General features: G+C 60.1%; 47 protein-coding genes (1 of these 47 running past the window's edge). 19 read left to right on the top strand and 28 right to left on the bottom strand.

The genetic code is table 11. The features are described 5' to 3' along the window. From creD to rloA2, 4 genes are all read right to left on the bottom strand, one after another. Window positions 1-1,027: the 5' portion of a cell envelope integrity protein CreD gene (creD, locus tag PMI30_RS20245; protein ID WP_008008157.1), read on the bottom strand. 344 nt of this gene lie to the left of the window's left edge; the window shows 1,027 of its 1,371 coding nt (coding positions 1-1,027); it begins with the start codon at window positions 1,025-1,027; the stop codon falls past the left edge of the window. 202 nt (window positions 1,028-1,229) lie between these two features. Continuing rightward, window positions 1,230-2,648, bottom strand: a complete 1,419-nt coding sequence (gene creC / locus PMI30_RS20250; RefSeq protein ID WP_008008155.1) for a two-component system sensor histidine kinase CreC — start codon at window positions 2,646-2,648, stop codon at window positions 1,230-1,232. Next, window positions 2,648-3,328, bottom strand: a complete 681-nt coding sequence (gene creB, locus PMI30_RS20255) for a two-component system response regulator CreB (protein ID WP_008008153.1) — start codon at window positions 3,326-3,328, stop codon at window positions 2,648-2,650. The genes creC and creB overlap by 1 nt, the downstream gene beginning before the upstream one ends. A 59-nt stretch (window positions 3,329-3,387) precedes the next feature. Then, window positions 3,388-3,894: a retropepsin-like aspartic peptidase RloA2 gene (rloA2, locus tag PMI30_RS20260; RefSeq protein WP_008008151.1), complete on the bottom strand. Its 507-nt coding sequence runs from the start codon at window positions 3,892-3,894 to the stop codon at window positions 3,388-3,390. Between the two features lie 312 nt (window positions 3,895-4,206). Between rloA2 and PMI30_RS20265 the strand changes: the two genes are divergently transcribed. Then, window positions 4,207-5,091, top strand: coding sequence for an acyltransferase (locus tag PMI30_RS20265; protein ID WP_008008149.1), 885 nt, complete (start codon window positions 4,207-4,209; stop codon window positions 5,089-5,091). A gap of 1 nt (window position 5,092) precedes the next feature. On the opposite strand, the gene PMI30_RS20270 is transcribed toward PMI30_RS20265, so the two are convergent. The 9 genes from PMI30_RS20270 to PMI30_RS20310 all read right to left on the bottom strand — a co-directional run bounded on the left by PMI30_RS20270 (window position 5,093) and on the right by PMI30_RS20310 (window position 16,124). Further along, window positions 5,093-5,719, bottom strand: coding sequence for a DUF2780 domain-containing protein (locus PMI30_RS20270; RefSeq protein ID WP_008008147.1), 627 nt, complete (start codon window positions 5,717-5,719; stop codon window positions 5,093-5,095). Window positions 5,720-5,960: 241 nt separating this feature from the next. Beyond that, on the bottom strand, window positions 5,961-7,160 hold the full coding sequence (gene fdhA, locus PMI30_RS20275; protein WP_008008145.1) for a formaldehyde dehydrogenase, glutathione-independent: 1,200 nt from the start codon (window positions 7,158-7,160) through the stop codon (window positions 5,961-5,963). A 207-nt stretch (window positions 7,161-7,367) separates the two neighbouring features. Next, window positions 7,368-8,225: a formyltetrahydrofolate deformylase gene (purU, locus tag PMI30_RS20280; RefSeq protein ID WP_008008144.1), complete on the bottom strand. Its 858-nt coding sequence runs from the start codon at window positions 8,223-8,225 to the stop codon at window positions 7,368-7,370. Between the two features lie 213 nt (window positions 8,226-8,438). After that, complete coding sequence (locus PMI30_RS20285) at window positions 8,439-9,071, bottom strand: sarcosine oxidase subunit gamma (RefSeq protein ID WP_007907568.1); 633 nt, start codon at window positions 9,069-9,071, stop codon at window positions 8,439-8,441. Between the two features lie 166 nt (window positions 9,072-9,237). Next, a complete protein-coding gene (locus PMI30_RS20290) occupies window positions 9,238-12,255 on the bottom strand; it encodes a sarcosine oxidase subunit alpha (RefSeq protein WP_008008143.1) in 3,018 nt (1,005 codons plus the stop codon). Next, on the bottom strand, window positions 12,252-12,581 hold the full coding sequence (locus PMI30_RS20295) for a sarcosine oxidase subunit delta (RefSeq protein ID WP_008008142.1): 330 nt from the start codon (window positions 12,579-12,581) through the stop codon (window positions 12,252-12,254). The genes PMI30_RS20290 and PMI30_RS20295 overlap by 4 nt, the downstream gene beginning before the upstream one ends. Window positions 12,582-12,595: 14 nt before the next feature. Next, on the bottom strand, window positions 12,596-13,846 hold the full coding sequence (locus PMI30_RS20300) for a sarcosine oxidase subunit beta (protein WP_007907561.1): 1,251 nt from the start codon (window positions 13,844-13,846) through the stop codon (window positions 12,596-12,598). A 23-nt stretch (window positions 13,847-13,869) separates the two neighbouring features. Continuing rightward, on the bottom strand, window positions 13,870-15,123 hold the full coding sequence (glyA, locus tag PMI30_RS20305) for a serine hydroxymethyltransferase (protein ID WP_008008141.1): 1,254 nt from the start codon (window positions 15,121-15,123) through the stop codon (window positions 13,870-13,872). 284 nt (window positions 15,124-15,407) lie between these two features. Next, window positions 15,408-16,124 (bottom strand): TraX family protein, encoded by a 717-nt coding sequence (locus PMI30_RS20310; RefSeq protein ID WP_008008140.1) that lies wholly within the window; start codon window positions 16,122-16,124, stop codon window positions 15,408-15,410. Between the two features lie 131 nt (window positions 16,125-16,255). Here PMI30_RS20310 and PMI30_RS20315 point away from each other — a divergent pair, with 131 nt between their 5' ends. Both PMI30_RS20315 and PMI30_RS20320 read left to right on the top strand, forming a co-directional pair. Continuing rightward, on the top strand, window positions 16,256-17,296 hold the full coding sequence (locus tag PMI30_RS20315; RefSeq protein ID WP_008008139.1) for a threonine aldolase family protein: 1,041 nt from the start codon (window positions 16,256-16,258) through the stop codon (window positions 17,294-17,296). A 242-nt stretch (window positions 17,297-17,538) separates the two neighbouring features. After that, a complete protein-coding gene (locus tag PMI30_RS20320) occupies window positions 17,539-18,363 on the top strand; it encodes an SDR family oxidoreductase (RefSeq protein ID WP_008008136.1) in 825 nt (274 codons plus the stop codon). A 105-nt stretch (window positions 18,364-18,468) separates the two neighbouring features. Here PMI30_RS20320 and gbcB read toward each other — a convergent pair whose 3' ends face one another. After that, on the bottom strand, window positions 18,469-19,569 hold the full coding sequence (gbcB, locus tag PMI30_RS20325; RefSeq protein ID WP_008008135.1) for a glycine-betaine demethylase subunit GbcB: 1,101 nt from the start codon (window positions 19,567-19,569) through the stop codon (window positions 18,469-18,471). Between the two features lie 282 nt (window positions 19,570-19,851). On the opposite strand from gbcB, the gene gbcA reads away from it, so the two are divergent. Then, a complete protein-coding gene (gene gbcA, locus PMI30_RS20330; protein WP_032830499.1) occupies window positions 19,852-21,147 on the top strand; it encodes a glycine-betaine demethylase subunit GbcA in 1,296 nt (431 codons plus the stop codon). 108 nt (window positions 21,148-21,255) lie between these two features. Here the strand turns inward: gbcA and PMI30_RS20335 are convergent, their stop codons facing one another. From PMI30_RS20335 to PMI30_RS20380, 10 genes are all read right to left on the bottom strand, one after another. Next, window positions 21,256-22,506: a metallophosphoesterase family protein gene (locus tag PMI30_RS20335; RefSeq protein WP_008008126.1), complete on the bottom strand. Its 1,251-nt coding sequence runs from the start codon at window positions 22,504-22,506 to the stop codon at window positions 21,256-21,258. A 26-nt stretch (window positions 22,507-22,532) separates the two neighbouring features. Then, complete coding sequence (locus tag PMI30_RS20340; protein WP_032835133.1) at window positions 22,533-24,401, bottom strand: hypothetical protein; 1,869 nt, start codon at window positions 24,399-24,401, stop codon at window positions 22,533-22,535. Between the two features lie 139 nt (window positions 24,402-24,540). Further along, window positions 24,541-27,993: a GMC family oxidoreductase N-terminal domain-containing protein gene (locus PMI30_RS20345; protein WP_008008122.1), complete on the bottom strand. Its 3,453-nt coding sequence runs from the start codon at window positions 27,991-27,993 to the stop codon at window positions 24,541-24,543. Window positions 27,994-29,059: 1,066 nt separating this feature from the next. Then, window positions 29,060-29,626 (bottom strand): GNAT family N-acetyltransferase, encoded by a 567-nt coding sequence (locus PMI30_RS20350; RefSeq protein ID WP_008008119.1) that lies wholly within the window; start codon window positions 29,624-29,626, stop codon window positions 29,060-29,062. A gap of 193 nt (window positions 29,627-29,819) precedes the next feature. Continuing rightward, window positions 29,820-30,590, bottom strand: a complete 771-nt coding sequence (gene etfB / locus PMI30_RS20355; protein WP_008008118.1) for an electron transfer flavoprotein subunit beta — start codon at window positions 30,588-30,590, stop codon at window positions 29,820-29,822. A gap of 15 nt (window positions 30,591-30,605) precedes the next feature. Further along, window positions 30,606-31,826, bottom strand: coding sequence for an electron transfer flavoprotein subunit alpha (etfA, locus tag PMI30_RS20360; protein WP_008008117.1), 1,221 nt, complete (start codon window positions 31,824-31,826; stop codon window positions 30,606-30,608). Next, window positions 31,826-33,775 (bottom strand): dimethylglycine demethylation protein DgcB, encoded by a 1,950-nt coding sequence (gene dgcB, locus PMI30_RS20365; protein ID WP_008008116.1) that lies wholly within the window; start codon window positions 33,773-33,775, stop codon window positions 31,826-31,828. Before dgcB ends, etfA begins: the two co-directional genes overlap by 1 nt. Window positions 33,776-33,947: 172 nt before the next feature. Further along, on the bottom strand, window positions 33,948-36,008 hold the full coding sequence (gene dgcA / locus PMI30_RS20370) for a dimethylglycine demethylation protein DgcA (RefSeq protein ID WP_008008115.1): 2,061 nt from the start codon (window positions 36,006-36,008) through the stop codon (window positions 33,948-33,950). A gap of 15 nt (window positions 36,009-36,023) precedes the next feature. Then, complete coding sequence (locus tag PMI30_RS20375) at window positions 36,024-36,554, bottom strand: DUF5943 domain-containing protein (protein WP_007907543.1); 531 nt, start codon at window positions 36,552-36,554, stop codon at window positions 36,024-36,026. Window positions 36,555-36,632: 78 nt separating this feature from the next. Further along, window positions 36,633-37,610, bottom strand: coding sequence for a dipeptidase (locus PMI30_RS20380; RefSeq protein ID WP_007907542.1), 978 nt, complete (start codon window positions 37,608-37,610; stop codon window positions 36,633-36,635). Window positions 37,611-37,858: 248 nt separating this feature from the next. On the opposite strand from PMI30_RS20380, the gene PMI30_RS20385 reads away from it, so the two are divergent. From PMI30_RS20385 to PMI30_RS20400, 4 genes are all read left to right on the top strand, one after another. Beyond that, window positions 37,859-38,260, top strand: a complete 402-nt coding sequence (locus PMI30_RS20385) for a lysozyme inhibitor LprI family protein (RefSeq protein ID WP_008008113.1) — start codon at window positions 37,859-37,861, stop codon at window positions 38,258-38,260. 212 nt (window positions 38,261-38,472) lie between these two features. Beyond that, on the top strand, window positions 38,473-38,727 hold the full coding sequence (locus PMI30_RS20390) for a type II toxin-antitoxin system RelE family toxin (protein WP_008008112.1): 255 nt from the start codon (window positions 38,473-38,475) through the stop codon (window positions 38,725-38,727). Next, on the top strand, window positions 38,711-39,034 hold the full coding sequence (locus PMI30_RS20395; protein WP_008008111.1) for a helix-turn-helix domain-containing protein: 324 nt from the start codon (window positions 38,711-38,713) through the stop codon (window positions 39,032-39,034). The genes PMI30_RS20390 and PMI30_RS20395 overlap by 17 nt, the downstream gene beginning before the upstream one ends. 32 nt (window positions 39,035-39,066) lie before the next feature. After that, window positions 39,067-39,483, top strand: a complete 417-nt coding sequence (locus PMI30_RS20400) for a DUF3010 family protein (RefSeq protein ID WP_008008110.1) — start codon at window positions 39,067-39,069, stop codon at window positions 39,481-39,483. A 191-nt stretch (window positions 39,484-39,674) separates the two neighbouring features. Here PMI30_RS20400 and PMI30_RS20405 read toward each other — a convergent pair whose 3' ends face one another. Next, window positions 39,675-40,622 carry a GlxA family transcriptional regulator gene (locus PMI30_RS20405; RefSeq protein WP_008008109.1) on the bottom strand — a complete coding sequence of 316 codons (948 nt, stop codon included), beginning with the start codon at window positions 40,620-40,622 and terminating at the stop codon, window positions 39,675-39,677. 222 nt (window positions 40,623-40,844) lie between these two features. On the opposite strand from PMI30_RS20405, the gene PMI30_RS20410 reads away from it, so the two are divergent. The 6 genes from PMI30_RS20410 (at window position 40,845) to PMI30_RS20435 (ending at window position 46,301) form a co-directional block, all read left to right on the top strand. Next, the gene (locus tag PMI30_RS20410) at window positions 40,845-41,789 is read left to right on the top strand and encodes a choline ABC transporter substrate-binding protein (RefSeq protein ID WP_008008108.1); all 945 of its coding nucleotides are present in this window, start codon (window positions 40,845-40,847) and stop codon (window positions 41,787-41,789) included. Window positions 41,790-41,887: 98 nt separating this feature from the next. After that, window positions 41,888-42,775: a 3-keto-5-aminohexanoate cleavage protein gene (locus tag PMI30_RS20415; protein ID WP_008008106.1), complete on the top strand. Its 888-nt coding sequence runs from the start codon at window positions 41,888-41,890 to the stop codon at window positions 42,773-42,775. A gap of 142 nt (window positions 42,776-42,917) precedes the next feature. Then, window positions 42,918-43,883 (top strand): L-carnitine dehydrogenase, encoded by a 966-nt coding sequence (locus PMI30_RS20420; protein WP_008008096.1) that lies wholly within the window; start codon window positions 42,918-42,920, stop codon window positions 43,881-43,883. 127 nt (window positions 43,884-44,010) lie between these two features. Further along, window positions 44,011-44,487 (top strand): thioesterase family protein, encoded by a 477-nt coding sequence (locus PMI30_RS20425; protein WP_008008094.1) that lies wholly within the window; start codon window positions 44,011-44,013, stop codon window positions 44,485-44,487. A gap of 13 nt (window positions 44,488-44,500) precedes the next feature. Continuing rightward, window positions 44,501-45,664, top strand: coding sequence for a gamma-butyrobetaine dioxygenase (locus tag PMI30_RS20430; RefSeq protein ID WP_008008093.1), 1,164 nt, complete (start codon window positions 44,501-44,503; stop codon window positions 45,662-45,664). Between the two features lie 373 nt (window positions 45,665-46,037). Then, on the top strand, window positions 46,038-46,301 hold the full coding sequence (locus tag PMI30_RS20435) for a hypothetical protein (protein WP_007937979.1): 264 nt from the start codon (window positions 46,038-46,040) through the stop codon (window positions 46,299-46,301). A 115-nt stretch (window positions 46,302-46,416) separates the two neighbouring features. On the opposite strand, the gene PMI30_RS20440 is transcribed toward PMI30_RS20435, so the two are convergent. Further along, the gene (locus PMI30_RS20440) at window positions 46,417-47,520 is read right to left on the bottom strand and encodes a GlxA family transcriptional regulator (RefSeq protein WP_007907526.1); all 1,104 of its coding nucleotides are present in this window, start codon (window positions 47,518-47,520) and stop codon (window positions 46,417-46,419) included. A 553-nt stretch (window positions 47,521-48,073) separates the two neighbouring features. After that, complete coding sequence (locus PMI30_RS20445; protein ID WP_008008090.1) at window positions 48,074-49,450, bottom strand: L-serine ammonia-lyase; 1,377 nt, start codon at window positions 49,448-49,450, stop codon at window positions 48,074-48,076. A gap of 437 nt (window positions 49,451-49,887) precedes the next feature. On the opposite strand from PMI30_RS20445, the gene PMI30_RS20450 reads away from it, so the two are divergent. The 3 genes from PMI30_RS20450 to choV all read left to right on the top strand — a co-directional run bounded on the left by PMI30_RS20450 (window position 49,888) and on the right by choV (window position 52,921). Beyond that, entirely contained in the window at window positions 49,888-50,835 is a 948-nt protein-coding gene (locus PMI30_RS20450; RefSeq protein WP_008008089.1) for a choline ABC transporter substrate-binding protein, read from the top strand. 65 nt (window positions 50,836-50,900) lie between these two features. Then, window positions 50,901-51,746 (top strand): choline ABC transporter permease subunit, encoded by an 846-nt coding sequence (gene choW / locus PMI30_RS20455; protein WP_007907521.1) that lies wholly within the window; start codon window positions 50,901-50,903, stop codon window positions 51,744-51,746. After that, window positions 51,743-52,921 (top strand): choline ABC transporter ATP-binding protein, encoded by a 1,179-nt coding sequence (choV, locus tag PMI30_RS20460; protein WP_008008084.1) that lies wholly within the window; start codon window positions 51,743-51,745, stop codon window positions 52,919-52,921. The genes choW and choV overlap by 4 nt, the downstream gene beginning before the upstream one ends. A 220-nt stretch (window positions 52,922-53,141) precedes the next feature. Here the strand turns inward: choV and PMI30_RS20465 are convergent, their stop codons facing one another. Beyond that, a complete protein-coding gene (locus PMI30_RS20465) occupies window positions 53,142-55,091 on the bottom strand; it encodes a BCCT family transporter (RefSeq protein ID WP_238541979.1) in 1,950 nt (649 codons plus the stop codon). Between the two features lie 380 nt (window positions 55,092-55,471). Here PMI30_RS20465 and betI point away from each other — a divergent pair, with 380 nt between their 5' ends. Both betI and betB read left to right on the top strand, forming a co-directional pair. Beyond that, a complete protein-coding gene (gene betI / locus PMI30_RS20470; protein ID WP_008008079.1) occupies window positions 55,472-56,065 on the top strand; it encodes a transcriptional regulator BetI in 594 nt (197 codons plus the stop codon). A gap of 108 nt (window positions 56,066-56,173) precedes the next feature. Beyond that, the gene (gene betB, locus PMI30_RS20475) at window positions 56,174-57,646 is read left to right on the top strand and encodes a betaine-aldehyde dehydrogenase (protein WP_008008077.1); all 1,473 of its coding nucleotides are present in this window, start codon (window positions 56,174-56,176) and stop codon (window positions 57,644-57,646) included. Window positions 57,647-57,671: the final 25 nt, after the last annotated feature.

The raw sequence follows: 57,671 nt of genomic DNA, 5'->3' as shown, positions 1-57,671 counted from the left end.
CCACGCCCACCAGCGCGTATTGCACCGGGTGTACCGCCAGGCTTTTCAGCACTTCGAAGAGGAAGAAACCGGCGAAGGTCAGGACGATGAACAGCAACGCGTATTTGATTGCCCGGTCGCTTTTCAGGTACTGGTCCACCGGGTCGATGAAACTCACGCCGAAGCTGCGACCGCTGAACGCCTCGCACTGGCCGCCAGACACACAACTGTTCAACGCCTCTTGCAGGTTGGTGGAGAAAAACGAGGTTTGCCAATTGGCGGTGAAACCCTGATCGGTGATTTCACGCTGGGCCGGCAGGTAGTTGCCGATGAAGCTGGGGTGAGGCCAATTGGCGGCCAGTGAAACCTTGCTAGTCTTGCCCACCGGAAGAACCTGCAACTGGCCGGTGCCTTGCAGGCGCAAGTCGAAACCGAAGGCCAGTTCCGTGGCCTGCCGGGTATCCAGCGCTGGCAGCGTCACGTGCACACCCTCGCCCAACCAGCGCACTTGGCTACCCGGTACAAAGTCCAGGCTCTGGCCATTGAGTTCGAGTTTCAATGCATTCTCGATGCCGCGAATGTCGCTGATGCCGACGGCCAGGAACGGTTGGTCAAACCGGTAGTCGGCGAAGTCCTCCTTGATGCCCAGTTGCGCCGGGACCGAGAAATGCCCGCTGATGCGGTTGTCGGCATGAAACAGTCGTGCCTCGTAGATACCCCGGGCGCGCAGTTCGGTCTGGACCTGGCCGTCCAGTTCGAAGCGCTCCGGCAGGAAATACAATCGGCCGCGTTCCTCGCCGACGTCCTGGTAACGCTGGTTGGTTTTTTCGTTGGTTTTCCAGGTACGTACCGTTTTGCGATAGGGCACCACCATCAGCGGGCCGCTCAATTGCTGGCTGTAACTGGAACTGCGGGCGATGTCTTCGAGCACACCGTCGCGCAGTTGTTGCCGTTCCTGGATCACGCCGTTGATCATCAGTAGCGGGATCAGCAACAACAGAATCAAAAGGGCAATCGCCCCCAGTTTTAGGGTCAGGCTACGGTTCATGGGACTCTCCCTGTTTGGATGGGGAAAGTCTGGAGTCGGTGTGTGGGAGATTTATGGGGGGAATGTGGAGACTTTGTGGAGACTGGGCCGGCCCCATCGCGAGCAAGCTCGCTCCCACAATGGAATTGTGTGGTGCTTATCTTTTGTGTACGCCTCAAATCCCATGTGGGAGCGAGCCTGCTCGCGATGGCCGCGCTCGATCCTAAGGCAGGCGCAACGAGACCTCTACACCGCCATCGACATTACCGACACTCATCGCACCGCCATGCAACTTGACCACTTCTTCAACGAAGTTAAGCCCCAGCCCCGTGCTTTTGCGCCCACTGTCCGGACGCGGCAGTGAGTAGAAACGCTCGCTCAAGCGCGGCAATGCATAGTCGGGAATCGCCTCGGCCTGGTTGAACAGCCTGAACTCAATCTGTTCACCGACTCGTTCGGCGCGCAAGCGCAGCACGCCATGAGGCGGGGTGAAGTCCAAGGCATTCTCCAGCAGATTGCCCAGCGCCTGACGCAACAGAAACGGCTCACCGAGCAGGTTCAGATCCGCTGCAATTTGCAGTTCCACACGCAACTGCTTGCCTTCGATTCGTGCCGCTTGCGCGCTTAACAGTTCATCCACCAAACCCGCCAACGGCACGGCCACCCGCTCTTCCAGACCTTGGCGCTGTTCCACTTGCGCGAGGTTCAACAGTCGTTCGATCAACTGCTGCATGCGCGCACTTTCGCTGTCGATGTTGCTGACGAAACGCTGCTGCTGAGCCAGCGGCATCTCACCTTGCAGTAACTCCGCCGCGCCACGAATCGCCGCCAGCGGGCTTTTCAATTCATGGGTCAGGGTGTGTACATAACGCTCGACATAGGCTTTGCCTTCGAGCTGCGTGCGCATCTGCTCCACCGCCGTGGCCAGTTGTTCCAGCTCGCCGCCACGATAATGCGGCACCTCGACCCGACGACCTTCGCTGACGGCCTGGGCATACGCCGTCAACCGCCGCAGCGCCGCGCTCAGCCACCACGACAACAGCGCACCGAACAGCAAACCAAGGCCAATCAACCCGGCGCCATAAATCAGCAATCGCCGCTCGGTGCGATCAACGTAAGGCTGCAGCGAGCTGTTGGGCTTGGCCACCGTCACCACGCCGATGATCTGACCGTTGTCGCGAATCGGTGCCCCGACGTGCATCACCGACGAGTTCGAATCATCCGGGTTGCTGCGCGTCGAACGCGCGCCGTACTCCCCGCGCAGGGTCAGGTAGACGTCGTTCCAGCGCGAGTAGTCCTGACCTACAGCGATGCCACTGGAATCCAGCACCACGATGCCCTTGGCATCGGTCACGTAAATCCGGTGGTTGACCTGATTCTTCGGCATTCCCCAGATTTTCGCCTTCGGTTGCCGTTCACCGTAAGCCTTGAGCAACTCGGGCCAGCGGTTCTGGCTGAGGGTGCCGGCCTTGAAGTCGTCCCGCAGGATCTCGGCCAGCAGGTTGGCGGTGTCGACCAGGGTCTCTTCGGTGGACTGACGCACGCCGGGGCGGATTTCTTCCATCACGGTGTTGAGCACGAAGTAGCCGGTCAGGCCGATGAACAGCACGTAGACCAGAAAAATCCGGATCCCCAGTGGCATCAGCTGTGCCCCGGGCTGTAGCTGTAACCGAGGCCGCGATGGGTCTGGATCGGCTCGGCGTCAGCCTTCACCTGGCGCAATTTGGCGCGCACGCTCTTGATGTGGCTGTCGATGCTGCGCTCGTAGCCGGCATCGGCGGCCACACCCAACGCATCGAGCAATTGCTCGCGGCTGAAGACTCGCTCAGGTTGTTCCAGCAGGCATTGCAGCAAACGAAACTCATGGCGAGTCAGGCTCAGCGGCTGGTTGCGATAGCTGATCTGCACCCGCTCGCTGTCGATGCGAAACAACGCTGACGCCACCTCCGCCACCGGTCGTGGCGCCATGCGCTTGAGAATCGCCCGGACCCGCGCCGCCACTTCCCGGGGGCTGAACGGCTTGACCACGTAGTCGTCGGCGCCGATCTCCAGGCCCACCACGCGGTCGATCTCTGCATCACGGGCGCTGAGGAACATCACCGGCACTTCGCTGAAACGCCGCAATTGCTTGCAGGTCTCAAAGCCGCTGATGTCTGGCAAGCCGATATCGAGGATGATCAGGTCGGCCGGCGTGGCGCGCTGATGCTCGAGCGCCGCTGCGCCAAGGCTCAACCAGGTGGTGGTGAAGCCCTCGCCCTGCAAGGCGAAAATCAGGGTGTCGGCAATCGCCGCTTCGTCTTCGACAATCAGGATATGAGGCATGGCGTCCGAGCCCGCTAGTTAAGTGGGCGAACGGTGCCCCAAGGCTGATTCGCCGTCAATCAGCAGTCGGGTTTGTCTGCCGTGAAACGCCGTGCCGGGTTCACCGCCGCACCGAATTCACGCAATGCTTTGGCGCCGATCAGCAGTGGGTAATTGAAGCTGCTGCGGTCGGTCAGGTTGACTTCGACAGTGCGCTTTACGTTGCCCAGGCACAGTTCCAGATCGACCACCGGACGCTTGGTGGGTTCGATCACCTCCTTGTCATCCTCGTCTTCTTCGGAGCGGGTCTTGATCTTGCTGATTCGCGCGACCTTGTGTTCGTAGACCTTGTTGCTCGCGCCTTTGGTGGCGAGGCGAAAACGCACCCACTCGTCGCCGTCACGGGTGAAGGTTTCGATGTCTTTGGCCGACAGGGACGCGGTCAGGGCGCCGGTGTCCATTTTGGCCTTAAGGACTTCGCCGCCGATTTCCGGCAGCGCGATGTATTCGTAACGCCCGTACAGGGTCGGCTCAGCGGCCAGGACCGGCAGGGCCACGAGGGAAAGCAGTGCAAGGAGAGATTTCACGTAGGGGGCTTCCTTGAAGAGTGGGCAGCGGGATTTTAGAACCCCTGCCTTTGAATTCGTTCGTTCTTGAAATCGCTTCGCGGGCAAGCCTCGCTCCTACAGATATGTGTCGTGCGCGATAGTGCATATGACAGGAACTCTGTAGGAGCGAGGCTTGCCCGCGAAGAGGCCAGATCAATCAATACAACAACCTGACCCATTCAAATTCGCTCAAGCATATCGCCGCAAACGTGAAACATTCGTCACCACCGATTTGGCCTGTCGCCTGAAGCTGCTTATCATGGCGCGCCCAAACGCTTTCAAGAGTTACTTATGCGCCGCCTGCTCACCGGCCGTTTCGTTACCCTGCTGCTGTTGCTTAACACCCTGGTGCTGTTCGGGCCTTTGATGGTGTTCGCCCTGCTGAAACTGCTCTTGCCCGGGCGCTTTCGCGATGATGCCTCGGCGGCGGTGATGTGGATTGCCGAAACCTGGGCCGAAATCGACAAACTGATCTTCCGACTGTGCATTCCCACCCAATGGGACATCCGCGGCGGCGATGATTTACGCCGCGACACCTCGTATCTGGTGATCGGTAACCATCAATCGTGGGTCGACATCCCGGCGCTGATCCAGACACTTAACCGGCGCACACCGTTTTTCAAATTCTTCCTCAAGAAAGAACTGATCTGGGTGCCGTTCCTGGGCCTGGCCTGGTGGGCGTTGGACTATCCGTTCATGAAGCGCTACACCAAGGCGTTTCTGGCAAAAAACCCGGAGCTGGCCGGCAAGGACCTGGAGATCACCAGAGAAGCCTGCGAGTTGTACAAGCGCCAACCAGTGACAGTGGTCAATTACCTGGAAGGCACCCGCTACACCGCGGCGAAAAGCGCCCAGCAGCAATCACCCTTCACCCACCTGCTCAAGCCCAAGGCTGGCGGCGTGGCTTTTGTGCTGGCGGCGATGGGCGAACAGCTGGATGCCATTCTCGATGTGACGGTGGTGTACCCGCAGCAGAAGATTCCAGGGTTCTGGGATTTGATCAGCGGCAATGTGCCCAGGATCATCATCGACATCCAGACACGCGAACTGGACCCGGCGCTGTGGCAAGGCGATTACGAAAACGATCCGGTGTTTCGCGAACACGTCCAGAACTGGGTCAACCAGCTCTGGATCGAGAAGGACCGGCGCATCAAGGCACTGCGCGCCGAGGGCTGACTCAGCTACCTATGCCGGTGCCGAGGCCGGTGCCCCAGATTCCGCCAAGGTTTTGCAGCAGCGAACCGGCGACGCCTTGCTGACCGAGGTATTGCAGAATCACCGGGGCAAACAGGCCGATCATGCCGGTGTCCATGCCCAGGGCACTGAACGCGTTGTTCAGGTCCTTGGTGTCCTTGACGTTACCCAGCAAACCATTGAGCAAAGGGTTCTTGTCGACACCACCGCCGAGCAGCCCACCCAGCCCTCCCAGCCCGCTCAAGCCACTGATGGCGCTGTTGCCGGCGATCTGATCGAGGCCCGGCACATTTTTGCTCAGTTCGGTGAAGTCCTGGCCGCTGAGTTGGTTCCTGGCCAGCCCCAGCATCGCACCAGCACCACCCACGGCCTGTTCCGGCGTAACGTTGAGCTGCGACCCCAGGGTAGTGAGCAAACCGGCAGCCTTGGGTAGCGCCGCCACGGCGTCATCGCTCTCGTCGCTCTCATCGTCCTCGTTACCCTGCATCGCCGTAACCGCATTGGCCGCATCGCTGAGGCTGAACTGTGCAAAGGCCGGGCTCGCGGCCAGCGTCGTCAACGAAGCAACAGCCATGAGCGATGCCAGCGCAAAACCGCGTGAAACGTTCATCCAGACATCCTCTTGTGCCATGAGAACCACCCGGCAGGGCAGCAAAACTGCCGATTTGACCGGGCATCTGCTGGCATGTTCCCCCCTGGTCGTGGAACCCCGAATCCATACGATGAATGGCACGCCCGCTCCCGCCGAACAGGCCTGTGAACAACCCGGCAGAACCTGAAAGCGCAGGCTGCGATGCTCCATAAAAAAGGGCGACATCACTGTCGCCCTTCTTCCCGTCTTGCTCCAAGCCTTACGCCGCGCTGAACAACTTGTGCGGATCGATCACAAACTTCTTCGGCACGCCCGCATCGAACTCGCCATAACCACGTGGCGCGTCATCCAGGCTGATGACTTCAACACCCACGATGTCAGCAATCTTGATGCGGTCCCACATGATCGCCTGCATCAGCTGGCGGTTGTACTTCATCACTGGCGTCTGGCCGGTGTGGAAGCTGTGGGATTTGGCCCAGCCCAGACCGAAGCGAATGCTCAGGCTGCCCATTTTCGCGGCAGCGTCCACAGCACCCGGATCTTCGGTCACGTACAGGCCAGGGATGCCGATTTTGCCCGCCACGCGAACCACGCCCATCAGCGAGTTGAGCACGGTGGCCGGAGCCTCGTGCTTCACGCCGGCATGGCCGTGACCGCGAGCTTCGAAGCCCACAGCGTCGACGGCGCAATCCACTTCTGGCTCGCCCAACAGCGCGGCGATTTGTTCGTGCAGTGGGGTGTCTGTCGACAGGTCGGCGATTTCGAAACCCTGAGCCTTGGCATGGGCCAGGCGGATCGGGTTGACGTCACCGATGATCACCACCGCAGCACCCAGCAGACGAGCGGAAGCGGCAGCTGCCAGGCCAACCGGGCCGGCGCCGGCGATGTACACGGTGCTGCCAGGGCCAACGCCGGCAGTCACTGCGCCGTGGTAACCAGTGGGCAGGATGTCGGAGAGACAGGTCAGGTCACGGATTTTTTCCATGGCCCGGTCGCGATCTGGAAGTTTCAGCAGGTTGAAGTCGGCATACGGCACAAACGCGTATTCGGCTTGGCCACCGGTCCAGTCACCCATGTCGACGTAACCATAGGCACCGCCCGGACGCGCCGGGTTAACGCTCAGGCAGACGCCAGTATGTTGCTCTTTGCACGAACGGCAACGGCCACAGGCAACGTTGAAAGGAACCGACACCAAGTCGCCGATCTGCAGGTTTTCGACACCGCTGCCCTTCTCGATCACTTCACCCGTGATCTCGTGGCCCAGCACCAGACCAGTCTGAGCGGTGGTACGCCCGCGCACCATGTGCTGATCGGAACCACAGATGTTGGTGGACACTACGCGCAGGATGACGCCGTGCTCGATCTTCCTGCCGCGCGGGTCCTGCATTTTGGGATAGTCGATTTTCTGTACTTCGACCTTGCCAGCGCCGAGATACACCACACCACGATTACCAGACATGCTTTCACCTCGCTGTTGTTTTTATGTAGCGGTCGCGTCGCCATGGAGCGGCGGCGCGTTGATTGCTCGGGTTATTGCCTGTGTGTCTTGTGTTGTTTGGGAGGGCCCCTTCGCGGGCAAGCCTCGCTCCTACAGGGATTGAAGTCGTTCCCGGTTTTTGCGAGCCACCTCAATCCTGTAGGAGCGAGGCTTGCCCGCGAAGGCGATCTAAAGAACGACCGTGCGATTGGCGTTCAAAAACACCCGTCGTTCAATGTGATAACCAACGGCCCGCGCCAGGGTCAGCCCTTCGATATCCCGCCCCTTGGCGATCAAATCTTCGGGGTAATGGCTGTGATCCACCGCCTCCACACCCTGGGCGATGATCGGGCCTTCGTCCAGGTCGTTGTTGATGTAATGCGCCGTGGCGCCGACCAGTTTCACGCCCTTGTTGTAGGCCTGGTGATAGGGCTTGGCACCCTTGAAACCCGGCAGCAGGGAGTGATGAATGTTGATCGCCTTGCCGTCGAGTTTGCGGCACAGCTCTGGCGACAGAACCTGCATGTAGCGCGCAAGAATCACCAACTCGGCGCCAGACTCTTCGATCACCTGCCAGACCTGACGCTCCTGGGACGGCTTGTCGTTCGGGTCCAGCGGAAAATGGTAGTACGGAATCTGGTGCCAATCGGCCAACGGCTTGAGGTCCGGGTGGTTGGAAACCACGGCGACCACGTCCATCGACAACTGGCCGATGCGCTGGCGGTAGAGCAAATCGTTGAGGCAGTGATCGGCCTTGGAGACCATGATCACCACTTTTGGCCGGTGGTGCGGCGGGGTCAGCTCGAAGACCATCCCGAAGGCGTCACCACGTTCCGCCAGGCCTGCGCGAAAGGCCTGCTCGTCGAAGCCATCAGGCTGACGGAACTCCACGCGAATGAAGAAACGGCCCGAGAGCCGGTCATCGAAGGAATGGTGCTCGGTGACGTAGCAGCCCTGCTCGAACAGAAAGCGGGTCACCGCATCCACGGTGCCGAGGACGCTAGGGCAGTCGGCGGTCAGAATCCATGTGTCTGGTGCGCGGCTCATAGTGCGGTGACTCCTGCTGCAACATCTGTGATCAGAGAGAACTCTGTGGCGAGGGGGCTTGCCCCCGTTCGGCGGCGAAGCCGTCGTAAACCAGTCAACTCAATCTGCCTGACAAACCGCGCTCTGAGGTTTTAGGGCCGCTTCGCAGCCCAACGGGGGCAAGCCCCCTCCCCCTCGCCACAAAAGCTCCCTTACCACAGATGGGAACGATCGTTACGCCTGAACGCTAAGGCCGTATTCGGCGGCAGCATCCTGCAACCACAACCACCAGTAATCCGAGAAGCTGCGACGAATCAGCAGTTCCCAGGTGTCTTCGGCGGTGTGGCGGATCATCAATTGCGACTTGGCGAACACCGTGCCGACAGCCTTGCCTACCGGGAAGCTGTTGGGGTGCACGTCATAGCTGGTGGACTTCATCAGCACCTGGCGTACGTTCGGGCCGCTGAGTTCGAGGATCTGCTGGCCGCCGCTGACGTTGACGATCTGGATGTGCAGGTCGCCCAGCGCTTCACGCAACTTTTTCTCGGCAGCAAATTCTTCACCGGTCGGCACGATCAGCAGCCATTCATCCGGCCCCATCCATTGCAGGCTGGTTTCGCCTTTGATCACCACGGTCAGCGCGGCGGGCAGTTCCAGGCCGAGGGCCTTGTGTACGCCGGCGGCGAACGCGGCATCGTGACCATCGCCACGGATGGTCAGGTGACCAAGGAGTTTTTTCTCACGCACGATCACGCCGGCGTTCTTGCGACCCTTGCCCACCAGGCTGGCGAGGTCGGCATGATGCAGCGACGACTCGGCCTTGGCCCCGGTGGTTGGGCGTTGTTGGTAAACATTGGCTGCGGTCATAAAGCACCTGTCTTGAATTCTGTTGATTCTGGCCCTTGTGGTGGCTGTTCTGTCGCCATCGCGAGCAGGCTCGCTCCCACAAGGGTTACGCGATCTCCTGTGGGAGCGAGCCTGCTCGCGATGCAGACAACGCGGTGCAGCGCCCAGCCCACAGGACCTGAGGCCATTAAACGTTCTGGCGATCGCCTTTCGGATCGAAGAACACCGAAGAAACGATTTCCGCCTCGATCACGCTGCCGTCGGCCAGCGGTGCGAACACCCGCTCACCCATGCGCTTCAAGCCGCCCTTGACCACACCCATGGCAAACGAATAGCCCAAGGAGTTGTGCAGGTAACTGGAAGTCACGTGACCGACCATGGTCATCGGGATGGTTTGCTTGGTGTTGAACACCAGTTGCGCCCCTTCCGGCAGCCACTTGGTCGGATCGATCGGCTTCAAACCGACCAACTGCTTGCGCTGATCACGCACACAATCTTCGCGGTTCATGCCACGCCAGCCGATCCACGAGAACGGTTTGGTGCGACCGACACACCAGCCCATGTTCAGGTCGTCCGGGGTCATCGAGCTGTCAGTGTCCTGACCGACGATGATGAAGCCCTTCTCTGCCCGCAGTACGTGCATGGTTTCGGTGCCGTACGGGGTCAGGTTGTACTGCTTGCCGGCCTCGACGATTTTTTCCAGCACGCCCATGGCGTAGTCGGCCTGCACGTTGACTTCGTACGACAGCTCACCGGTAAACGAAATCCGGAACACCCGCGCCGGCACACCACCGACCAGACCTTCTTTCCAGGTCATGAACGGGAAGGCTTCGTTGCTCAAGTCGATGTCGGTGACTTCGCTGAGCAGCTTGCGGCTGTTCGGCCCCGACAGGGTCATGGTCGCCCAGTGATCCGTCACGGAAGTGAAGTACACCTTCAGCTCTGGCCATTCGGTCTGGTGGTAGATTTCCAGCCATTGCAGCACGCGTGCAGCGCCGCCGGTGGTGGTGGTCATCACGAAATGGTTGTCGGCCAGGCATGCAGTCACGCCGTCGTCGAACACCATGCCGTCTTCTTTACACATCAGGCCGTAACGGGCCTTGCCCACGTCGAGCTTGGTCCAGGCGTTGGTGTAGATGCGATTGAGGAACTCGCGCGAATCCGGGCCCTGGATGTCGATCTTGCCCAGGGTCGAAGCGTCCAGCAGGCCGACGCTGTCGCGCACCGCTTTGCATTCGCGTTTTACCGCGGCGTGCAGGTCTTCACCGTTTTTCGGGAAGTACCATGGACGCTTCCACTGACCGACGTCTTCGAATTCAGCACCGTTTTTCACGTGCCAGTGATGCAGCGCGGTGAAACGAACCGGCTCGAAGATGTGCCCACAGTGACGACCGGCCACGGCGCCGAAAGTCACCGGCGTGTAGTTCGGGCGGAACATGGTGGTGCCCATCTGCGGGATGGTCACGTTCAACGAACGGGCGGCAATGGCCAGGCCGTTGACGTTGCCGAGCTTGCCCTGGTCAGTACCAAAACCCAGAGCGGTGTAGCGCTTGACGTGCTCGACCGACTCGAAGCCTTCGCGGGTCGCCAGTTCGATGGCGGCAGCGGTGACGTCGTTCTGCAGGTCGACGAATTGCTTCGGCGCACGGGCAGTGGCTTTTTCGTGAGGCACCTGGAACAGCGCCAGAGTCGGCTCTTCCAGACGGCTCAAGGCTTTGGGCAACACGCCTTCGACCTTGCCGAAACCGGCTTCGCTGGCGGCGCGAGCACCACCTTCAAAACCATCGGCCAGCGAATCGCCGAGGCCGTAGACGCCGTTGATGCCACCGACGCACACGCGTTTTTGCGGTGCTTCGCCCGGTACGAAACCGAGGATGTCTTCACGCCAGATCGGCTTGCCGCCCAAGTGCGATGCCAAGTGAACCACCGGGCTGTAACCGCCGGAACTGGCAACCAGGTCGCAATCAAGCCACTCGCCCGGGCTGGTCACGGTGTGTGCTTTTACATCAATCGCGGCAACGCGAGCGGCGGTGACGTGCTTGCTGCCACGGGCCTCGATCACGGCGCTGCCGGTCAGGATGCGGATGCCTTTGGCGCGTGCCTCTTCCACCAGCGCACCACGCGGGTTGCTGCGGGCATCGGCGATCGCGACCACTTGCAGGCTGGCGTCGAGCCAATCCAGCGCTACGCGGTAGGCGTGGTCGTTGTTGGTCGACAGCACGAGCTTCTTGCCCGGTGCCACGCCGTAACGACGAACATAAGTCGACACAGCGCCGGCGAGCATGTTGCCCGGCACGTCGTTGTTGCCGTAAACCAGTGGACGCTCGTGAGTACCGGTCGCCAGCACTACACGCTTGGCGCGAACCCGGTGGATGCGCTGACGCACCTGGCCAATCGGGGCACGGTCACCGAGGTGATCGGTGAGGCGCTCGTGAATGGTCAGGAAGTTATGGTCGTGGTAACCGTTGACCGTGGCGCGCGGCAACAGCAGCACGTCCGGGGTGTTTTTCAGCTCGGCGATGACGCTGGCGACCCACTCGGTGGCAGGCTTGCCGTCGAGGCTTTCGCGGGAATCAAGCAGGCTACCGCCGAACTCTTCCTGCTCATCGGCCAGGATCACACGCGCACCGCTGCGGGCAGCCGCCAGTGCAGCCGCCAGACCCGCAGGGCCGGCGCCGACGATCAGCACGTCGCAGTGCTGGTTCATGTAGTCGTAGGTGTCCGGATCGTTCTCGGTCGGCGAGCGGCCAAGGCCGGCAGCCTTACGGATGTACTTCTCGTAGGTCATCCAGAACGATTGCGGGTACATGAAGGTTTTGTAGTAGAAGCCCGGCGGCATCAGCTTGCCGCCGACCTTGCCGAGAATCCCCATCATGTCGTTGTTCACGCTCGGCCAGCCGTTGGTGCTGGTGGCGACCAGGCCTTGATACAGCGCTTGTTGCGTGGCGCGCACGTTCGGGATCTGCGTGGCTTCGGTCGCACCGATCTGCAGCACGGCGTTCGGCTCTTCGGCACCGGCGGCGAAGATGCCACGCGGACGCGAGTACTTGAAGCTGCGGCCGATGATGTCGACACCGTTGGCCAGCAAGGCTGCAGCCAGAGAGTCGCCTTCAAAGCCTTTGTAGACCTGGCCGTTGAAGGTGAAGCTCAACACTTTGTTGCGGTCGATCCGTCCGCCGTTGGACAGGCGATTGATCTGGCTCATACCTTCTCTCCCAGAGCCGTGGCGGCCGCTTTCGGGCTGTCGGTCTTGTCGGTGAACTGCGGCTTGGCGCCGATCTTGTAGGTTTCGAGAATCTCGTAGGTCACGGTGTCACGGGTGACGTTGAAGTACTGACGGCAACCGGCGACGTGATCCCACAGCTCGTGGTGCAGACCGCGAGGGTTGTCGCGGAAGAACATGTAGTCGCCCCACTCCTCGTCGGTGCAGCTGTTCGGGTCCAGTGGACGCGGGATGTGCGCCTGGCCGGATGCATGGAATTCCTCTTCGGAGCGCAGTTCGCCACAGTGAGGACAGAAGATATGCAACATAGGGATTTCTCCTGTTAGTGGGCGACTGCTGCAGCGCCGTGTTCGTCGATCAACGCACCGCTATGGAAACGGTCGATGGAGAAAGGTGCAGCCAATGGGTGCATTTCACCCTTGGCCAGACTCGCGGCAAACACGTTGCCCGAGCCAGGTGTTGCCTTGAAGCCACCGGTGCCCCAACCGCAGTTGAAGAACATGTTCGGTACCGGGGTTTTCGAGATGATCGGGCATGCGTCCGGCGTGGTGTCGACGATGCCGCCCCACTGACGGTTCATGCGTACGCGAGACAACACCGGGAACATCTCGACGATGGCCTGGATGGTGTGCTCGATCACCGGGTACGAACCACGCTGGCCGTAGCCGTTGTAGCCGTCGATACCGGCGCCGATCACCAGGTCGCCCTTGTCGGACTGGCTGATGTAACCGTGTACGGCGTTGGACATGATCACGCTGTCGATAATCGGCTTGATCGGCTCGGACACCAGCGCTTGCAGCGGGTGCGATTCGATCGGCAGACGGAAACCGGCGAGCTTGGCCATGTGCCCGGAGTTACCGGCGGTGACCACACCGACGCGCTTGGCGCCGATGAAGCCCTTGTTGGTTTCAACACCGATGCACACACCGTTTTCCTTGCGGAAGCCGATCACTTCGGTTTGTTGAATCAGGTCCACGCCAAGTGCGTCGGCGGCACGGGCAAAGCCCCACGCCACGGCATCGTGACGGGCCACGCCGCCGCGACGCTGGACGGTTGCGCCCATCACCGGGTAGCGAGTGTTCTTGGAGCAGTCGAGGTACGGAATCTCGTCGGCTACCTGTTTGGCATCGAGCAGTTCGCCGTCCACGCCGTTGAGGCGGTTGGCGCTGACCCGACGCTCGGAATCACGAATGTCTTGAAGCGTGTGGCACAAGTTGTAAACGCCACGCTGGGAGAACATCACGTTGTAGTTCAGGTCCTGGGACAGGCCTTCCCACAATTTCATGGCGTGTTCGTACAGGTGCGCCGACTCGTCCCACAGGTAGTTGGAGCGAACGATGGTGGTGTTGCGCGCGGTGTTACCGCCGCCCAGCCAGCCTTTCTCGACCACGGCCACGTTGGTGATGCCGTGTTCCTTGGCCAGGTAGTAGGCGGTCGCCAGACCATGCCCGCCACCGCCGACGATGACCACGTCATAGACCTTTTTCGGGGTCGGCGTGCGCCACATCTTCTGCCAGTTTTCATGATGGCTGAGGGAGTGTTTGAAGAGGCCGAAGCCCGAATAGCGTTGCATAGTCATTTACTCCAAAACCGCGCTCAGCGATAAACCGGGAAGTCCGCGCACAGGGCTGCCACTTGCTGCGCAACATTGGCCTCGACATCGGCGTCGCCGAGGTTGTCGAGGATGTCGCAGATCCAGCCGGCCAGTTCAACGCACTGGGTAACCTTGAAGCCGCGAGTGGTCACCGCCGGGGTGCCGATACGCAGGCCGGAGGTCACGAACGGCGACTGTGGATCGTTCGGGACAGCGTTCTTGTTGACGGTGATGTGGGCGCGACCGAGTGCTGCATCCGCCTCTTTGCCGGTAAGGCCCTGACGGATCAGGCTGACCAGGAACAGGTGGTTATCGGTACCGCCGGACACTACATCGTAGCCGCGTTTGATAAATACGCCGGCCATGGCCTGGGCGTTGTCGATCACTTGTTGCTGGTAAGCCTTGAAGCCAGGCTCCAGCGCTTCCTTGAAGCACACGGCTTTACCGGCGATGACGTGCATCAGCGGGCCGCCCTGAGCGCCGGGGAACACGGCAGCGTTGAGCTTCTTCTCGATTTCTTCGTTGGCCTTACACAGGATCAGGCCGCCACGCGGACCGCGCAGGGTCTTGTGGGTGGTGGTGGTGACCACGTCGGCGTAAGGCAGAGGGTTGGGGTACAGGCCGGCAGCGACCAGACCGGCAACGTGGGCCATGTCGACGAACAGCAGCGCACCGACCTTGTCGGCGATCTGACGGAAGCGCGGGAAGTCCAGGGTCTTGGAGTAGGCAGAGAAGCCGGCAACGATCATCTTCGGCTTGCACTCGACGGCCAGGCGCTCGACTTCGTCGTAATCGATCAGGCCGGTCTTGGTGTCGATGCCGTACTGCACGGCGTTGTACAGCTTGCCCGAGGACGATACTTTGGCGCCGTGAGTCAGGTGGCCGCCGTGGGCCAGGCTCATGCCGAGGATGGTGTCGCCGGCTTGCAGCAGGGCCAGGTACACGGCGCTGTTGGCCGAAGAGCCGGAGTGCGGCTGAACGTTGGCATAGTCGGCACCGAACAATTGCTTGGCGCGTTCGATGGCCAGGGCTTCGACCTTGTCGACGTGCTCGCAGCCACCGTAGTAGCGCTTGCCCGGATAGCCTTCAGCGTATTTGTTGGTCAGGCCGCTGCCTTGCGCTTCCATCACGCGCTTGCTGGTGTAGTTCTCTGACGCGATCAGCTCGATGTGATCTTCCTGGCGTTGCTCCTCGGCATTCATCGCCGCCAGCAGTGCATCGTCGTAACCCTTGATCTGGTCTTGCTTGCTGAACATCGCGTCTCTCCCAGCGGCATCTATGCGCCATTCGTCTCGGTAAGGCACTGGCGTTACGGCAGTGCCCTTTGGATGCGATGGTATGACCGGCGCAGACAGGTCAAATGCCTATGGACGCCACGCAAAGGTGCGTTTACGACATGGCGAGAAATGGCATGCCGAACACAATCTTCGAACCAGCGAAGATCCCCTGTGGGAGCGAGCCTGCTCGCGATAGCGGCCTCACATTCAACATTGATGCCGCCTGAGCTGCCGTAATCGCGAGCAGGCTCGCTCCCACAGGGTCAGGCGATGAGTTGGCGCAAGGCCAGAAGCCCGAGGAAATGCGCGGGATAGAGCGCATACGCCCAACGGCGCATCGGTGGTGGTTGAACGCCTTGGGCATGTCGCAATAGCAACATCCCCAGCAGTGGCGCAATCAGACAAACGGCAGCGCCGAGGATCGCCGCACCGCTGCCGAGCCGGGCGGCGTAATACAGCACTTGCCATTGATTGGCCGCCAGGCAGACCAGCCCCGGCAGCAGGCTGAAATACCAGGGACGCCTGATCACCAGCAACATCGCCAGCGGCAACAACACGCCGAAGAATCCGAACATCAGTCGCTCCGGGAACAGCGCCGCCAGCAACAAGGCACCCGCCGCCAATAGCCGCGGCTGAAGCAGCTTGTGCTGCCAGCCACGGGCGACCAACAAACCCAGAACCAACGTGGGCAACACGTTCAAGGTGTTGTGATCAGGAATGTACATCCGGTAGGGAATTTCGCTCAGAGCGCTAAACAGCGATAACCAACCGAGGTAGCGCCATTGGCCGTCGGTCGTTACTGCCTGTGCCCGCGACAGATTTGCCGCCATAGCCAAACAAAACCACGGGAACGCCAATCTACCCGGCACATACAGCAGATCGATGGAGTAACCGATATATCGCAGGTGATCGAGCACCATGCTCAGCAGCGCCAGCCACTTGAGCAGATCCAGCGCCCCATCCCGTTGAGTCATGTGCATAATTGCCCGTCAACCGTGTATTTTTCTGACAGCAACATCCCGTGTGCTCCCCGGACGATCTTCGGTAAAGTGCGCACCATCATTGACCACGAAGCTCTTCACCATAAGAGCCTCGATCACGGAAGCCGGCCATGACCGATAAGAGCCAACAATTCGCCAGCGACAACTATTCCGGTATCTGCCCTGAAGCCTGGGCTGCCATGGAACAGGCCAACCACGGCCACCAGCGCGCTTACGGCGACGATGAGTGGACCGCACGCGCGTCCGATCAATTCCGCAAACTGTTCGAAACCGACTGCGAAGTGTTCTTCGCCTTCAACGGCACCGCGGCCAACTCGTTGGCCCTGTCATCGCTGTGCCAGAGTTACCACAGCGTGATCTGCTCGGAAACCGCCCACGTCGAAACCGACGAATGCGGCGCGCCGGAGTTTTTCTCCAACGGCTCCAAGCTGCTCATCGCCCGCACCGAAAACGGCAAGCTGACGCCGGAGTCGATCCGCGAAATCGCCCTCAAGCGCCAGGACATTCACTACCCCAAACCCCGCGTAGTGACCCTGACCCAGGCCACCGAAGTCGGCAGCGTATACACCCCGGAAGAAATCCGCGCCATCAGTGTCACCTGCAAAGAACTGGGCCTGAACCTGCACATGGACGGCGCACGCTTCTCCAATGCTTGCGCATTTCTTGGCTGCTCACCAGCAGACCTGACCTGGAAGGCCGGGGTCGATGTCTTGTGCTTCGGCGGCACGAAAAACGGCATGGCGGTGGGCGAAGCGATTCTGTTCTTCAACCACAAGCTGGCCGAAGATTTCGACTACCGCTGCAAACAGGCCGGGCAACTGGCGTCGAAGATGCGCTTCCTCTCGGCGCCGTGGGTCGGAATCCTGGAAAACGACGCCTGGCTCAAATACGCCCGCCACGCCAATCACTGCGCACAGTTGCTGGCTGAACTGGTGAGCGATATTCCTGGCGTGGAACTGATGTTCCCGGTGCAGGCCAACGGCGTGTTCCTGCAACTCTCGGAACCAGCCATCGCGGCACTGACGGCCAAGGGCTGGCGCTTCTACACCTTCATCGGCAACGGCGGCGCACGGTTCATGTGCTCGTGGGACACCGAAGAAGAGCGCGTGCGCGAATTGGCGACGGATATTCGGCACGTGATGTCGGCCTGAAGCCCCACCAGGTTTTTGTGGCGAGGGGGCTTGCCCCCGTTCGGCTGCGCAGCAGTCGTGAAACCAGCCAACGCGGTCTGCCTGACAGACCGCACTCTCAGGATTAAGGGCTGCTACGCAACCCAACGGGGGCAAGCCCCCTCGCCACAGGCTTGCACGCGCCCCCTTCCTCCTGCGCCAGTGACTTGGTCTACATTGTTTGTCGAGCCTCCGCTCAGATAACAACAATCAGGAGCGTATGCATGTCACTACAAGGCAAAACCCTGTTCATCACCGGCGCCAGCCGTGGCATCGGGCGTGAGATTGCGCTGCGGGCAGCAAAGGACGGGGCCAACATCGTGATTGCCGCCAAAAGCGCCACCCCTCACCCCAAACTGCCCGGCACCATCTTCAGCGTGGCGGCGGAAGTCGAAGCCGCGGGCGGCAAGGCGTTGGCCTTGCAGGTGGATGTACGTGAAGAGGATGCCGTACGTGAGGCGCTGGCCCGGGCCAACGAGCATTTCGGCAGTATCGATGCACTGGTCAACAACGCCGGGGCGATCAAGCTGACAGGCGTACAGCACCTCGAACTCAAGCGCTTCGACCTGATGCACCAGATCAACACCCGTGCCGTGCTGCTGTGCAGCCAGGCCGCGCTGCCCTACCTGAAGAAGTCCAACGGCCACATCCTCAACCTGTCCCCGCCGCTGAACCTCGCCACCAAGTGGTTCGCCCAGTACAGCCCCTATACCGTCACCAAGTACGGCATGAGCATGCTGACGTTAGGCATGAGCGAGGAATTCGCCTCCTACGGCATCAGCGTCAATTCCCTGTGGCCGCAGACCATGATCGCCACGGCGGCCATCGAGTTTCAGCTGGGGTCACGCGAATCGTTCAAACATGCGCGCACGCCGGCAATTATGGCGGATGCGGCTTACGCGATTCTGAGCAGCAGTGGTCGCAGCATTACCGGTCGGTTGCTGATTGATGAGGAGATTTTGCGGGAGCATGGCGTGACCGAATTCGATCATTACCGCTTTGAGCCCGACACCAAAGACAAGCTGATGCCAGACCTGTTTGTGGACTGAAATACCAACCATTGTGGGAGCGAGCCTGCTCGCGATGAGGCCGGAACATTCAACATTGATATTGACTGATCCACCGCTATCGCGAGCAGGCTCGCTCCCACAGGTTCAGAACTCGATCCGCACGTCGCCCTTCGGCACGCTGCAGCACGACAGGATGTACCCTTCGGCCTCGTCTTCCTCGGTAATCCCGCCGTTGTGGTCCATTTCGACCTCGCCCCCCAGCTTCATCACCTTGCAGGTCCCGCAAATCCCCATCCCGCAGGCTTTCGGAATCAGCAAGCCAAGCTTGGCCGCCGCCGCATGCACGGTCTCCCCTGGCGCCACGCGAATGCTTTTGCCGGACGCGGTGAATTCCACCTGATGCAGATCCGCCGCGTCGACTTCCGGAGCGTCTGCCGCTTGTTCGGCTTGTTCCACCGCGTCGGCACGGGCTTCCGGCGGCGTCGCGCCGAAGGATTCCTCGTGATAACGCTTCATGTCGAAACCCGCCGCCTCAAGCATGCGCTTGACCGCATTCATGTACGGGGTCGGGCCGCAGCAGAAGACTTCACGCTCAAGGAAGTCCGGCGCCATCAGTTCGAGCATCTTGTGGTTCAGGTAACCGCGATAACCAGCCCACGGCTCGCCCAGACCATGTTTCTCGCAAATCAGGTGCAGGCTGAAGTTGTCGATCCGCGACGCCATGTGTTCCAGCTCGCGGTGATAAATGATGTCTTTCGGTGAGCGGGCGCTGTGGATAAACACCATGTCGACATTGCCGTTGGTGTCATAGAACCAACGGGCCATGGACATGCACGGCGTAATACCGACGCCGCCGCTGAGGTAGAGCACTTTCGGCGCGGGGAAGTCCATGGCGTTGAACAGCCCGACCGGCCCGTGCACCGCCAGCTCCTGGCCTTCATGCAGGGTGTCGTGCAGCCAGTTGGACACCTTGCCCCCCGGCACACGCTTGATGGTCACCGAAAAGCTGTACGGCACCGACGGCGAGCTGGAAATGGTGTAGGAGCGCATGATCGGCACGCCGTCGATTTCCAGCTCCAGGGTGACGAACTGCCCGGGCTTGAAGAAGAACAGGATCGGCTGGTCGGCCATGAAGCAGAAGGTGCGCACATCCCAGGTTTCCTGGATGACTTTGACGCAACGGACAATGTGTCGACCATTGGCCCAGGTCTGGGTGGTTACCGGATTCAGGAAGCTGTTGGACATGCTGTTCTCCACCGCCGATGGTCGGCCTTATGTTGGCGATTCTGCGTAACGTGCGAACCACCCATTTACCTATCTGCGACATTCACATACTTATCGCGACCAGCCCGCATCTACCGGGGGTTGCGCGTCGGGAACAGATTGGGCCATGTCGCCCATGGATAAGGTTCTGGCTAGCGCCGGCCCCACACTCGCTCCATACCAAGACACAACCTTTACACCTTGCGTAGCAAACCTGATTAGCCACTTTCGCCGGCCACACAGAATGGCCTTGAGGATTAAATGATGGACGTCACCACTACCCTGAGCCTGGGCGATCCACTGGAACCCGCACGCAAGGCCACCGCGCAGATGCTGCAAGAGCGCGAGCGCACTTTCTCGCTGCCGCAGCCGTTTTACTCTGACGAGCGGCTGTTTGATATCGACATGCAGGAAATCTTCCAGAAAGAGTGGTTGATCGCCGGCATGACCTGCGAGATCCCGACCAAGGGCAACTACCTGACCCTGCAAGTCGGCAAGAACCCGATCATCGTGATTCGTGGTGCCGACGGCGTGGTCCATGCGTTCCACAACGTCTGCCGTCACCGTGGTTCACGGCTGTGCACCAGCGAAAAAGGCAAAGTCGCCAAACTGGTCTGCCACTACCACCAGTGGACGTACGAGCTGGACGGTCGCCTGCTGTTCGCCGGTACCGAAATGGGCGCCGACTTCGACATGAAGCAGTACGGCCTCAAGCCGGTGAATGTGAAAACCGCTGGCGGTTACATCTTCATCAGCCTGTCGGAGAACCCGCCGGCCATTGATGACTTCCTGTCGACGCTGAACCATTACATGGAACCGTACGACATGGAGAACACCAAGGTGGCGATTACCACCACCTTGATGGAAAAAGCCAACTGGAAACTGGTGCTGGAAAACAACCGTGAGTGCTACCACTGCAACGCGTCGCACCCGGAACTGTTGAAAACCCTGCTGGAATGGGACGACGTCACCGACCCGCGTGCCGATCAGGCCTTCAAGGACCACGTAGCTGCCTCCGCCGCAGCCTGGGAAGCAGAGAAGATCCCTTACGCCCACGCCAGTTTCGGCCTGCGTAACCGCATCGTGCGCATGCCGCTGCTCAAGGGCACCGTGTCGATGACCATGGACGGCAAACAGGGCTGCGCCAAACTCATGGGCCGCATCAAGAACCCGGACCTGGGTTCGATGCGCATCCTGCACCTGCCGCACTCGTGGAACCACTGCATGGGCGACCACATCATCGTGTTCACCGTGTGGCCGATCAGCGCTCAGGAAACCATGGTCACCACCAAGTGGATCGTGCACAAGGACGCGGTCGAAGGCGTGGACTACGACGTGGAGCGCATGCGCCAGGTCTGGGATGCGACCAACGACCAGGACCGTCGCCTGGCCGAAGAAAACCAGCGCGGGATCAACTCCACCGCGTACCAGCCAGGGCCTTACTCCAAGACCTATGAGTTTGGCGTGGTGAACTTTGTGGATTGGTACAGCGAGCGGTTGCTGAACAACCTTGGGGCCGAGCCTGCGCCGTACCTCAAAGGTGTGCCGGTTCAAGGCTAAGAGCAAAAGCATCGCGAGCAGGCTCGCTCCCACACTGGATCTATATGCACTGAAGATCCCTTGTGGGAGCGAGCCTGCTCGCGATGACGGCCTACCCGTCACCACAAATCAATGGGCTGACGAAGACCACCGCACCGACCCATCCTCCCCAATAAACGTCTCTTCGATGTTTTCCCCCACCAGCCTCACTTTCACATAACCGTTCAGCACCCGATCCGGGTACGCCTCATCCCGCGCATTTTGCGTTTCCGACCACAGCACCCGCGCATGCCCGTTCAGCTCGCTGGCATTGCCGTAGGGAATCGCCCCATGCCCGGCGCAGCGTGCATGCAACCCGCCTTGAGCGGCGTAGCAAATGCCGTTGTGCAAATGCCCCCAATACCAATAATCCGGCTCGCGGCCCAAGGCGTCGCACACCGGTTGATACAGCGCCGTCTTGTTGTGCCCGGTAATGTCGAAACCCTGGTGATGACTGAGCACCATGATCTTCTTGCGCTGGGGCAAGTCTTTCATCCAGTCGATCTGCTGCTTGTTCAGTGCACCGTCCATGTACAGGTTGATCGCATCCGAGGCGTAAGCCGTGTCGAGCCCGATCACCAGCCAGTCATCGTTGTACAACGCAAAATAACTGGTGCCCTGCTGCGTCGGGAAACGCTTGGCCAGTTCCTTGAAGTAGCCATGGGCGCCGCTGTACATCTCGTGATTGGAGTTGAGGGTGAACGAGCCGTGCTTGCCCATGGGCCAGCCGACCATGTCGACGTCTTCCTGAGAGCGGGTGCCGGCGTAGTACACGTCCCCCAGGTGAATGGTGAAATCAGCCTGGGCCAGTTGCATCTGGTTGGCGACTGAGACCGCCGGGGCGTGGCTATCGAACGGCCCGGTGCCCCAGTCACCGGCAATGGCCAGGGTCACATCACTGTCCATGCGCATCAACGCCGGGGTGGTGGCGAACGGCGCGTGATGCCGCAGGTTCTCGATCCACTTGAGCAATGCCTCGCTCCACAACAGATCCAGCAGCTCCCATTTGCGACAACCGAGCAGGCTGCCGTCCTTGAGCACGCGGGTTTGCAGTTCGTCTACCGATTGCGGCAAGGGGCTGGCGTTGCCGATGTGCAGGATCGACAAGCCATGGGCCAACTCCCACGGCACACTCGGCTGATCGTCGGGCACATCGCCGTGCTTGAGCACGTATTGCGCCTGATCGTGCCCCCGCTGCAGCAGCGCGACAATGGCCTGGTACTCCTCCGGCTCAAGCTCGCTGACGAGCTTTTTCCAGGCCATTTCCAATCGGGTGAACAAGCCATGTACGCGTAGCTTGACCTTGTCGTACTCGTGTTCCCAATGACTGACCAATGACATGTCGCTTTCCTCCATCCGTAGTGGAATCACAGGGTTTTCATGAACTCGATGAGCGCCCGCTTATCGAGTTCCGACAGCTGCGTACCGTACAGGTGGCCGCCGTTGTGGTTGCCCTCCAGACGGGTGTCGTATTTGAAGTCCGCCGAGGCCTTCATCTGCTGGCCACTGGTGACGAAACCGACCTTGTCCTGGTCGTACACATCGGAGCCGGTGAAGAACACCAGCGGCCTTTTTTCCGGTGGCTGCAGCAAGTCCCACAGGGTCGGTACCGAACCGTTGTGCAAGTACGGCGCGCGCAACCAGACGCCGTCGGTGGGCGTGTTGCTGTAGCTCTGGGTCTTGCGATAGGCGCCAAAGTCGAACGGCGATTTCTTGAAGCCATGGAAAGCCGTCACTAAACCATTGGTGAACGAGTTCAGCCGATGGGGATCGGTGCCCAGTTCATCAATGCTGGTGGTGACCTGACCGGTGTCGGTGCGGCCGAAATCATGGCAACCGGCGCAGTTGTTTTCCCAGACCGGTCTGCCCCGCGCGACTTTGGCCTGATCCAGCGCGAACGGCCATGCCGGCGCCTTGTGGCCCAGCAACCAGTTGGTCACCCGGTTGAAACTGTCCGGCAACACTGACTCCGGCGTCGCGCCCACGGCCATGGCTGCCGCGTAGTTGCGCTCATGAATGTCGTTGTTGTTGCCGTCCCAGTGCAGGTACAGCGACTCCCGAGGCTTCTGGTTCCAGACTTGCGGCAAGTCGACGGTGCCGATGGTCGAGTCATCCGGGAAGCCGAATACCACCATTTTCGTCGGGTTGAAGGTGTCGGTGCGCCCCGGCCCTTGCGGTGCGCGCAGGCGTTGCCAGGCATAGGCCTGCTTCTGCTTGACCAGCGCACTCGTGGCCATCGGAATGATCACGTAGCGGTTGTACAACCGCTCGAAGAACCCGAGCTGGAACTTGCTGTTGATCGCCGTCATCACCGCGTCGGGGGTGAATTTCGGGTCGCTGGCGCAATTGTAGGCGAACCACTGGAAGGCCTGCAGTTGCAGGGTATTGGCCGGCGCGGTGGCCACCGGGATGGCGACGTCGCTGCTATTGGCGCGGTAGGAACCGGTGTGGCACAGGGCGCAGTTGGGCTCCACGGTCGGGTAGCCGATCTGCCGCTTGGCCATGCCGATCGGCAGGTCCTTGCCGTTCTCGTAGAGGAAACCGAAGACTTCATAGCCGCCGGGTTTCGGCAGTTTATCCGGGCACATCTGCGGCAATACGGCGAACAGGTAATAGGGAATCCGCGCCTCGATGCCCAGACCGATGGCGCCGTACTTGTAGTGGTCCTCATCGGAGGCGTATTGCTCCGCCGGCACCACCCGCAGCATCTGGTACCAGGTTTCGTAGCCGATAAACCCCAGCGCCAGCACCACGACCAGCGTGGCGACCTTGAAGCTGTGCCGCTGCCAGCGTCGCGCCCACGCTGCCTGCCACTCAAGCCAGCCATCGCGAAGCAACGCCAAGGGCCGATTGGCCGGCGCGCTGCCCAGGTACAGCAGAATCCCGAGGATCAGGAACATGCTCAGATCACCCAGCAGCATCGGCACAAACACTTGAGCCTGGTTGCTGGTGTTGATCAGGTAGATCCAGAACGCCACGGCGACCATTCGCGACAACACGCACAGCCACGAATGCACGACGTATCGTGGCGCGTTGAAGCCTGACGGCATGTAAAACAGGCTGATCCCCACCAGCAACATGCCGGCGTTTTCCAGCCACGGATCGGAGAGTTGCGGTGGCATCCCGAGCATCGAGGTCAGCAACGCCGGCGCGAACAGCGCCGGAATCGCGAAGACCATGTTCATCACGATGCCTATCCAGATGAAGCGTTGAAACCAGCGGATGTAACTGTCCATGGCATCCATTTCCTTGTGCATGACCACGAGGTGTAGCGCCTGATAGATCGTCTTCGCGGGCAAGCCTCGCTCCTACAGGTTTCGCGCTGCTTTTGTAGGAGCGAGGCTTGCCCGCGAAGAATCCAACTCGGTCGAACGACTAGCCGAGGGCCGTTTTCTCCAGGTGTTGCAGGATGATCGGGTACACATCGACCACTGCATTCTTGCCGAACATGCAGTCGATATGCCCATAACCCGGCACCACATGCCGGCTGTAGCGCTCCGGTCCATGGGCTTTGCACACGCGCTCATAAGTCTTGAGCGTGCTTTCCGGCAGGTAGCACTGGTTGTCTTCGCCGCTGATAAAGCAGATCGGCATGGTCAGCCGGTCGAAGTGCGGCATGTAGACGTCCTGGCCCTTGAAGTCCACCAGATGGCCTTTGCGCAGGATCAGCGCCAAGTGCTCGAAGGTCTGCATGTTCGATTCGCCGAACAGCTCATGCAGGTTGTCATGCAGGGTCTCGTTGAGCGTGTCGTGGCGGTACAGCGACGCATACATGAAGGTGATGCGATGGCATACCGGGTTGGTGCAGTAGCCCTGGGCCTCAATGCGGGCGTAGACGTTGAGGGCCTTGTCGTAGAGTTTGTTGAACCAGCTCTCCTTATTGTCGGCATACGCGGTGAGGGATTTGATGCCGATGGCGTCGAGCATCCCCGGAAGGTGCAGGCCGGCCTTGAGCCCCGTTGCCGTGGCGACCACCGTATCCGCGGCGATCTGCGAACACACCACCGAACGCACGCCCTGCAACCCGGCCAGCAGCGACATGAAGAAAGTCGTCGCGCCGTAGCAATGCACCACGCATTGCACATCCGGCGCCTTGGTTGCCTGCTGGATCTGCGCGATGGCAGCCTTGAAGTCGTACTGCGCAATCTGATCGCCGTTCCATTCGTGCTTGCTGGCCGGTATCAGAATGCTGACCCGGAAATCCAGCAGCCAGACGTCGTACTCGTGCTTGCACAAGAACTCCAGAAGGTTGGTCTGGATGGTGTCGGTGGAGAAAATATTCGAACCCACGCCCAAGCCATGCACCAGCATCACCGGCCCTTTGCTGCCGCCCTGATAGCGGGTCAGGCGTAGCTGAACGCTGTCTTCGGTCTGGAAGAACTGCACGCTCGGGATTGGCGCATCCAATGGGCGTTTCTGCCGCGGCGGTGCATCGGGGTTGAAGTAGATGTCGCCAGCGAACACGCCGCCGTAGCTTTCCCACAAGATGCCGGCGAAGAACTTGCCGAACCGCGCCAACCCTTCGATGCGCTCGCGTTCGTTGCGCGCGTTAAGCACCTTCATGGTGGTCATCTGCTTGGCAAAATCGGCCGGTTGAATGTGCATCACACCCGAACCAATCACCTCACCGGTTTTGTCCGGCCCGCGATACAGCGTCACATAGAGGGTGCTGGTGTCGTGCCAGACGTTCAGCACGCCATTGTCTTCGGGCACGGTCTTGAACGCACTGAAGTAATAATCGCTGCCGTCCTCGGCGGTCAGTTTCATGTCGTAATTCATGTGCCGCACGCCGACCTGTTCCTGATATTCCTCGAACAGGTTGAACACGCCATTGCTGGCGGTCAGCGGTTCCGGCGACAGCCCCGGCGCATTCAACGTGCCGACCAGCGTCGCAGCGTGCTCCGGCTCCTTGATCATGCGGTTGAGATCGTTGGCGGTGATGGTCAGGGTGAACTCGATCGGCGAGTTATCCGACTCGCCACGTTTGGCCGCCGCTTCGTAGAGCTTGAGATCTGTGCCTTGAGGCTGAGTGAAGTCTTTGGAGAAATAGCCCTTCATGGTTTCGGTGAACTGCACGCCGAGGGTCGGCGGCGCTACCTGTTTGCGCGGTGCCGAAGGCAGCGTGTAGTCGATGTGCCAACCACGATCGGCCGCCAGCAGGCCCATGTTGCGCTCGCTCACGGCGGAGATGGTCAGCAGCGGATTGACCGCCAGGGAGGTCGGAATCACCGCGCCGTCGGTCACGTACAACCCGGCATAGACATTGGTGCCACTGGCGCTGCTGAATACCTGCCCCTTGTGGTTGACCACCCCCTGCTCCGCGTCCTCGCCCATCACGCAACCGCCCAGCGGGTGAACGGAAACGATGCTGTGTTTGAGCAGCTCGGTCCAGATCGGGTTCTCGACCCAGATCCCGCCCAACGCCTTGGTGCTCTGGTGCAGCCGATCGTTGCCAATCTTCACGTTTTCCTGCTCGCCGACGCCCGGCCAGTCGATGCGCAATTGATCCTTGCTGTCGAGCACCATGCGGCCCTTGCCGTCGTCGTGGCTCATGATCAGGTAGGTCTGCATGTTGTGCAGGGCGCCGTGATACGGGCCGCGCAGGAAGCTTTCGGCTTCACGCTCCGCGTACTTGAGCTTGCCGGTGAAACTGTCGTCGGTGGGCTTGCCGATCAACCCGGCGAACGCCGCCATGCTCGGTACCATGGGCCGGCCGAGCGCGCCGGGGATCGAGCCTTCTTCGATGACCATGCGGCTGCGCCAGTCGCCTTCGGTGCGCATGTCGATGATCGAGGTGATGCACGGGCCGACCGGTTTCATTTCATTGGCCGGATGTGCGCCGAAACCGATACCGTTGATCGGCTGGTCGCAGTTGTGGCCAAAGCCAAGGATGTCACCGTTGCCGCTCATGTTCTCGCCGAGCTGATTGGACGTAGACAAGCCTTTGTCCCGGGAGCGCAGGAGGATTTCGGTGGAGCCCAGCGTGCCCGCCGACACCACGACAATGTCAGCCTTGACGAACAGCGTCGGCGCGGAGAATTTCTCGCGGCCACTGTCCAGGTATTGAAAGTGCACGATCCAGCCATCGCCGTCGCGCTCCAGGTGCCGCACCTCGGCCTGGCAGAAAATCTCCGCACCGTGGTTCCAGGCATCCGGCAGGTAATTCATCAACGTGGTGTTCTTGGCCTTGTTGTTACAGCCCGACACGCAGTCGCCGCAGTGGTTGCACGGTAATTGCTCGACACCGACGTGGTTGAGGTTGTTCGGCAGTTTGTCGAAGGTCACGTTGATCGGCGGCTTGTAGAAATGCGCACCTTGCTTGAGGTAGTCGGCGGACTTCTGGTTAGCCTCGAGTTTGGGCAAGGTCGGAGCGGTTTTCGGGTAGGGATTGGGCTTGAGCATCTCCCGAGCCCGGGCGTAACCGTCCTTGAGCAAGGTGTCGCGATGCTCACGTACCGCCAGCGGCCAGCGCGGATCGTCGAACACACCGGGCTCCGGCTCCAGCGCGACGTTGGCGTTGATCAAGGATGTGCCACCCAGACCACAACCGACCACCACGTTTTGCTGGGCGTTGACGTGCAGGTCGAACAGCCCGGTGCGCGAACCGATGTGCCCGTCCGGGTCATGGACTTGCAGCTCTTCGGTGGCCGCCAGCATCGTATTGGGGTATTCGCCGGGCTGGATTTCCCGGCCCCGCTCCAGCAGGCACACCCGCTTGCCGGCCCGGGACAGGCGCGACGCCGCAATCCCGCCACCGTAGCCGGAGCCGATGACGATCACGTCGTAATGTTCCTTGATGTCGCTGATGGGCGTGGCAATCCGTGTCATGACTCATTTCCTCTCAGGCAGATGGGCAACTCTGTGGTTGCCTGCAATCGATAGATGAACGAACACCTGGTCACCGGGCACGGTCGGGCCTCAATGGCAGCTGCGTTTTGGCATGGATAAAAGGCTCAGGCGCTATAGGCGAGCGCGCTGATTGGCGGCGCGACGATGAATTCGTTTACGCAGCAAGGAGGCAGGTTTTGGAACACAGGTCATGCAGGGGCTTGGGTGCGAGCGATATCGCTGGCTATCCATCACGCGTTCTCCCTGAACCAGATGTGGATAAGAGACGGCTGTCCTTATGCCGTGAAAGTGAAGACAGGCGACAGATCGAAGTCAAGGAAGCGCCTTAGACCTGTATGAAATCTGATCTATCGCGTTCGGGCCTATACAGACCGTGGCTTGCAGGGTTCAGCGAACAAGTTATCCACATCTCCACCCACAGCTATTGGGGACAACTGTGGATGACGTGCCAAATATATTCACAAAAAACCAAGAAAAACCGTGACTTATCCAGAAGCAGAGTTTTGCGCAAGCGTTGATCGTTTTTTGATCAGAAGCCTGCAAGGCACGGTTTATATGACGTGCAGAGGATGGCGAACACCTTATCCACAGAAGCACCAACAGACTTTGGGGGCAACTTTGCAGGCTCTGTGGAAAACTGCTGAAAGCCGTGAGAATTCGGGGTTTGCGGGAGGATTAACGAGGGAAAAGCGCGAATTGAACATTATTTGATCAACCCACTGAAAGCCACGGTTTATATAGCCTGTAGCGGACAGCGAACATCTTATCCACAGAAGCGCCAACAGAGATTGGGGGCAAGTATCGGCGTGTGAGCGACGTTACTCTGTGGAAAAAGCTCGAAAAAACCGTGGGTTAGGCTGGTTGTTTTTTGTACGGAGGGCTGCAGGGCTTGATTGGCATGGGGTGTAGCGAGGGGCGAACATGTTATCCACAGAAGCGCTAACAGGGATTGTGGGTAAATGCGCAATCCCAGGTCAGGCAACATCGATGGTGAATGTCAGTCCGTCATCGCGAGCAGGCTCGCTCCCACAGGTGTTCGATGTCCTTACGGCCGATACATCAAATAAGCCTCACCCGTAACCCGAATCATTGGGTGGGGCGTGATCTGGCAGGTATCGACAATCCGGAAGCCATGCCGCTCATAAAACCGCCGGGCGCCGGTGTTCGCTGCATAGTCGATCAGGCTCAAGCCATTGAGCCCCAACCGGTTGGCACGGTCGTAGGCGTAGGCGAGGAATTGTTTGCCCAGGCCCTGATTGCGCCAGCCCTCATGCAGGGCCAGGCTCGAAATATAAAGGGTGTCGGGGATTTCCATCGTGGCATACGGCGCCAGGACCGGGTCGGTCACGGGAGCGGCCTGAGGATCGTGGCGCATCACGTAGCTGTGCAGCATGCCGATGACCTCTCCCCCGGCCTGCGCGATCAGGCAGTTCTGATAGGAGAAATCGACATCTTCACGGGCGTAACGAGTGGCACCCACTTCCAGCAGATCCTGCCCGGGCTCCGCCAGCTGGCTCCAGATGTAATCCGAAGCACCCTCTGACGAAATCTGGAACAAACGGGCAATCTCGCGCGCATCCGTGCGCAATGCCGGACGAAATTCAACAGCCATTATTTCCCCATAAACTTCGATGAGATGATTTTCAGGTTCTGCGTTTCCGGTATTTCATCTGTTCGGCACGAGCACTCTGTGGGAGCGGGCTTGCTCGCGAAAGCGGTGTGTCAGTCAACGATGATGTTGAAGCTGATGACCCCTTCGCGAGCAAGCCCGCTCCCACAGGTTTTGTGTGTGTGTGTGTCCAGGTTTAGCGAACCACGCCTTCTTCAATCAGCAACTTTAGGATGGCGTCAGCGCCCGCTTGTGCGCTCACGCCCTTGAGCACCTGCCCGCCTCCGCCACTGGCCTTGGCTGTCGCAGCCTTCATTCGGTCAGCACCGCTCTTGGCCTTGATCACTTTCAATCGTTTGGGCCGTGGCTTGGCCGGTTGCAGCGTGGCCACCGCCAGCAGTTCATCGTCGATCACCTCGACTTCATCCGCCTGCAACACCCCGCGCCGCGCCGGACCGTAGGCGCTCTGCCGAGGCTTGGGCGCTGCGTTATCCACAGTCGCCAGAAACGGCAGGCGCACTTTCAAGCGACGGCGCTGACCGCGAGGCAAAGCCTGCAGCACCAGCGCCGAACCACCGTCGATGGATTCAACCTGCGCCAAACCCACCACCAGCGGCCAGCCAAGGCTTTCCGCCAGCAGGAACGGCAACATGCCCGAGCCTTCGCCGGTTTCCGCCTGGCTGCCGGTCAGCACCACTTGCGCCCCGGCATCGCGCAAATACGCGGTCAATGCTGGCAGCGCGTCAGCACCTTCCGGTTGCTCCAGCACATGCAACTGCTCCAGGCCCATGCCCAGATAAGCGCGCAGTGCCGGTTCTGCAACATCGCCGGCATGCAGCACTTGCAGGTTATCTCCAGCCAGTTGCAGGCCCAGTTCAACTGCTCGTGCGTCCTGCTCGGCGCGGCGCGGCCGGCCGGAGGTCGGGTGGGCGCCGATGGACACCAGGCTGATGATTTTCGTGCTCATAACCCTTTCCTTCCCTTAAGCCGCATCGCGCTTGGCTTCATTGCGGTAAGCCTCTACCGCATCGATCAAGGCTTGAAGAATCTCGGCGCTCTCACCGATCACCGACAGGTCGGCCCGTTTGATCATGTCGCAACCCGGATCGAGGTTGATCGCCACCACCTTGTCGCAGGCACCGATGCCTTGCAGGTGCTGGATCGCCCCGGAAATGCCCACCGCCACGTAAACCCGTGCCGTGACCCAAGTGCCGGACGCACCGACCTGACGGTCGCGGGCCATGAAGCCATCGTCCACCGCCACCCGCGATGCACCTTCGGTCGCACCCAACGCCTCGGCCGTCCTGTGGAAAAGTCCCCAGTCCTTGACCCCGTTGCCGCCGGAGAAGATGAACTCCGCTTCGGCCATCGGAATCGCCGCCGGGTCCACCGCCACCGCGCCCAGATCTTCGATCCGCGACAGGCTGCGGGCGACTGCTGTGGATAACTCCACTGGCAGGGCTTCGTGACGGGTTTCGCTGACCGGTTCGGCGCATTCGGCAGCCGCCAGAATCAAGCGTGCCACCGGACGTGCAAGGTCTTGCAAACCAGCACCGGCACGGCCGATGCATTCCTGATCCTTCACCTGCCAGACCCGTGTGGCCGGGCGTTCGCCCAGTGCAGCGGCAAAGCGTCGACCCAGTTCGCCACCACCGCTGCGGCTGTCCGGCAGCAACCAGTGACGAGGGTTGAACTGGTTATCCACAGCCCGCAGGCCCTGGACGCGTTGCTCCGGTGCATAACCGCTGAATTCGTCGCCTTCCAGTACCAGCAAGCGGTCAACACCGGCCGTGGCAAAGGCATTTTCCTTGTGCTCACCAAAGACCACCGCCAGTACCGCGCCGTCCTTGCCGGCCAACTGATGGGCCAGGCCGAGCAAGTCGCGGTCGTGGCTGCTCAAGCGGCCGCCGACCATGTCCGGCACCACGCTGATGTAGAACGCAGGTTGCGGCACTTGATGCAGCGGCAATTGCACTTCAACTGCGGCCGAGCGTTTAGTCGCCCCGCCCTGCTGAGCGCCGCTGCGGTCAATCCGCTTGATGCCGTTGGGGCCGATAAAACCGATCCCGTGAGGGTTCTTGCGGATGACACCGTTAGGCCCCATCCAGCTGTGTTGCGCCGGTTGCATGGCCGCGTGCAGCGGGTGCAGACGGTTGCGGGCGATCCATTCGGCGCGTGGGTCGCGGCGGATAATGTCGCTCATCAATGCACCTCCGCAGGTTCACGTTTGGCCGGTGCCGAAGGCTTTCCCGGCGCGGCGTCTTCGAGCAAGGCGTCGGCCACCAGTTCGGCGATGTCCTTGATTAGTGGACGCGGTTCGACCACGCCTTCGAGCATCGCTGTGCACTGTGGACAACCCACGGCCACCAGTTCGGCGCCGGTTTCGCGGATGTCTTCCATGCGCATGTCGGGGATCCGCTGCTTGCCCGGAATGTCGGTGATCGGTGCACCGCCACCGCCGCCGCAGCAGCGTGAACGGAAACCGGAGCGTTGCATTTCCTTGATCTCGATGCCCAGGGCGCGCAGTACTTCGCGCGGCGCCTCGTATTCGCCGTTGTAGCGGCCGAGGTAGCACGGGTCGTGATAGGTCACGCTGCTGCCTTTGTGCTGGCCGAGGTTCAGGGCGCCTTCGCCAATGATCTCCGCCATGTAGGTGCTGTGGTGCTGCACGAGGTAGTTGCCGTCGAAGGCGCCGTACTCGTTTTTCAGCACGTGGAAACTGTGCGGGTCGCAGGTGACGATGCGGTTGAAGCTGTATTTGGCCAAAGTCTGGATGTTGCGTTTGGCCAACAGCTGGAAGGTCGCTTCGTCGCCCAGGCGCCGGGCCACGTCACCGCTGTCGCGCTCTTCAAGCCCCAGCACCGCGAAGTCGACCTTGGCCGCTTTCAGCACTTTGACGAAAGCGCGCAGGGTGCGCTGGTTGCGCATGTCGAAGGCACCGTCACCGACCCAGAACAGCACGTCGGTGGATTTCTTCTCGCTGAGCAGGTTCAGGTTCAAATCCGCCGCCCAGTTCATCCGCCCGCCCGGCGCGAAGCCGCCAGGGTTGTCGGTGGCGATCAGGTTTTCCAGGACTTCGGCGCCCTTGTTCGGGGTCGCGCCTTTTTCCAGGGTCAGATGGCGACGCATGTCGACGATGGCGTCGACGTGCTCGATCATCATCGGGCATTCCTCGACGCAGGCACGGCAAGTGGTGCAGGACCACAGGGTTTCAGCGTCCACCAGACCGTTGACAATCGGTTGATGCGGATTGCCACCGTGTTCGCCAATTGCTTTGCCCGGATACGGACTGCCAGCGAACTTGGCGTCGGTACCGCCAGCCAGGCCAACGACCATGTCCTGAATCAGTTTTTTCGGGTTCAGCGGCTGGCCGGCGGCGAACGCTGGGCATGCAGCTTCGCATTTACCGCACTGCACGCAGGCGTCGAAGCCGAGCAGTTGGTTCCAGGTGAAATCCTTGGGTTTTTCCACACCGAGTGGCGCGTTCGGATCATTCAGATCCAGCGGTTTCAACCCGGTGGAACGACCGCCGCCAAAGCGTTCGGCGCGACGGTGCCAGGCCAGGTGCAGGGCACCGGCGAAGGCGTGCTTCATCGGCCCGCCCCAGGTCATGCCGAAGAACAGTTCGCTAACGCCCCACAGCACGCCGACGCCGAGGATCGCAGCGACCACCCAACCACCGAAGTTTTCCGGAAGGATGCCGGCGACCGGCAGGGTCAGCAGGAAGAACGATGCCGAGAACGCCATCAGGCTTTTCGGCAGGCGCATCCACGGGCCTTTGGACAAGCGGGCCGGTGGGTTGCGACGGCGCAGGAACATAAAGATCGCGCCAACAAACATCACCGCCGACATCAGCAGCAGTGCATAACCGAGGATGCGGTTATGCAGGCCAAAACCATGCACCAGAATCGCCAGCACAATGGACGCCACTGCACCACCGGCCGTGGCAACGTGGGTGTTGGCAATGTATTTGTCCCGCGCGACGACGTGGTGCAAATCGACCATGTAGCGTTTGGGCATGGCGAACAGACCGCCGATCAGGTCGACTTTCGACGCCCGGCCCTGACGCCACATAGCCACCCGCCGCAACGCGCCCAGGACAGCCAGGCCCAAGGCAGCGAACAACAGGATTGGAAGAAGGGTGTTCAACATGTGGAGCTCCCAAAGACCGCAGGGTCTTGCAGGCCAAACTACCTGGATGCCTTGCTCGAATCCCTGTAGGAGCGAGGCTTGTCCGCGAAGGCGATGGATCAGCCAACATCAATGTTGAATGTCAGTCGGCCTTCGCGGGCAAGCCTCGCTCCTACAGGTTATCCACAAGCTCTTAGAAATCCTTGCACAACCGCAACGCGTCATAGATCGCCGCGTGGGTGTTGCGCTGGGCCACGCAGTCGCCGATACGGAACAGCAAGTAGCCGTCGCCCGCCTGGCTCAGCGAAGGTTGCGGCTTGATCGCGAACAGGGCTTCGATGTCCATCTGGCCTTTGTTGCGCGAGCCTTCCTTCAGCGCGTAGTAGATTTCTTCGTCCGGACGCACGCCGTTTTCGACGACGACCTGGTCCACCACCCGCTCCTCTTTGGCGCCGGTGTATTCGTTTTCCAGCACCGCCACCAGCTTGTCGCCTTCGCGGTAGACCTTCTCCAGCATCATGTCCCCGGTCATGATCACTTCTTTCGGGTACATGCTGCGGTAGTACGTCGGGAACGACGTACCGCCGATGGCCACACCCGGTTTGATGTCGTCGGTGACGATCTCGACCTGGCTGCCCTTGTCGGCGAGGAAGTCAGCCGTCGACATCCCGGTGAACTCGCAAATGGTGTCGTAGACCAGCACGTTCTTGCCCGGTGCAACCTTGCCGTCGAGGATGTCCCAGCTGCTAACCACCAGGCCTTCAGCCGCGCCCCAATGTTCGTTCTGCTCCAGGAACGGATGACCGCCGACAGCGAGCACCACCACGTCCGGACGCAGGTCGAGAATAGTCGCCGCATCCGCCGCCACGCCCAGGCGCAGATCGACTTTCAAGCGCGCCAGTTCCAGCTGGAACCAGCGAGTGATGCCGGCGATCTGGTCCCGTTGTGGAGCTTTCGATGCGGTAGTGATCTGCCCGCCGATGAATTCTTTCTTCTCGAACAGGGTCACGTCGTGGCCACGTTCGGCCGACACGCGAGCCGCTTCCATCCCGGCAGGACCGGCACCGACCACCACGACTTTGCGCTTCACACCGGTCGATTTCTCGATGATGTGCGGCACGCCCATGTATTCACGGGAAGTCGCGGCGTTCTGGATGCACAAGACGTCCAGGCCCTGGTACTGACGGTCGATGCAGTAGTTGGCGCCGACGCATTGTTTGATCTGGTCGACCTGGCCCATCTTGATCTTCGCGATCAGGTGCGGGTCGGCGATGTGGGCGCGGGTCATGCCGACCATGTCGACGTAGCCGCCTTCCAGAATACGGGTCGCCTGGTTCGGGTCCTTGATGTTCTGCGCGTGCAAAACCGGAGCCTTCACCACTTCTTTGATACCGGCGGCCAAGTGCAGGAATGGCTCCGGTGGATAACTCATGTTCGGGATAACGTTGGCCAGGGTGTTGTGGGTGTCGCAACCCGAGCCCACGACGCCGATGAAGTCGATCATGCCGGTGTCGTCGTAGTACTTGGCGATCTGTTTCATGTCCTCGTGGGACAAGCCGTCCGGGTGGAACTCATCACCGCACAGACGAATGCCGACGCAGAAGTCAGGACCGACTTCCTTGCGCACAGCCTTGATCACTTCCAGGCCGAAACGCATGCGGTTTTCGAAGCTGCCGCCCCATTCATCGGTACGTTTGTTAACCCGTGGGCTCCAGAACTGGTCGATCATGTGCTGGTGCACGGCAGACAGCTCGACGCCGTCCAGGCCACCGGCCTTGGCCCGTGCAGCTGCGCTTGCGTAGTTGCCGATGACCCGCCAGATTTCTTCCGGTTCGATGGTTTTGCAGGTCGCACGGTGCACCGGTTCACGGATGCCCGACGGCGACAACAGGGTTGGCCAATGCTCGCCGTCCCAGCGCGAGCGACGGCCCATGTGGGTAATCTGGATCATGATCTTGGCGCCATGCTTGTGCATGGCATCGGCCAGGTTCTGGAAGTGCGGAATGATCCGGTCGTCGGCCAGGTTGACCGACTTCCACCAGCCTTGCGGGCTGTCGATGGCCACGCTGGAGGAACCGCCGCAAATCGCCAGGCCGATCCCGCCCTTGGCTTTCTCTTCGTAATACTTGACGTACCGGTCGGTGGTCATGCCGCCGTCGGTGGCGTAGACCTCGGCGTGCGCGGTGCTGAGCACGCGGTTGCGGATGGTCAGTTTGCCGATTTGAATCGGTTGAAACATTGCTTCGAAAGCCATGGCGGGTTCCTCGACTTACAACGGCTTGACGGTGAACAAACCGTCGTCGTGGCCTTCTTCGGAGCCACCGTAAACCTGTTCTGCAACGGTGCGGATCGAGCTGCCACGGGCCTGAAGAATCTGATCCATGGCGCCGGCGAACCAGCCAGTGAACATGTAGTCGACCTTGCGTCCGACCTTGCCGTACACGTAGACAAATGCGGAGTGTTCGAGCTTGACGCTGGCGGTGCCTTTGTCGAGGTCGATGTCCTGGATTTTGAACAGGCCCCAGCCGCGTTGCGACAGACGCTTCATGTAATGCTCAAACACTGCGACGCCTTCCAGGCCGTGGCATTCAGCTTCTTTTTCACACCAGTGCCAGGCGGACTTGTAGCCGGCCTTGTAGAGGATTTCAGCGTAGGCGTCGGCGCCCAGCACTTCCTCGATGCCCATGTGGTTGTTGACGAAAAAGTGACGCGGCACATACAGCATCGGCAGGGCGTCGGAGGTCCAGACACCGGTTTCGCTGTCGACTTCGATTGGCAATTGCGGGGCGATCTTGGCCATGGAAACTTAACTCCAGAAAATTCGTTGTGTTGCCCCCGGCACGGACGGCCGGGGGAAAGGATTCAGAAATGCGGTGGCTTATTCGCCCCAGACGTCCTTGAGGACATTCACCCAGTTCTCGCCCATGATCTTGCGCACCACACGCTCGGAATGGCCGCGTTTGAGCAGGGTCTCGGTCAGGTTCGGGAACTCGCCCACGGTGCGGATGCCCAGCGGGTTGATGATCTTGCCGAAGCTGGTCAGACGGCGGGCGTAGCCCTTGTCATGGGTCAGGTATTCGAAGAAGTCCTGGCCGTGACCCTGGGTGAAGTCGGTGCCGATGCCGATGGCGTCTTCGCCGACGATGTTCATGGTGTATTCGATGGCTTCGGCGTAGTCGTCGATGGTCGAATCGATGCCCTTGGCCAGGAACGGCGCGAACATGGTCACGCCGACGAAACCGCCGTGGTCGGCAATAAACTTCAGTTCTTCATCGGATTTGTTGCGCGGGTGTACTTTCAGACCCGACGGCAGGCAATGGGAGTAGCAGACCGGCTTCTTGGATTCGAGGATGACTTCTTCGGAGGTCTTCGAACCGACGTGGGACAGGTCGCACATGACGCCGACACGGTTCATCTCGGCAACGATTTCACGACCGAAACCCGACAGGCCGCCGTCGCGCTCGTAGCAACCGGTGCCCACCAGGTTTTGGGTGTTGTAGCACATCTGCACGATACCGACGCCGAGCTGTTTGAAGACCTCGACGTAGCCGATCTGGTCTTCAAACGCGTGAGCATTCTGGAAGCCAAAGAGGATGCCGGTCTTGCCCTGTTCCTTGGCCTTGCGGATATCGGCGGTGGTGCGCACCGGAATCACCAGGTCGCTGTTCTCGCGGATCAGCTTCTGGCTGGCGGCGATGTTGTTGACAGTGGCCTGGAAGCCCTCCCACACCGACACGGTGCAGTTGGCCGCGGTCAGACCGCCCTTGCGCATGTCTTCAAACAGCTCGCGGTTCCACTTGGCAATAATCAGCCCGTCGATAACGATGCTGTCGGCGTGCAATTCGGCTGGGCTCATCAGGCTGTCCCCTATTAGCGATTCATGCGCCGAATCGTGTGCCGGCGCTTTGGGGCCAGCATATGCCTCGGTGCGGGGGTAGCCGGGTGCAAAAACGACAGAGGGTTTGCCGAAAGCGTCAATCCGCGACAAAGGGTCGTTAACAGGCGTCATTGCCTACCTATCCAACGCCGCCCGCTTGGGCCAGAATTCGCCGTATCACTGGATGTTTTACTGAATGCATTACTGGATTAAGGGGCGGCGGCGCAATGAAATCGATCTTCCTGGCTTTGGCACTGATGGCAACTGGCGTACAAGCAGCTGAAGAGGCCAACGACAACCCCTGCGACGCCGTCGAAAACGAAATCCAGACCCTGGAATGCTCGGCCTACAGCAGAACCACCGCCGAACAGCTGCTAAGCGACAACTTTCAGAGCCTGACCGAGCGCATGCAAACGCTTTACGGCAACAACAAGGCGCAACTGACCGACATCACCGCCAAAATCAAGACCGCGCAACAGCAATGGCTGAAAACCCGGGATGCCGATTGCGCAGTGGACGCATTTCCGGCGACCAGCGGTAGCAAAGCGTTCACCATTGCGCAGAATGATTGCGTAGCGCGCATGAGTGACGAGCGGTCGGAGTTTTTGGAGTCGATTGGGCAGGAGTGATCCTGAATCGTCCGTCGAAAGCTGGTAGCCCTACCAGCTTTTACCTTCAATTAAGATCTTTCCCACAGGTGTCACCGAGCAAGCCTACAACTCTTGCTGGGTAAGGGTTAAAGCCGTTTTTTTCGAGCAACATCCCGACAAATTTCGTTTGTTGGCCACCTGAAAAATATAAGTAAAGATTCGCAAATCCTATAAAAGACTTATATTATTCCATGAACAGCATTCACTGGACTCGAAAGGCCGTTAAGCAGCTCTTGAAATTGCATTCCGCTCATCAGATCCGGGTTCGTGATGCCATCACGGCGCTAGCTGGCATGCCTGATGTAGGCAACGTCAAAGCACTGGTTGGTCATGACTACGCCTATCGAATGCGAGTCGGTAGTTATCGGGTTATGTTCGACTGGGATGGCGCGATCAAAGTGGTCAGTATTCAAGAGGTCAAAAAACGCGATGAACGCACCTACTGAAATTCAAATCATTAACGACGCGGAGGGAAAACCGGCGTTCGTGGTTATTCCGTACGCGCAGTATGTGGCGCAGAAGATCGAGCCCGATCTGATCCCCCACGAAGTGGTCAGTCGCATCGTCGATGGCGCGACACCCATTCGCGCCTGGCGCGAACACCTGAACCTTACGCAGGATGAAGTTGCCAAGCGAATGGGCATTTCCCAACCGGCTTTCGCCCAGCAAGAAACGGCCTCCAAGCCCCGCAAGGCAACCCGTGAAAAAATTGCCGCAGCTTTTGGCATCACCGCCAACCAACTAGAGTTGTAAGCTGAACGCCAGCATCAGGAAAAGGGATTGAAATGAAAATCTGCGGCATCGAAATCAAAGGCAGCGAAGCGATCATCGCCGTGGCCTCCCTCGACGGTCAGGCGCTCAGTCACGTCGCCCTCGCCACCAGGAAAATCGCCCTCGATGAGGACGACGAAGCCGCCAACGTCAAAGTCTTCGCCGCTCAGGTGGCGTCGTTTGTCCGTGAGAACTCCATCGACCGGATCGCGATCAAGAAGCGCAGCAAGAAAGGCGAGTTCGCCGGTGGGCCGACTACGTTCAAAATCGAGGGGATTTTCCAGCTGCTGGAAAATTGCGAGGTGACACTGCTGTCGCCGCAGACCATCAATGCGCAGAATAAAAAGTTCGATTTTGCACTGCCGGAGACGCTGAACAAGTATCAGCATGAAGCGTACAAGGCGGCGTGCTCGGCCTTGATGAAGAAGTAAAAACAACACATCCCTGTAGGAGCGAGGCTTGTGTGGCGAGGGGGCTTGCCCCCGTTCGGCTGCGAAGCAGTCGTAAAACATTGCCTGCGGTGCGGCTGACACATCGCGACTGCAGGTTTTGGGGACGCTTCACGACCCAACGGGGGCAAGCCCCCTCGCCACAAACCTCGCTCCTACATTAGGGGACGGTTTCAGGCCTTCTGGCTTTGCCGGCGGTCTTCACGCGGGCAGCGCTCGAATCTCGCCCGATAACTGCGGGTGAAATACGACGGCGATTCAAACCCGCACGCGATGCTCACTTCCAACACACTCATGTTCGTCTGACGCAGCAACTGCCGCGCCTTCTCCAGCCTTAACCGCAGGTAGAAATTGCTCGGCGTGTCGTTCAGATGCAGGCGAAACAGGCGTTCCAGCTGACGCCGGGTCACTTTGATCGATTCCGCCAGCTCCAGGGTACTCAGTGGCGGTTCGCTGTGCTGCTCCATCTCCCCAATCACCTGCACCAGTTTCTTGTTGCTGATGCCATACCGCGTGGCGACTTCCATGCGCTGGTGGTCTTTGCGCGGACGGATGCGCCCGAGTACGAATTGTTCGCTGACCTGGATCGCCAGTTCCGGGCCATGGGCCTGGCCGATGAGGTCGAGCATCAGGTCGATGGAGGCCGTGCCGCCAGCAGAGGTGATGCGTCGGCGGTCGATCTCGAACAGCTCCTGAGTGACGCTGAGCTGTGGATAAGACTCCTTGAAGGCGTCGATGGCTTCCCAGTGCAAGGTCAGGCGATGGCCATCGAGCAGACCGGCTTCAGCGAGGATGAAGCTGCCGGTGTCGATGGCGCCGAGGGTCACGCCTTCGATGTCCAAACGTCGCAACCAGTGCTCCAGGGCCGGAGTGGCGAACTTCAGCGGCTCGAAACCGGCGACCACCAGCAAGGTCGCGCCTTTCTTCAGGGGTTCCAGCGCGGCATCGGCGTTGACCGACATGCCGTTACTGGCCAACACCGCCCCACCATCGGCGCTCAACACATGCCAGCGGTACAGCTCGCCGCGAAAGCGATTGGCGACCCGCAACGGCTCGATCGCCGAGATAAAACCGATCGCCGAAAAACCCGGCATCAACAAGAAGTAGAAATCCTGGGACATGGAGCGCACTCGCTTAGCAGGTAAAAAGAGGCCAGGTAACGAGAGGGCGTTAGCGTGTGGACGTTGATACGCCACTTGCAACGAGCATTCAAGGGCTCAGGTCGCTGCAGTGCAAGAGCTGGTCGCCGCAGTGCGTTTTCACGGGGGCTTTGCTGCGTAACTTGGCATCACCGGCGCATCAGACACCGGAACCCACAATAACGACCTGCCGAGGAACCCGACATGAAACGACTGATCAGCAGCTGTGTTCTTGCACTCAGCGGTACCGCTTTCTTGAGCGCCAGCGTCATGGCGGCCGAACCCGCGTCGTGCCAGAACGTGCGCATGGGCGTAGTGAACTGGACCGACGTGATCGCCACCAGCGCCATGACCCAGGTGTTGCTCGACGGCCTCGGCTACAACACCAAACAGACCAGCGCCTCCCAGCAAATCATCTTCGCCGGCATTCGCGACCAGCGACTGGACGTGTTCCTCGGTTACTGGAACCCGCTGATGACCCAGACCATCACGCCGTTTGTCGATGCCAAGCAGGTCAAAGTGCTTGAAGCGCCAAGCCTCAAGGATGCTCGCGCCACCCTCGCCGTGCCGACTTACCTCGCCGACAAAGGCCTGAAAACCTTCGCCGACATCGCCAAGTTCGAAAAAGAACTGGGTGGCAAGATTTACGGCATCGAGCCTGGCTCGGGCGCCAACACCCAGATCAAGGCGATGATCACCAAGAATCAATTTGGCCTGGGCAAGTTCCAGCTGGTCGAGTCCAGCGAGGCCGGCATGCTGGCCGCGGTGGATCGCGCCGTGCGGCGCAAGGAAGCCGTGGTGTTCTTCGGTTGGGCCCCGCACCCGATGAACGTCAACGTGCAAATGACCTACCTCACCGGCAGCGAAGACGCCCTCGGCCCGAACGAAGGCATGGCCACCGTCTGGACAGTCACCGCGCCGAAATACGCCGAACAATGCCCGAACATTGGTCGTTTGCTGAGCAACCTGACCTACACCGCCGAAGACGAGAGCCGGATGATGCAGCCGCTGCTGGATCACAAAGACGCTTTCGAATCGGCGAAGCAATGGCTCAAGGATCACCCGCAAGACAAGCAACGCTGGCTCGAAGGCGTGACCACCTTCGATGGCAAACCGGCGGCTGAAAACCTGAAACTGACCAGTAAATAAACCGATTGAACGCCGATTCGCAGCCCGACGCGGGCTGCGAACGGAATCGTCACGCCCTGTGCCACACCCAAAAATCACGCCTGTAAGGAACCTGCCTCATGAACCACGACGTCATCATCACCTGCGCACTCACCGGTGCTGGCGACACGACCGCCAGAAGCCCACACGTGCCGGTCACCCCAAAACAAATCGCCGCGGCCGCCGTGGAAGCCGCCAAGGCCGGCGCTACCGTGGTTCACTGCCACGTTCGCGACCCGCAAACCGGCAAGTTCAGCCGTGACGTGGCGCTGTACCGCGAAGTGATGGAGCGTATCCGCGAGGCCGACGTCGACATCATCGTCAACCTCACCGCCGGCATGGGCGGCGACCTGGAAATCGGCGCGGGCGAGAACCCGATGGAGTTCGGCCCGAACACTGACCTGGTCGGCCCGTTGACCCGTCTCGCCCACGTCGAAGAACTGCTGCCGGAAATCTGCACCCTGGATTGCGGCACCCTGAACTTCGGCGACGGCGACACCATTTATGTGTCCACACCGGCGCAGCTGCGTGCTGGCGCCAAACGCATTCAAGAGCTGGGGGTGAAGGCCGAGCTGGAAATCTTCGACACCGGTCACCTGTGGTTCGCCAAACAGATGATCAAGGAAGGCCTGCTGGATAACCCGTTGTTCCAGCTGTGCCTGGGCATCCCGTGGGGCGCGCCGGCCGACACCACCACCATGAAAGCCATGGTCGACAACCTACCGGCCGACGCGGTCTGGGCCGGGTTTGGCATCGGTCGCATGCAAATGCCGATGGCGGCGCAAGCGGTGCTGCTCGGCGGCAACGTGCGGGTCGGTCTGGAAGACAACCTGTGGCTGGACAAGGGCGTATTGGCGACCAATGGCCAACTGGTCGAACGCGCCAGCGAAATCCTCAGCCGCCTCGGCGCCCGCGTTCTGACGCCGGCTGAAGGCCGGGCAAAAATGGGCCTGACCAAGCGCGGTTAACCCCCACACACAAAACCCTGTAGGAGCGAGGCTTGCCCGCGAAGGCGGTTTTCCTGCCGCCAGAGATGCGTTGGATGTACCGGCCTCTTCGCGGGCAAGCCTCGCTCCTACAGGGCTTACCAAAATTCTTTAGGACATCGCCATGAGCTTTATCACTGATATCAAAACCTTCGCAGCCCTGGGCAGCGGTGTCATCGGCAGCGGTTGGGTGTCCCGCGCCCTTGCCCACGGCCTCGACGTAGTGGCCTGGGATCCGGCGCCCGGTGCCGAAGCGGCCCTGCGCAAACGTGTCGCCAACGCCTGGGGCGCGCTGGAGAAGCAAGGCCTGGCACCCGGCGCGTCGCAGGATCGGCTGCGCTTTGTCGCAACCATCGAAGAATGCGTTCGCGATGCGGATTTCATTCAGGAAAGTGCTCCAGAACGACTGGATCTGAAACTGGAACTGCACAGCAAAATCAGCGCAGCGGCCAAGCCCAATGCCTTGATCGGCTCCAGTACTTCGGGGCTGTTGCCAAGCGAGTTCTACGAGAGCTCGACCCACCCGGAACGCTGCGTGGTCGGGCATCCGTTCAACCCGGTTTACCTGCTGCCGTTGGTGGAAGTGGTCGGTGGCAAAAATACCGCGCCGGAAGCGGTGCAAGCGGCAATGAAAGTTTACGAATCCTTAGGGATGCGCCCGCTGCATGTGCGCAAGGAAGTACCCGGTTTTATCGCCGACCGTTTGCTCGAAGCGCTGTGGCGTGAGGCGCTGCACCTGGTTAACGACGGTGTGGCGACCACCGGTGAAATCGACGATGCGATTCGTTTTGGCGCAGGCCTGCGCTGGTCGTTCATGGGTACTTTCCTGACTTACACCCTGGCGGGCGGCGACGCGGGCATGCGGCACTTCATGGCGCAGTTCGGGCCGGCGTTGCAGTTGCCCTGGACCTATCTGCCGGCACCGGAGCTGACCGACAAATTGATTGATGATGTGGTGGATGGCACCAGCGAGCAGTTGGGCAAGCACAGCATCTCGGCGCTGGAGCGCTATCGTGATGATTGCTTGCTGGCGGTACTGGAGGCGGTGAAAACCACCAAAGAGAAGCATGGAATGGCGTTCGCAGACTAAACGCCCCCCTGTAGGAGCGAGGCTTGCCCGCGAAGAACGATAACTCGGTCTACCTGATGCACCGTGTAATCGTTCTTCGCGGGCAAGCCTCGCTCCTACAGGCCTCAACCATTTCGGATGTGACATCATGCCCACCCTCACCACCTACCAAACCAAAATCATCCCCGATTGGGTCGACTACAACGGCCACCTGCGCGATGCCTTCTATCTGCTGATTTTCAGCTACGCCACCGACGCGCTGATGGATCGGCTGGGCATGGACAGCAACAACCGCGAAGCCAGCGGCAATTCGCTGTTCACCCTCGAGCTGCACCTCAACTACCTGCACGAAGTGAAGCTCGATGCCGACGTCGAGGTGCATACCCAGATCATCGGCCATGACCGCAAGCGCCTGCACCTCTACCACAGCCTGCATCTGGTGGGCGGTGACAAGGAGCTGGCGGGCAATGAACAAATGCTGCTGCACGTCGACCTTGCCGGGCCGCGATCCGCACCGTTCAGCGAAGAAACCTTGAGCAAGCTGCAAGCCATTGTCGCCGAGCAAGCCGACCTGCCCGCCCCCACCTGGATCGGCCGAGTGATTGCTTTACCCCCCGAAAAATAACAAGGAGCTCGTCATGAACACCGCCGCCGCTTTTGCCGATTTCCGCACCTACCCGTTGATCAGCGCGTTGACCGCCGTGCACACCCTGGCGGACCGAATTCAAGTGCAGTGGGCGGACGGTCGGGTCAGCCCTTTTCATCATCAATGGCTACGGGATAACTGCCCGTGCCCGCAGTGCGTCTACACGGTGACCCGCGAGCAAGTGCTGGAAATCGTCGATGTCGCGGAAAATCTGATCCCCACCAGCGCTCGAATCGATACCGATGGTTGCTTGTGTGTCGATTGGCAGGACGGCCACCTCAGCCGCTTCGACCCGGGCTGGCTGCGAGCCCACGCCTATGACGACGAAACCCGCGCCGAACGCCGGGCCGCCAAACCGAAAAGCAAGCTGTGGGACAGCCAGCTGAAGTTGCCGGTGTTCGACTATCAGGCGTTGATGGACGACAACGATGCCTTGCTGCAATGGCTGCTGGCCGTGCGCGACATCGGCCTGACTCAGGTTCGCGGCGTACCGACTGAGCCGGGCTCGCTGAAGCTGATCGCCCAACGGATTTCGTTCATTCGCGAGAGCAATTTCGGTGTGCTGTTCAACGTGCAATCCAAGGCCGACGCCGACAGCAATGCCTACACCGCCTTCAACCTGCCGCTGCACAGCGATCTGCCGACCCGGGAGTTGCAACCGGGGCTGCAATTTCTGCATTGCCTGGTCAATGACGCCGACGGTGGCGAGAGCATTTTCGTCGACGGTTTTGCCATCGCCCAAGCCTTGCGCCAGGAAGATCCCGAGGCGTTTCAAGCCTTGTGTGAAATTCCCGTGGAGTTCCGCAACAAGGACCGCCACAGCGACTACCGCTGTCTGGCGCCGATCATCGCCCTGGATGCTTTCGGGCAGGTGTCGGAAATCCGCATGGCGAACTTTCTGCGTGGGCCGTTCGATGCTTCAGTCGAGCAGATGCCCAAGCTGTATCGCGCTTACCGTCGCTTCATTGCGATGACCCGCGAGGCGCGTTTCCGGGTGGTGGCGCGGCTCAAACCCGGTGAGCTGTGGTGCTTCGACAACCGTCGCACCCTCCACGCCCGCAACGCTTTCGACCCCGCTACCGGCGCCCGGCATTTCCAGGGCTGCTATGTTGATCGGGATGAATTGCTGTCGCGGATTTTGGTGTTGCAAAGATAAACCGCGTCATCGTTCTTCGCGGGCAAGCCTCGCTCCTACAGGAATCACGCAAAACTCTGTAGGAGCGAGGCTTGCCCGCGAAAGCGTCAGCCCAATCAACACTTTCATCACTGATTCACAGGCAAAAAAAACCCCGATCAAGCCGTGACAGGATCGGAGCTGAGGAGGGTACTGTTGAGGAGCTGTTGCGCGAGGGTGACCAAACCTTCGTGAAGCCAGCTGAATCCAGTGTGCCCATTCCCATGCATGGCAAGTTAGCCGAAAACGACCTGTTCATAGGTATTGCGGCCATTGCGACAAATCGTCCTTGCCGCCATCCACAGCCCCTACCAGAATCGAGCCACGACACCGTTCCCTGAAGAAGGATTGCGTCATGATGCACGCCGATTTGATTGACCAGGAAGACCTGTTGGGCCAGCTGAAATCGTTGGGCTTTCAAGTACCGAGCGGCTCCACGGCCGAACAGGCTTGCGAGTGTGCGGTGCGAGGCTTGAACGATGAGCGGGCGATGACACTGCGCACCATGGTCAAGCAGATGTACACCAGCAGCGCGACCATCCTGCCGGCCGTGCGCCAGGCGATCGACAAACAATTGCTGCCGGCGCTGGCGGAGTATCAGCAGAGCCGTAGCGCCTGATAGATTGCCTTCGCGGGCAAGCCTCGCTCCTACAGGTTTGGCGTCGTATCGAACAATCGCGATCGACATCAATCCTGTAGGAGCGAGGCTTGCCCGCGAATGAAGCCCGCGCGGTCTAGAGCCTTACGCTCGCGAAAGTCGACTCATTGCGCGCCTGACTCAACGCCGACAGCGGCCCGGACAATGGCGACAGCACCAGTGCTTGCGGCAGCGGCATCATCGCCACTTGTTGTGTGGTGTTGGAACCCACGCGCTCGTCGCGCGGCGGAATGCCGAAGTATTCGCGGTAGCACTTGGAGAAGTGCGGCGTAGACACGAACCCACATACCGACGCCACTTCGATGATCGACATCGGCGTTTGCTTGAGCAGTTGCCGAGCGCGGATCAGGCGCAGTTTCAGGTAGTAACGCGACGGCGAGCAGTGCAGGTATTTCTGGAACAACCGCTCCAGCTGACGACGCGAAACGGCGACGTATACCGCCAATTCGTCGAGGTCGATCGGTTCTTCGAGGTTGGCTTCCATCAGCGCGACGATTTCCTGCAACTTCGGCTGGTTGGTGCCGAGCATGTGCTTGAGCGGCACGCGCTGGTGATCCTGCTCGTTGCGGATGCGCTCGTAGACGAACATTTCCGAGATCGCGGCCGACAGTTCACGACCGTGATCGCGGCTGATCAGGTGCAGCATCATGTCCAGCGGCGCGGTGCCGCCGGAGCTGGTGAAACGGTTACGGTCGAGGGTGAACAGTCGGGTGCTCATGGCTACCCGCGGGAAAGCTTCCTGCATCGACGCCAGGCATTCCCAGTGCACGCTGCAATCGAAACCGTCCAGCAGGCCGGCGCACGCCAGAGCCCAGCTACCGGTGCAGACCGCGCCGAGACGACGGGACTGACGCGCCTGGCTTTGCAGCCACGACACGTGCTCGCGGGTCACGGTACGCTGAATGCCGATACCGCCGCAGACGATGATGGTGTCCAGGGGAGGCGCTTTGTGCATGGAGGCGTCGGGGGTGATCTGCAGACCGTCACTGGCCCAGACCTGACCGCCATCGACGGTGAGTGTGGTCCAGCGATACAGCTCGCGGCCGGACAATTGGTTGGCCATGCGCAGAGGTTCTACTGCGGAGGCCAGAGAAATAAGCGTGAAATTGTCCAGCAGCAAAAAGCCGATGGATTGAGGCGCACGGTTCTGGGGTTGGGCCCCGGAGTTGAACGTCGTCATCGCGGTATCTCCTCACACAAAGCGGGTGATGGCCTCAGGCGGAGGCTCTTTTTATTGCCATCGTTCTCGCGTGGGAGACGGGCTTTGTAATGACAGAGCAATTGCCATGCCTAAAATTGAATGCGCGTTCAATAACTCCTGAAAACGACGTCGCGATGTGTCTAAATATGACATGCAGAGACGGGAGGTTATAAGTGCCATCAAGGGCCGCAGCCCCTCTGCCCCGTTGCGTGTGAGCAAATCGGTAGCACTTGTGGGAACAGGGCTGCGACCCTCTCCGGGAGAGTGTCACCGCAAGCACGGGTGACGGACGGTCAAGGCTGGTTTGGATCCCTGACCTTGGGTGAGGCGCTTATCTGTAAGCGACGCGCCAAAAGGTGGCGCGTTTTGGTGCGGGTGTTCACTTGCCGCGCAGTTTTGACTGGTCTGAAGCTAATGGGATCTCTGTGGCGAGGGGGCTTGCCCCCGTTGGGTCGCGCAGCGGCCCTGAAATCTTTACGACTGCTGCGCAGCCGAACGGGGGCAAGCCCCCTCGCCACAGGTCAACCCGGTCTCAACACTCAACCGCGCTAACCGCTAACCCACCGCGCGATGTCTCTTTATATTTGTCGTGCATGTCGGCACCGGTATCACGCATGGTGCGGATCACCCGGTCCAGCGAGATAAAGTGCTGACCGTCGCCGCGCAGCGCCATCTGCGCTGCGTTGATCGCTTTCACCGCGGCAATCGCATTGCGCTCGATGCACGGCACTTGCACCAGCCCGCCCACCGGGTCGCAGGTCAGGCCCAAGTTATGTTCCAGGCCGATTTCCGCCGCGTTGCACAGTTGCTCCGGTGTGGCACCGAGAATCTCCGCCAACCCGGCCGCCGCCATGGCGCAGGCCGAACCGACTTCCCCCTGGCACCCGACCTCGGCACCGGAAATCGAGGCGTTCTTCTTGCACAGAATCCCCACCGCTGCGGCACTGAGGAAGTAGTCGACCACGTTGGCGTCGGTCACTGCCTCGCTGAACTTCATGAAGTAGTGCAGCACCGCCGGAATGATTCCCGCCGCGCCGTTGGTCGGCGCCGTAACCATGCGCCCGCCAGCAGCGTTTTCTTCGTTGACCGCCAGGGCGAACAGGTTGACCCACTCCATGGCGCTCAAGGTCGAGCCGATCACGTTGGGCTTGTTCAACTCCTGCAGGCTACGGTGCAGTTTGGCTGCGCGACGACGCACATTCAGGCCGCCAGGCAGGATGCCTTCGTGCTTGAGGCCTTGCTCCACGCAATCTTGCATCGCGCGCCAGAGTTTCATCAGGCCGGCGCGAATTTCCTCTTCGCTGCGCCAGACTTTCTCGTTGGCCATCATCAGCTCTGCAACGCGCAGGTTGTGCTGCTTGCAGAGACTGAGCAGCTCGACGGCACTGGAGAAGTCGTAAGGCAGCACGGTGCGATCCAGATCCACCACGCCGCTGGAAGCCTGGGCCTCATCGACGACAAAACCGCCGCCGATGGAATAGTAGGTGTCGCGATGCAACTCGCCGTGATCGCCTTCGGCAACCAGGGTCATGGCGTTGGGATGGAACGGCAGGTTCTCGTCGATCAGGCGCATGTCCCGGGCCCAGATGAACGGGACCGACAAACGACTGTCGAGCAATAGCGTGCCGGTTTCACGCAGGGTCTCGATGCGGATGCCGATTTGCGACGGATCAATTGCGTCCGGCCATTCGCCCATCAACCCCATGATCACCGCGTTGTCGCTACCGTGACCGATGCCGGTGGCCGAAAGCGATCCATAAAGCTGAACTTCGACGCGACACACCTGCTCCAGAAGCCCCCGCTCGCGCAAATTCTGCACGAACAGCGCCGCGGCGCGCATAGGCCCCACGGTGTGCGAACTGGAAGGGCCGATGCCGATTTTGAACAAGTCGAAAACGCTGATAGCCATTACTGCTGAACTCCTGGATGTGCCTGCTCCAGGCGCAAAAGCGCCCAGTGACGGAGCTGCTACGCTCAAGCTGCAATCCGCCGAGATGGCCGCATCATCAGGCTTTTGTCATGTCGTTCAACGTCTCACACCGACGCACTCATGCTCGCTAGCGCCGCAGGCCGCTTACGCTGTGTTTTCGCCGTTTTCTTGCGGATCAGAGGGGCAAAACGGGCTGAAAAAAGCTGTAAACGACGTTACCGACACTGGATGCGACCATCCCTGTACTGGTTACGACGCACCCTGTAGGCGTCAGATTTTCACTGGTACATGATCGTATCGACTCGATTGCAAGGCGCCGTGGTAGAGCTGTCTCCAAAACGCCATCCAACCGCAACAGATAAGTGCGGTGGTCCAGTCGGAACACTGCCAAAAAAAACACCAAGGAGTCGCCCCTTATGAAAGGTTCCCCGTCGTTGTTGTTGGCCGCCATGCTGAGTCTGCCGTTTCTGGCTCAAGCCGCAGAACCGGCCCAATGCAGCACCGTAAACTTCTCCGATGTCGGCTGGACGGACATTACCGTCACTACCGCCACTACCAGCGTCGTTCTCGATGCCCTGGGCTACAAGACCAAGACCACGATGATTTCCGTGCCAGTGACCTACAAGTCCCTGGCCGACGGCAAGAACATGGACGTGTTCCTCGGCAACTGGATGCCGACCATGGAAAACGACATCAAGGCCTACCGCGATGCCGGCACCGTGGACACCCTGCGCGCTAATCTGGAAAACGCAAAATACACACTCGCCGTCCCCGAAGAGTTGTATAACAAAGGTCTGAAAGATTTCGCCGACATCGCCAAGTTCAAGAAAGAACTCGACGGCAAGATCTATGGCATCGAACCGGGTAACGACGGCAACCGCCTGATCCAGAGCATGATCGACAAGAACGCCTTCGGCCTGAAAGACGCCGGCTTCAAGGTGGTCGAGTCCAGCGAGGCAGGCATGCTCTCGCAAGTCGATCGCGCCCAGCGCCGCAACACCGCCGTGGTGTTCCTGGGCTGGGAACCGCACCCGATGAACACGCGTTTCAAGATGAAGTACCTGACTGGCGGCGACGAATACTTCGGCCCGAACTTCGGCCAGGCGACCATCTACACCAACACCCGCAAGGGTTACGCACAGGAATGCAACAACGTTGGTCAGTTGCTGAAAAACCTGGTGTTTACCCTCGACATGGAAAGCACGCTGATGGGCAACGTCCTGGACGACAAAATGAAACCTGACGCGGCCGCCAAGGCCTGGCTGAAGAAGAATCCACAGGTGCTCGATACCTGGCTTGCTGGCGTGACCACCATTGACGGTAAACCTGGCCTGGAGGCCGTGAAAGCCAAGCTTGCGCAGTAATGCTTACGCCGGGCGAGTTCGCTCGCCCGGGCTGTTTATTCCCTTGCATGCGGACGTTCACTACCATGCTGATTGATCAGAAAATACCTTTAGGCCAGTACATCGCGGGCTTCGTTGAATGGTTGACGCAAAACGGCGCCAGCACCTTCGACGCAATCGCCGTGTCACTGGAAACGATGATCCACGGCGTGACTTTTGCGCTGACCTGGTTCAACCCGCTGGCATTGATCGGCCTCATCGCGCTACTGGCACACTTCATCCAACGCAAATGGGGCCTGACCGTTTTCGTCATCGCCTCCTTTCTGCTGATCCTCAATCTGGGGTACTGGCAGGAAACCATGGAAACCCTCGCCCAGGTGTTGTTCGCCACCCTGGTGTGCGTGCTGATCGGCGTGCCGTTGGGCATCGTCGCCGCGCACAAACCGATGTTCTACACAGTGATGCGGCCGGTGCTCGATCTGATGCAGACCGTGCCGACCTTCGTGTACCTCATTCCTACCCTGACCCTCTTCGGTCTGGGTGTGGTCCCGGGTCTGATCTCGACGGTGGTGTTCGCGATTGCCGCGCCCATCCGCCTGACCTACCTGGGTATCCGCGATGTTCCAGACGAACTGATGGACGCCGGCAAGGCCTTTGGCTGCTCGCGCCGTCAACTGCTCTCGCGAATTGAACTGCCCCACGCCATGCCAAGCATCGCGGCCGGTATCACCCAGTGCATCATGCTGTCGTTGTCGATGGTGGTGATTGCGGCACTGGTGGGCGCCGATGGCCTGGGCAAACCCGTGGTCAACGCACTGAACACTGCTGATATCGCCCTGGGCTTCGAAGCAGGCCTGGCGATCGTACTGCTGGCGATCATGCTCGACCGTATCTGCAAACAACCCGACGCTAAAGTAGGGGGTGACGCATGAGCATTATTCGCTTCGAAGACGTGGACGTGATCTTCTCCAAAGACCCGCGCGCGGCCCTCAAACTCCTCGACCAGGGCATGACCCGCAACGAGATTCTGAAAAAGACCGGGCAAATCGTCGGTGTCGAAAAGGCCAGCCTGGACATCGAAAAAGGTGAAATCTGCGTACTGATGGGTCTGTCCGGCTCCGGTAAATCCAGCCTGCTGCGTTGCATCAACGGCCTCAACACCGTCAGCCGTGGCAAGTTGTTCGTCGAGCACGAAGGCAAGCAGATCGACATCGCCTCGTGTACGCCGGCGGAACTGAAAATGATGCGCACCAAGCGCATCGCGATGGTGTTCCAGAAGTTCGCCCTGATGCCTTGGCTGACGGTGCGCGAGAACATCAGCTTCGGTCTGGAAATGCAGGGTCGCCCCGAGAAGGAACGCCGCAAACTGGTGGACGAGAAGCTTGAGCTGGTGGGCCTGACCCAGTGGCGCAACAAGAAACCCAATGAGCTCTCCGGTGGCATGCAACAGCGTGTCGGTCTGGCCCGAGCACTGGCGATGGACGCCGACATTCTGCTGATGGACGAACCGTTCTCGGCCCTCGACCCGCTGATTCGCCAAGGTCTGCAAGACGAACTGCTGGAGCTGCAACGCAAACTGAGCAAGACCATCGTTTTCGTGAGTCACGACCTCGATGAAGCCCTGAAGCTCGGCAGCCGTATTGCGATCATGAAGGACGGCCGGATCATCCAGTACAGCAAACCGGAAGAAATCGTCCTCAACCCTGCGGATGATTACGTGCGTACCTTCGTCGCCCACACCAACCCGCTGAACGTATTGTGTGGTCGCAGCCTGATGCGCACCCTGGACAACTGCAAACGCATCAACGGTTCGGTGTGCCTGGATCCGGGCGGCGATTCGTGGCTGGACCTGGCAGAGGGCAACACCATCAAAGGCGCACGCCAGAACGGCTCGAGCCTGGACCTGCAGAACTGGATACCAGGGCAAGCGGTTGAAGGTTTGGGGCGTCGGCCAACACTGGTGGACTCCAACATCGGCATGCGCGATGCGCTGCAGATTCGTTACCAGACCGGCAACAAGCTGGTGTTGCACGACAACAACAAGGTTGTCGGGATCCTTGGCGACAGCGAGTTGTATCACGCGCTACTCGGCAAGAACCTGGGGTAAGAAGCAACAGACACAAAAACGCCGCGAGAGATCGCGGCGTTTTTGTTTGCGGGATATCGGGTCATGCAGTTTTGCGGCTGATGACCCCTTCGCGAGCAAGCCCGCTCCCACAGGTTAGGGGTTGAATCATAAATAGGTGATCAACCGAATACCTGTAGGAGCGAGGCTTGCCCGCGAAGAATACGACGCGGTATCACTGGAACACCGCGCCACTCACCTATTAGCTATAAACCCGGCCAAGCAACTGCCGATGGCTTTCAAACTGATCGAGCACGTCACGAGTGATCTGATCCTGCGTGAAGCCCATCAAGTCGTAATCCTGGCTGCCGTTGTGCAGGTACACCTCGGCGCGGTAGTAACGTGCGCGCGGTTCATCAGCGCTTTCAGCAGACACCGTGTCGCTCGCCGCCGCCAGATAACCGTCCAGGCTCACTTCGTAGACAAAAGGGTTGCCCTCTTCCATCTCGATCCGCACGCCCATGCAGCGTTTCGACTTGCCCAGCAACGTCTGCACATCCAGGCCCTGAGCACGCAATTGCACAGCGGCGTCTTCCAGCGCCGGGCTGACTTGCTTGTCCATGAAACGCTGAACGATCGATTGGTTCGGTTGCAGGTCCAGCTGGGTCAGACGCTCGCTGAAACCACGACGACCACGCGCTGCCAGTTCCGCTTGCTCCTGTTCGATTTGCACGTCCTGGCGCATGGCCTTGTGCAAGCCAAACATGAAGAACACCAGCACTACGGAGAACGGCAGACCGGCCAGCACCACCATGGTTTGCATGGCTTCGAAGTTACCGGCGAACAACAGACCGATGGTCACCAGAGTGATCACTGCCGACCAGAAAATCCGCAGCCAGTGCGGCGCATCTTCGTCAACATTGCCGCCCTTGCAGGAAAGGTTGGCCATCATCACCGCGCCGGAATCCGCCGGGGTCAGGAACAGCACGAAGCCGACAAAAATCGACACGCCGATCACGATCTTCGACGCTGGATAATGCTCAAGCAACTGGTAGATCGCCATCGACGGCTGTTCCAGCGCCGTCTTCCCGAGTTCCACCGCCCCATGGTTCATCACCAGGTCCAGGGCCGAGTTACCGAAGATCGACAGCCATGCCAGGGTGAAGCCCAGCGGAATCAGCAACACGCCGGCCACCAACTCACGCACCGTGCGACCACGGGAAATACGCGCGATGAACATGCCGACAAATGGGGCCCAGGAAATCCACCAGGCCCAGTAGAACAGAGTCCACAGGCCCAACCAGCGGTCAGACTTCTCACTGTCGCCTTCGTACACGTAGAGGTCGAAGGTCTTCAGCACCACGCCGTTCAAGTAGTCGCCGATGTTCTGCACAAAGCCGTTAAGCAGGTGCAGGGTCGGGCCGAACAGCAGCACGAAAATCAGCAGGCCGCTGAACAACACGATGTTCAAGTTGGACAGGCGGCGAATACCGTTTTCCACGCCAGACACAGCGGCGATGGTCGCCACGGTGCTCATCACAATGATCACGATCAGCAGGTTGGTGTTGCTGTGCTCCATGCCGAACAGGTTTTCCAGCCCCGACGACACTTGCAGCGAACCGATCCCCAGGTTCGTCACCAGCCCCAGCAGGGTCACGAACATGCCGAAGCCGTCCACCGCATGACCGGCCGCGCCTTTGACCCAACGCTCGCCGACCAGCGGATACAGCGCCGACCGCAACGCCAGCGGCTGGTTATGACGGTAGGCAAAGTACGCCACGGCCAGGCCGACCAGTGCGTAGATCGCCCAGCCATGCAGGCCCCAATGCAGGAATGTCAGTTGCACCGCCTGACGGGCCGCAAGGTTGCTGCCGGCCACGCCTTCCGGCGGATTGAAATAGTGGTCCAGCGGCTCGGATGCACCGAAGTACAGCAAGGAAATGCCGATGCCCGACGAGAACAGCATCCCCGCCCAGGCGCCGTAGCTGAAGTCAGGAGTATCGTCCTTGCTGCCCAGTTTGAGTTTGCCGTAGGACGAAAACGCCAGGCCAACCACAAAAACCAGGTAGGCGGCGATCACCACCATGTAATACCAGCCGAAGCTGCGGGACAACCACGCCTGGGCAATGCCGAGCATTCTGCCGGCCTCTTGCGGGGCGATGATCAGAATGGCGGTCAACAGCAGAATCAACGCGGTAGAGGTGTAGAACACCCAACCGTTGACCGTCACCTTCTCGGGTGGGGTCTTTATTAGAGAGGCAGAACTCATGGCACAGATGCTCCAGGCAGTGCGAGAGAAGAACACAAGGCAACGCGTTACCCGACCAATCGGTTAGTTGGCAGCCGACCGGCGGGTGATATAAAGACACCCCGAAAAAAGCCCGAAACCCTTGGAACGCCTGTGCGTATAGGTTTCGAGCATTTTTGGATGTCGGGTTATCGCCATTTACACGTAGGAAAAATCTGTAAGCAGCGACGATTTGTCGCAGATCTTATTCTTTGTTGATTGAACGTTCAATCAAAACAAAATAGACTGGCCCTCAACCCGGTAGCCGTTATTCGTCTACGGGAAGGCCTAAGGAGATGTGCAAGATGCCCAAGGTCGGTATGCAACCCATCCGCCGCCAGCAATTGATCGAAGCCACGCTACAGGCCGTCGATCAGGTCGGCATGGGGGACGCCAGCATTGCGCTGATCGCCCGTTTGGCCGGTGTCTCGAATGGCATCATCAGTCACTACTTTCAGGACAAGAACGGCCTGATCGCCGCCACGGCGCAGTATCTGATGAGTGTCCTCAGCGAGAACGTCACCGCGCGCCGTCAGGCGCTGGAGGACACCAGCCCACGGGCTCACCTTCAGGTGATTATCGAAGGCAACTTCGACGCCAGCCAAGTCAATGGCCCGGCAATGAAAACCTGGCTGGCCTTCTGGGCCACCAGCATGCATCACCCGTCATTGCACAGGTTGCAGCGGATCAACGATCACCGTCTGTATTCCAACCTGTGCTGCCAGTTCCGCCGTGTGTTGCCGCTTGATCAAGCGCGCAGCGCCGCCCGCGGCCTGGCAGCCCTCATTGATGGTTTGTGGTTGCGCGGCGCGCTGTCGGGAGATGCTTTCGACACCGGGCAGGCGCACCAGATCGCTTACGAATACATGGATTTCCAACTGGCCAAGCAGGTGAGTTAGAGCACACAGAACCGCTCAGCACCTGAACCGCCACTGACCAGCGTTGCCAAGGCTTTACGGCACGCCCGGTGGTTAACGCCAACTAACTTATGCACTTGCGAGGACTTTATGGCCCGTTTCGAACTGCAAAAACTCTACATCGATGGCGGCTACAGTGACGCCAGCAGCGACGCCACTTTCGAAGCCATCAACCCGGCTAACGGTGAAGTCCTCGCAACCGTACAACGTGCGACCCAGTCAGACGTTGAGCGCGCTGTGGTCAGCGCCGAAAAGGGCCAGAAAATCTGGGCTGCAATGACTGCCATGGAGCGTTCGCGCATCCTGCGTCGTGCCGTCGACATCCTGCGCGAGCGCAACGATGAACTGGCCGCCCTGGAAACCCTGGACACCGGCAAGGCGTACTCCGAAACCCGTTACGTCGACATCGTTACCGGCGCTGACGTGCTGGAGTACTACGCAGGCCTGGTGCCGGCCATCGAAGGCGAACAGATTCCGCTGCGCACCACGTCTTTCGTCTACACCCGTCGCGAGCCGCTGGGTGTCGTGGCCGGTATCGGCGCGTGGAACTACCCGATCCAGATCGCTTTGTGGAAATCCGCACCGGCCCTGGCAGCCGGTAACGCAATGATCTTCAAGCCAAGCGAAGTCACCTCCCTGACCACGCTGAAACTGGCCGAGATCTACACCGAAGCAGGCCTGCCAGCCGGCGTGTTCAACGTACTGACCGGCAGCGGCCGTGAAGTCGGTACCTGGCTGACCGAGCATCCGCGCATCGAAAAAATCTCCTTCACCGGCGGCACCGACACCGGCAAGAAGGTCATGGCCAGCGCTTCCGCCTCGTCGCTCAAAGACGTGACCATGGAACTGGGCGGCAAATCCCCGCTGATCATTTTCGACGACGCCGACCTCGATCGCGCCGCCGACACCGCGATGATGGCCAACTTCTACAGCTCCGGTCAGGTCTGCACCAACGGCACTCGCGTGTTCGTACCGAGCCACCTGAAAGCCGCGTTCGAAGCCAAGATCGTTGAGCGCGTTGCCCGCATTCGCGTCGGCAACCCGCAAGACGAGAACACCAACTTCGGCCCGCTGGTCAGCTTCGCCCACATGGAAAGCGTGCTGGGTTACATCGCCAAAGGTAAGGAAGAAGGCGCCCGCCTGCTGTGCGGCGGCGATCGTCTGACCGACGGCGAATTCGCCAAAGGCGCGTTCGTGGCACCGACCGTGTTCACCGACTGCACCGACGAGATGACCATCGTTCGCGAAGAAATCTTCGGCCCGGTGATGAGCATCCTGAGCTACGAAACCGAAGAAGAAGTGATCCGTCGCGCCAACGACACCGAGTTCGGCCTGGCCGCTGGCGTCGTCACCAAAGACCTGAATCGCGCTCACCGTGTGATCCATCAACTGGAAGCCGGTATCTGCTGGATCAACGCCTGGGGCGAGTCCGACGCCAAGATGCCGGTCGGCGGCTACAAGCAGTCGGGTGTGGGGCGTGAGAACGGCATCAGCTCGCTGAACAACTTCACACGCATCAAATCGGTACAGGTCGAACTGGGCGATTACGCCTCGGTGTTCTAAGGCCCGAGTCTTGTGTTGCCCGCGA

It is taken from the genome of Pseudomonas sp. GM50 (assembly GCF_000282375.1).
In the GTDB taxonomy this organism is placed as follows: domain Bacteria; phylum Pseudomonadota; class Gammaproteobacteria; order Pseudomonadales; family Pseudomonadaceae; genus Aquipseudomonas.
Note: the sequence above shows the minus strand (reverse complement) of the source record. Positions and strands in the feature narration are given on the sequence as shown.

Bases quoted from the DNA above. Each gene is read 5' to 3' on its own strand.
- creC (WP_008008155.1), bottom strand. From the start codon at position 2,648: ATGCCACTGGGGATCCGGATTTTTCTGGTCTACGTGCTGTTCATCGGC.
- creB (WP_008008153.1), bottom strand. From the start codon at position 3,328: ATGCCTCATATCCTGATTGTCGAAGACGAAGCGGCGATTGCCGACACC.
- PMI30_RS20265 (WP_008008149.1), top strand. From the start codon at position 4,207: ATGCGCCGCCTGCTCACCGGCCGTTTCGTTACCCTGCTGCTGTTGCTT.
- PMI30_RS20270 (WP_008008147.1), bottom strand. From the start codon at position 5,719: ATGAACGTTTCACGCGGTTTTGCGCTGGCATCGCTCATGGCTGTTGCT.
- fdhA (WP_008008145.1), bottom strand. From the start codon at position 7,160: ATGTCTGGTAATCGTGGTGTGGTGTATCTCGGCGCTGGCAAGGTCGAA.
- purU (WP_008008144.1), bottom strand. From the start codon at position 8,225: ATGAGCCGCGCACCAGACACATGGATTCTGACCGCCGACTGCCCTAGC.
- PMI30_RS20285 (WP_007907568.1), bottom strand. From the start codon at position 9,071: ATGACCGCAGCCAATGTTTACCAACAACGCCCAACCACCGGGGCCAAG.
- PMI30_RS20290 (WP_008008143.1), bottom strand. From the start codon at position 12,255: ATGAGCCAGATCAATCGCCTGTCCAACGGCGGACGGATCGACCGCAAC.
- PMI30_RS20295 (WP_008008142.1), bottom strand. From the start codon at position 12,581: ATGTTGCATATCTTCTGTCCTCACTGTGGCGAACTGCGCTCCGAAGAG.
- PMI30_RS20300 (WP_007907561.1), bottom strand. From the start codon at position 13,846: ATGCAACGCTATTCGGGCTTCGGCCTCTTCAAACACTCCCTCAGCCAT.
- glyA (WP_008008141.1), bottom strand. From the start codon at position 15,123: ATGTTCAGCAAGCAAGACCAGATCAAGGGTTACGACGATGCACTGCTG.
- PMI30_RS20310 (WP_008008140.1), bottom strand. From the start codon at position 16,124: ATGCACATGACTCAACGGGATGGGGCGCTGGATCTGCTCAAGTGGCTG.
- PMI30_RS20315 (WP_008008139.1), top strand. From the start codon at position 16,256: ATGACCGATAAGAGCCAACAATTCGCCAGCGACAACTATTCCGGTATC.
- PMI30_RS20320 (WP_008008136.1), top strand. From the start codon at position 17,539: ATGTCACTACAAGGCAAAACCCTGTTCATCACCGGCGCCAGCCGTGGC.
- gbcB (WP_008008135.1), bottom strand. From the start codon at position 19,569: ATGTCCAACAGCTTCCTGAATCCGGTAACCACCCAGACCTGGGCCAAT.
- gbcA (WP_032830499.1), top strand. From the start codon at position 19,852: ATGGACGTCACCACTACCCTGAGCCTGGGCGATCCACTGGAACCCGCA.
- PMI30_RS20335 (WP_008008126.1), bottom strand. From the start codon at position 22,506: ATGTCATTGGTCAGTCATTGGGAACACGAGTACGACAAGGTCAAGCTA.
- PMI30_RS20340 (WP_032835133.1), bottom strand. From the start codon at position 24,401: ATGGACAGTTACATCCGCTGGTTTCAACGCTTCATCTGGATAGGCATC.
- PMI30_RS20345 (WP_008008122.1), bottom strand. From the start codon at position 27,993: ATGACACGGATTGCCACGCCCATCAGCGACATCAAGGAACATTACGAC.
- PMI30_RS20350 (WP_008008119.1), bottom strand. From the start codon at position 29,626: ATGGCTGTTGAATTTCGTCCGGCATTGCGCACGGATGCGCGCGAGATT.
- etfB (WP_008008118.1), bottom strand. From the start codon at position 30,590: ATGAGCACGAAAATCATCAGCCTGGTGTCCATCGGCGCCCACCCGACC.
- etfA (WP_008008117.1), bottom strand. From the start codon at position 31,826: ATGAGCGACATTATCCGCCGCGACCCACGCGCCGAATGGATCGCCCGC.
- dgcB (WP_008008116.1), bottom strand. From the start codon at position 33,775: ATGTTGAACACCCTTCTTCCAATCCTGTTGTTCGCTGCCTTGGGCCTG.
- dgcA (WP_008008115.1), bottom strand. From the start codon at position 36,008: ATGGCTTTCGAAGCAATGTTTCAACCGATTCAAATCGGCAAACTGACC.
- PMI30_RS20375 (WP_007907543.1), bottom strand. From the start codon at position 36,554: ATGGCCAAGATCGCCCCGCAATTGCCAATCGAAGTCGACAGCGAAACC.
- PMI30_RS20380 (WP_007907542.1), bottom strand. From the start codon at position 37,610: ATGAGCCCAGCCGAATTGCACGCCGACAGCATCGTTATCGACGGGCTG.
- PMI30_RS20385 (WP_008008113.1), top strand. From the start codon at position 37,859: ATGAAATCGATCTTCCTGGCTTTGGCACTGATGGCAACTGGCGTACAA.
- PMI30_RS20390 (WP_008008112.1), top strand. From the start codon at position 38,473: ATGAACAGCATTCACTGGACTCGAAAGGCCGTTAAGCAGCTCTTGAAA.
- PMI30_RS20395 (WP_008008111.1), top strand. From the start codon at position 38,711: ATGAACGCACCTACTGAAATTCAAATCATTAACGACGCGGAGGGAAAA.
- PMI30_RS20400 (WP_008008110.1), top strand. From the start codon at position 39,067: ATGAAAATCTGCGGCATCGAAATCAAAGGCAGCGAAGCGATCATCGCC.
- PMI30_RS20405 (WP_008008109.1), bottom strand. From the start codon at position 40,622: ATGTCCCAGGATTTCTACTTCTTGTTGATGCCGGGTTTTTCGGCGATC.
- PMI30_RS20410 (WP_008008108.1), top strand. From the start codon at position 40,845: ATGAAACGACTGATCAGCAGCTGTGTTCTTGCACTCAGCGGTACCGCT.
- PMI30_RS20415 (WP_008008106.1), top strand. From the start codon at position 41,888: ATGAACCACGACGTCATCATCACCTGCGCACTCACCGGTGCTGGCGAC.
- PMI30_RS20420 (WP_008008096.1), top strand. From the start codon at position 42,918: ATGAGCTTTATCACTGATATCAAAACCTTCGCAGCCCTGGGCAGCGGT.
- PMI30_RS20425 (WP_008008094.1), top strand. From the start codon at position 44,011: ATGCCCACCCTCACCACCTACCAAACCAAAATCATCCCCGATTGGGTC.
- PMI30_RS20430 (WP_008008093.1), top strand. From the start codon at position 44,501: ATGAACACCGCCGCCGCTTTTGCCGATTTCCGCACCTACCCGTTGATC.
- PMI30_RS20435 (WP_007937979.1), top strand. From the start codon at position 46,038: ATGATGCACGCCGATTTGATTGACCAGGAAGACCTGTTGGGCCAGCTG.
- PMI30_RS20440 (WP_007907526.1), bottom strand. From the start codon at position 47,520: ATGACGACGTTCAACTCCGGGGCCCAACCCCAGAACCGTGCGCCTCAA.
- PMI30_RS20445 (WP_008008090.1), bottom strand. From the start codon at position 49,450: ATGGCTATCAGCGTTTTCGACTTGTTCAAAATCGGCATCGGCCCTTCC.
- PMI30_RS20450 (WP_008008089.1), top strand. From the start codon at position 49,888: ATGAAAGGTTCCCCGTCGTTGTTGTTGGCCGCCATGCTGAGTCTGCCG.
- choW (WP_007907521.1), top strand. From the start codon at position 50,901: ATGCTGATTGATCAGAAAATACCTTTAGGCCAGTACATCGCGGGCTTC.
- choV (WP_008008084.1), top strand. From the start codon at position 51,743: ATGAGCATTATTCGCTTCGAAGACGTGGACGTGATCTTCTCCAAAGAC.
- betI (WP_008008079.1), top strand. From the start codon at position 55,472: ATGCCCAAGGTCGGTATGCAACCCATCCGCCGCCAGCAATTGATCGAA.
- betB (WP_008008077.1), top strand. From the start codon at position 56,174: ATGGCCCGTTTCGAACTGCAAAAACTCTACATCGATGGCGGCTACAGT.